Annotated in this window: 50 protein-coding genes (2 of these 50 only partly in view); 25 read left to right on the top strand and 25 right to left on the bottom strand. The window is 64.9% G+C overall.

Translation table 11 applies throughout. The features are described 5' to 3' along the window. Together Q2M23_RS04795 and Q2M23_RS04790 are read right to left on the bottom strand one after the other, a co-directional pair. Positions 1–476 carry the 5' portion of a hypothetical protein gene (locus tag Q2M23_RS04795; protein WP_316394647.1) on the bottom strand. The gene continues 322 nt to the left of window position 1, outside the view, so the window shows 476 of its 798 coding nt (coding positions 1–476); it begins with the start codon at positions 474–476; its stop codon lies beyond the left edge, outside the window. Positions 477–608: 132 nt separating this feature from the next. Next, complete coding sequence (locus Q2M23_RS04790; RefSeq protein WP_310885009.1) at positions 609–1,661, bottom strand: AraC family transcriptional regulator; 1,053 nt, start codon at positions 1,659–1,661, stop codon at positions 609–611. A gap of 217 nt (positions 1,662–1,878) precedes the next feature. On the opposite strand from Q2M23_RS04790, the gene Q2M23_RS04785 reads away from it, so the two are divergent. The 6 genes from Q2M23_RS04785 (at position 1,879) to Q2M23_RS04760 (ending at position 6,852) form a co-directional block, all read left to right on the top strand. Continuing rightward, positions 1,879–2,265: an AraC family transcriptional regulator gene (locus tag Q2M23_RS04785; RefSeq protein ID WP_316394644.1), complete on the top strand. Its 387-nt coding sequence runs from the start codon at positions 1,879–1,881 to the stop codon at positions 2,263–2,265. A gap of 106 nt (positions 2,266–2,371) precedes the next feature. Continuing rightward, entirely contained in the window at positions 2,372–3,040 is a 669-nt protein-coding gene (locus Q2M23_RS04780) for a hypothetical protein (protein WP_244558961.1), read from the top strand. A 106-nt stretch (positions 3,041–3,146) separates the two neighbouring features. Further along, a complete protein-coding gene (locus tag Q2M23_RS04775) occupies positions 3,147–3,488 on the top strand; it encodes an HdeA/HdeB family chaperone (protein ID WP_057015680.1) in 342 nt (113 codons plus the stop codon). A 91-nt stretch (positions 3,489–3,579) separates the two neighbouring features. After that, on the top strand, positions 3,580–5,013 hold the full coding sequence (locus Q2M23_RS04770) for a DUF1254 domain-containing protein (RefSeq protein ID WP_316394637.1): 1,434 nt from the start codon (positions 3,580–3,582) through the stop codon (positions 5,011–5,013). A gap of 205 nt (positions 5,014–5,218) precedes the next feature. After that, positions 5,219–6,220, top strand: coding sequence for a transporter (locus tag Q2M23_RS04765; protein ID WP_316394635.1), 1,002 nt, complete (start codon positions 5,219–5,221; stop codon positions 6,218–6,220). Between the two features lie 125 nt (positions 6,221–6,345). Continuing rightward, a complete protein-coding gene (locus Q2M23_RS04760) occupies positions 6,346–6,852 on the top strand; it encodes a DUF2721 domain-containing protein (protein WP_316394633.1) in 507 nt (168 codons plus the stop codon). A 26-nt stretch (positions 6,853–6,878) separates the two neighbouring features. On the opposite strand, the gene Q2M23_RS04755 is transcribed toward Q2M23_RS04760, so the two are convergent. The 5 genes from Q2M23_RS04755 to Q2M23_RS04735 form a co-directional block, all read right to left on the bottom strand. After that, positions 6,879–7,781, bottom strand: a complete 903-nt coding sequence (locus Q2M23_RS04755; RefSeq protein WP_316394630.1) for an alpha/beta hydrolase — start codon at positions 7,779–7,781, stop codon at positions 6,879–6,881. A 7-nt stretch (positions 7,782–7,788) separates the two neighbouring features. Continuing rightward, on the bottom strand, positions 7,789–9,408 hold the full coding sequence (locus Q2M23_RS04750; RefSeq protein WP_316394627.1) for a GMC family oxidoreductase: 1,620 nt from the start codon (positions 9,406–9,408) through the stop codon (positions 7,789–7,791). Positions 9,409–9,507: 99 nt separating this feature from the next. After that, a complete protein-coding gene (locus Q2M23_RS04745) occupies positions 9,508–10,815 on the bottom strand; it encodes an MFS transporter (RefSeq protein WP_316394625.1) in 1,308 nt (435 codons plus the stop codon). A gap of 231 nt (positions 10,816–11,046) precedes the next feature. After that, positions 11,047–11,499 carry a MaoC family dehydratase gene (locus tag Q2M23_RS04740; RefSeq protein WP_057015675.1) on the bottom strand — a complete coding sequence of 151 codons (453 nt, stop codon included), beginning with the start codon at positions 11,497–11,499 and terminating at the stop codon, positions 11,047–11,049. An 11-nt stretch (positions 11,500–11,510) separates the two neighbouring features. Then, positions 11,511–12,002: a MaoC family dehydratase gene (locus Q2M23_RS04735; RefSeq protein WP_028331684.1), complete on the bottom strand. Its 492-nt coding sequence runs from the start codon at positions 12,000–12,002 to the stop codon at positions 11,511–11,513. Positions 12,003–12,172: 170 nt separating this feature from the next. Between Q2M23_RS04735 and Q2M23_RS04730 the strand changes: the two genes are divergently transcribed. Both Q2M23_RS04730 and Q2M23_RS04725 read left to right on the top strand, forming a co-directional pair. After that, positions 12,173–12,943, top strand: coding sequence for an IclR family transcriptional regulator C-terminal domain-containing protein (locus Q2M23_RS04730; RefSeq protein ID WP_076833082.1), 771 nt, complete (start codon positions 12,173–12,175; stop codon positions 12,941–12,943). Between the two features lie 164 nt (positions 12,944–13,107). Further along, the gene (locus tag Q2M23_RS04725; protein WP_316394617.1) at positions 13,108–13,734 is read left to right on the top strand and encodes a pyridoxamine 5'-phosphate oxidase family protein; all 627 of its coding nucleotides are present in this window, start codon (positions 13,108–13,110) and stop codon (positions 13,732–13,734) included. A 43-nt stretch (positions 13,735–13,777) separates the two neighbouring features. Here the strand turns inward: Q2M23_RS04725 and Q2M23_RS04720 are convergent, their stop codons facing one another. Further along, complete coding sequence (locus Q2M23_RS04720; protein ID WP_057015672.1) at positions 13,778–14,203, bottom strand: hypothetical protein; 426 nt, start codon at positions 14,201–14,203, stop codon at positions 13,778–13,780. Between the two features lie 262 nt (positions 14,204–14,465). Between Q2M23_RS04720 and Q2M23_RS04715 the strand changes: the two genes are divergently transcribed. Next, positions 14,466–15,638, top strand: coding sequence for a M20 aminoacylase family protein (locus Q2M23_RS04715; protein ID WP_057015671.1), 1,173 nt, complete (start codon positions 14,466–14,468; stop codon positions 15,636–15,638). A gap of 3 nt (positions 15,639–15,641) precedes the next feature. On the opposite strand, the gene Q2M23_RS04710 is transcribed toward Q2M23_RS04715, so the two are convergent. Continuing rightward, positions 15,642–16,823 (bottom strand): cytochrome P450, encoded by a 1,182-nt coding sequence (locus tag Q2M23_RS04710; protein WP_316394611.1) that lies wholly within the window; start codon positions 16,821–16,823, stop codon positions 15,642–15,644. A 139-nt stretch (positions 16,824–16,962) separates the two neighbouring features. Here Q2M23_RS04710 and Q2M23_RS04705 point away from each other — a divergent pair, with 139 nt between their 5' ends. Further along, positions 16,963–17,871: a LysR family transcriptional regulator gene (locus tag Q2M23_RS04705; protein WP_316394609.1), complete on the top strand. Its 909-nt coding sequence runs from the start codon at positions 16,963–16,965 to the stop codon at positions 17,869–17,871. 90 nt (positions 17,872–17,961) lie between these two features. Here the strand turns inward: Q2M23_RS04705 and Q2M23_RS04700 are convergent, their stop codons facing one another. Beyond that, entirely contained in the window at positions 17,962–19,584 is a 1,623-nt protein-coding gene (locus tag Q2M23_RS04700; protein ID WP_057015669.1) for an inorganic phosphate transporter, read from the bottom strand. Between the two features lie 531 nt (positions 19,585–20,115). Further along, positions 20,116–21,564, bottom strand: coding sequence for a UdgX family uracil-DNA binding protein (locus Q2M23_RS04695; protein ID WP_316394605.1), 1,449 nt, complete (start codon positions 21,562–21,564; stop codon positions 20,116–20,118). 329 nt (positions 21,565–21,893) lie between these two features. Here Q2M23_RS04695 and Q2M23_RS04690 point away from each other — a divergent pair, with 329 nt between their 5' ends. From Q2M23_RS04690 to Q2M23_RS04680, 3 genes are read left to right on the top strand one after another with little or no spacing between them, the layout of a single operon-like run. Then, positions 21,894–22,727 carry an ImuA family protein gene (locus tag Q2M23_RS04690; protein WP_410469689.1) on the top strand — a complete coding sequence of 278 codons (834 nt, stop codon included), beginning with the start codon at positions 21,894–21,896 and terminating at the stop codon, positions 22,725–22,727. After that, positions 22,618–24,267 (top strand): DNA polymerase Y family protein, encoded by a 1,650-nt coding sequence (locus tag Q2M23_RS04685; RefSeq protein WP_316394601.1) that lies wholly within the window; start codon positions 22,618–22,620, stop codon positions 24,265–24,267. The genes Q2M23_RS04690 and Q2M23_RS04685 overlap by 110 nt, the downstream gene beginning before the upstream one ends. Beyond that, positions 24,264–27,701 carry an error-prone DNA polymerase gene (locus Q2M23_RS04680; RefSeq protein ID WP_316394599.1) on the top strand — a complete coding sequence of 1,146 codons (3,438 nt, stop codon included), beginning with the start codon at positions 24,264–24,266 and terminating at the stop codon, positions 27,699–27,701. Before Q2M23_RS04685 ends, Q2M23_RS04680 begins: the two co-directional genes overlap by 4 nt. 602 nt (positions 27,702–28,303) lie before the next feature. Here Q2M23_RS04680 and Q2M23_RS04675 read toward each other — a convergent pair. Then, positions 28,304–28,591, bottom strand: a complete 288-nt coding sequence (locus Q2M23_RS04675; RefSeq protein WP_018270628.1) for a hypothetical protein — start codon at positions 28,589–28,591, stop codon at positions 28,304–28,306. A gap of 122 nt (positions 28,592–28,713) precedes the next feature. Between Q2M23_RS04675 and Q2M23_RS04670 the strand changes: the two genes are divergently transcribed. The 3 genes from Q2M23_RS04670 (at position 28,714) to Q2M23_RS04660 (ending at position 34,769) form a co-directional block, all read left to right on the top strand. Beyond that, positions 28,714–30,120, top strand: coding sequence for a CoA transferase (locus tag Q2M23_RS04670; RefSeq protein WP_076833569.1), 1,407 nt, complete (start codon positions 28,714–28,716; stop codon positions 30,118–30,120). 151 nt (positions 30,121–30,271) lie between these two features. Further along, positions 30,272–31,519, top strand: a complete 1,248-nt coding sequence (locus Q2M23_RS04665) for an efflux RND transporter periplasmic adaptor subunit (protein WP_057015665.1) — start codon at positions 30,272–30,274, stop codon at positions 31,517–31,519. A 115-nt stretch (positions 31,520–31,634) separates the two neighbouring features. Next, positions 31,635–34,769, top strand: coding sequence for an efflux RND transporter permease subunit (locus Q2M23_RS04660; RefSeq protein ID WP_076833100.1), 3,135 nt, complete (start codon positions 31,635–31,637; stop codon positions 34,767–34,769). Here the strand turns inward: Q2M23_RS04660 and Q2M23_RS04655 are convergent. Together Q2M23_RS04655 and Q2M23_RS04650 are read right to left on the bottom strand one after the other, a co-directional pair. Continuing rightward, positions 34,762–35,730, bottom strand: a complete 969-nt coding sequence (locus Q2M23_RS04655; protein WP_316394594.1) for an amidohydrolase family protein — start codon at positions 35,728–35,730, stop codon at positions 34,762–34,764. The genes Q2M23_RS04660 and Q2M23_RS04655 overlap by 8 nt on opposite strands. A 138-nt stretch (positions 35,731–35,868) precedes the next feature. Further along, positions 35,869–37,287 (bottom strand): TolC family outer membrane protein, encoded by a 1,419-nt coding sequence (locus tag Q2M23_RS04650; RefSeq protein WP_143271176.1) that lies wholly within the window; start codon positions 37,285–37,287, stop codon positions 35,869–35,871. A gap of 242 nt (positions 37,288–37,529) precedes the next feature. On the opposite strand from Q2M23_RS04650, the gene Q2M23_RS43950 reads away from it, so the two are divergent. Next, entirely contained in the window at positions 37,530–37,748 is a 219-nt protein-coding gene (locus Q2M23_RS43950) for a hypothetical protein (RefSeq protein WP_410469691.1), read from the top strand. A gap of 54 nt (positions 37,749–37,802) precedes the next feature. Beyond that, positions 37,803–39,398, top strand: a complete 1,596-nt coding sequence (locus Q2M23_RS04645; RefSeq protein WP_410469688.1) for an acetyl-CoA hydrolase/transferase C-terminal domain-containing protein — start codon at positions 37,803–37,805, stop codon at positions 39,396–39,398. 75 nt (positions 39,399–39,473) lie between these two features. Here Q2M23_RS04645 and Q2M23_RS04640 read toward each other — a convergent pair whose 3' ends face one another. Continuing rightward, positions 39,474–40,253 (bottom strand): enoyl-CoA hydratase, encoded by a 780-nt coding sequence (locus Q2M23_RS04640; protein WP_253640287.1) that lies wholly within the window; start codon positions 40,251–40,253, stop codon positions 39,474–39,476. Between the two features lie 124 nt (positions 40,254–40,377). Further along, entirely contained in the window at positions 40,378–41,337 is a 960-nt protein-coding gene (locus tag Q2M23_RS04635) for a hypothetical protein (protein WP_225641783.1), read from the bottom strand. Between the two features lie 49 nt (positions 41,338–41,386). Here Q2M23_RS04635 and Q2M23_RS04630 point away from each other — a divergent pair, with 49 nt between their 5' ends. Both Q2M23_RS04630 and Q2M23_RS04625 read left to right on the top strand, forming a co-directional pair. Then, entirely contained in the window at positions 41,387–41,932 is a 546-nt protein-coding gene (locus Q2M23_RS04630) for a sigma-70 family RNA polymerase sigma factor (protein WP_076833573.1), read from the top strand. Positions 41,933–41,934: 2 nt separating this feature from the next. Continuing rightward, positions 41,935–42,573, top strand: coding sequence for an NrsF family protein (locus Q2M23_RS04625; protein ID WP_076833110.1), 639 nt, complete (start codon positions 41,935–41,937; stop codon positions 42,571–42,573). On the opposite strand, the gene Q2M23_RS04620 is transcribed toward Q2M23_RS04625, so the two are convergent. Next, positions 42,570–43,676 (bottom strand): DUF2336 domain-containing protein, encoded by a 1,107-nt coding sequence (locus Q2M23_RS04620; protein ID WP_076833113.1) that lies wholly within the window; start codon positions 43,674–43,676, stop codon positions 42,570–42,572. The genes Q2M23_RS04625 and Q2M23_RS04620 overlap by 4 nt on opposite strands. Before the next feature lie 56 nt (positions 43,677–43,732). Next, positions 43,733–44,881 carry a GGDEF domain-containing protein gene (locus tag Q2M23_RS04615; protein WP_316394581.1) on the bottom strand — a complete coding sequence of 383 codons (1,149 nt, stop codon included), beginning with the start codon at positions 44,879–44,881 and terminating at the stop codon, positions 43,733–43,735. A 417-nt stretch (positions 44,882–45,298) separates the two neighbouring features. Here Q2M23_RS04615 and Q2M23_RS04610 point away from each other — a divergent pair, with 417 nt between their 5' ends. The 4 genes from Q2M23_RS04610 to Q2M23_RS04595 all read left to right on the top strand — a co-directional run bounded on the left by Q2M23_RS04610 (position 45,299) and on the right by Q2M23_RS04595 (position 49,355). Next, positions 45,299–45,868 (top strand): sigma-70 family RNA polymerase sigma factor, encoded by a 570-nt coding sequence (locus Q2M23_RS04610; RefSeq protein ID WP_016843228.1) that lies wholly within the window; start codon positions 45,299–45,301, stop codon positions 45,866–45,868. Further along, positions 45,865–46,584, top strand: coding sequence for a hypothetical protein (locus Q2M23_RS04605; RefSeq protein WP_050387103.1), 720 nt, complete (start codon positions 45,865–45,867; stop codon positions 46,582–46,584). The genes Q2M23_RS04610 and Q2M23_RS04605 overlap by 4 nt, the downstream gene beginning before the upstream one ends. 37 nt (positions 46,585–46,621) lie before the next feature. Next, positions 46,622–48,307, top strand: a complete 1,686-nt coding sequence (locus tag Q2M23_RS04600) for a S8 family serine peptidase (RefSeq protein WP_410469687.1) — start codon at positions 46,622–46,624, stop codon at positions 48,305–48,307. 553 nt (positions 48,308–48,860) lie between these two features. Further along, entirely contained in the window at positions 48,861–49,355 is a 495-nt protein-coding gene (locus tag Q2M23_RS04595; protein ID WP_141339549.1) for a TIGR03809 family protein, read from the top strand. Positions 49,356–49,432: 77 nt separating this feature from the next. Here Q2M23_RS04595 and Q2M23_RS04590 read toward each other — a convergent pair whose 3' ends face one another. Further along, positions 49,433–50,806, bottom strand: a complete 1,374-nt coding sequence (locus Q2M23_RS04590) for a TIGR03808 family TAT-translocated repetitive protein (RefSeq protein WP_316394573.1) — start codon at positions 50,804–50,806, stop codon at positions 49,433–49,435. Positions 50,807–51,326: 520 nt separating this feature from the next. On the opposite strand from Q2M23_RS04590, the gene Q2M23_RS04585 reads away from it, so the two are divergent. Continuing rightward, positions 51,327–51,617, top strand: a complete 291-nt coding sequence (locus tag Q2M23_RS04585; RefSeq protein ID WP_057015652.1) for a hypothetical protein — start codon at positions 51,327–51,329, stop codon at positions 51,615–51,617. 32 nt (positions 51,618–51,649) lie between these two features. On the opposite strand, the gene Q2M23_RS04580 is transcribed toward Q2M23_RS04585, so the two are convergent. From Q2M23_RS04580 to Q2M23_RS04555, 6 genes are all read right to left on the bottom strand, one after another. Further along, entirely contained in the window at positions 51,650–52,297 is a 648-nt protein-coding gene (locus tag Q2M23_RS04580) for a pyroglutamyl-peptidase I (protein ID WP_229192050.1), read from the bottom strand. Next, positions 52,294–53,286: a methylmalonyl Co-A mutase-associated GTPase MeaB gene (gene meaB, locus Q2M23_RS04575; protein WP_076833131.1), complete on the bottom strand. Its 993-nt coding sequence runs from the start codon at positions 53,284–53,286 to the stop codon at positions 52,294–52,296. Before meaB ends, Q2M23_RS04580 begins: the two co-directional genes overlap by 4 nt. A gap of 319 nt (positions 53,287–53,605) precedes the next feature. Continuing rightward, complete coding sequence (locus Q2M23_RS04570; RefSeq protein WP_410469686.1) at positions 53,606–54,406, bottom strand: RsiV family protein; 801 nt, start codon at positions 54,404–54,406, stop codon at positions 53,606–53,608. Positions 54,407–54,443: 37 nt separating this feature from the next. Beyond that, positions 54,444–56,600: a methylmalonyl-CoA mutase gene (gene scpA / locus Q2M23_RS04565; protein WP_316394568.1), complete on the bottom strand. Its 2,157-nt coding sequence runs from the start codon at positions 56,598–56,600 to the stop codon at positions 54,444–54,446. Between the two features lie 55 nt (positions 56,601–56,655). Continuing rightward, positions 56,656–57,126, bottom strand: a complete 471-nt coding sequence (locus Q2M23_RS04560; RefSeq protein ID WP_057015646.1) for a GFA family protein — start codon at positions 57,124–57,126, stop codon at positions 56,656–56,658. After that, on the bottom strand, positions 57,123–57,671 hold the end of the coding sequence (locus Q2M23_RS04555) for a methylmalonyl-CoA mutase family protein (protein ID WP_316394567.1). Its footprint extends 1,326 nt past the window's final position; 549 of the gene's 1,875 nt are visible here — the last part of the coding sequence; its start codon lies off the right edge, out of view; its stop codon occupies positions 57,123–57,125. Before Q2M23_RS04555 ends, Q2M23_RS04560 begins: the two co-directional genes overlap by 4 nt.

Genomic DNA, 57,671 nt, shown 5'->3' with positions numbered 1-57,671 from the left:
CCGAGGAAGCCTCTGGTCTCATCGGAATCGAGCGCATAGTCAAATTCGAGAATGTTGTTGAAGGAGGTTGTGCTCAGTGGACCATCGGGAATCGACTTTGTGATAGTCGACTGCAGCGTCACGGTAGGAAAGGTTCCACCGTTCTGCTCGTAAAGGTCGGCCTGGAAGCCGATGTTCCAGCTTGTGATTTGAAAGGACGAAAAGCCGGCGCTTCCAAAGCTCGTCGAACTACCGGAGACGCCGGCATAAAGCGAGGCGCTCTCGGTGACATCGACCGTCAGCGGAAAATCCATATTGAGAGATTTCGCTGCTGGCAGGCCGACCGGAAATGCCGCGCCGCCTGATGTCGCAAGCGTCTGCGTATTGAACAGCGTCGGATGGCCAAAAGCCGAACGCGAGCGATCCTGCCGGAACCTGTGCGTAGATCGTCCTGAGGTCGAGATAGATCGTCGGCACCGAAGCATTGGCAAGGCCATCATCGTTTGCGGCAAAGGCCTGCGCAACCGGGACGGCGATAAGCAGCGCGCACAATGCCGCGCTCAAGATCGATCCGGGAGCCAGGAGCCCCGCGTTGTTACGTGGCGGCGCGTTCAAGGCGAGAACCTTCCCTAGGCGCGGCGATTGCCATTGGATCGGGAGGCAGGCCGATCGATCGTGGCTTGTCCGTTGCTCGACCTTTGCCGAAACTCCCGTGGGGTGCAGCCGGAAATCCGGCGGAAAGCCCGCGTGAAGTGGGCAGGGTCGGCATAGCCCGACGAGAATGCAACGTCGATGATCTTGATTTCTGTGCTGCCCAGAAGCTTGGCCGCATTGTTGAAGCGAGCCTGCTCAAGCAGACCCGAATATGTCAGACCAGCGAGCGAAAGCCTCCGCTGCAGACTCCTGGTGCTCACGCCCATCATCTCGGCGGCCTGCATGATCGTGAGGCCTCCTTGATCAAGGTAGGAGGGCAAGCTTAGCTTCAGTGCGCTGACGACGTCCTTTCCGAATGACTGCGGCTCGTGATCGGCGGGCGTCGGCCGAACGTCGTTTGCGGGATTTGCAAGACTGAGGAGTTCTGCCGGCACTTCGATCCATGACGCCTTTTGACCCGACATGAAGCGCGTGTTCGGCCAATGCGACTGGACCTCCGGGCTCGGCGTATAGAGTGCTTCAAACGCAATCACTCTCGGAGACCAACTGATCCCGGCGAACTGACGGACGATGTGCAGGACGAATATGTTCTGAAGCCACTGGGATATCTCAAGATGGGAAATGCCCTCCGTTCCAGTAAGCTTGCTGCAAATCTTCAAGTTCTCGCCGCTTGGCTCGAGCCATAGCTGGAGGATCGTATCTTCGCACGGCGCCCACCGGCAAATTTGCTGCAGGGCAACCAGAAGCGTTGGCGCATGGCGCACCCGCGCCCGCATGGCTTCGCTCAAATGTTCGAACGAGAGCCGCTGGGCTGCGCGAAAGGCGATTTCCGATAGGCCCTGCTTTTGCTGAGCGGCCGTCGCGAACCGAACCGCCGGCAGCAAAGGCACGTAATGATCCGCTTTTTCTTCAAAGGACGTCGGGAGTTGAAATCTGGCGAGAAGTGCTGCCGTCGGGCCGCCTATTTCAGAATGGAGCTCAGCGAACGGGATCAGAAATTGACAACGGGTCAATGGAATGACGGTCATTACTACCTACCCAAGAAGTTTTGCCGCGATCGCAGCTTAGCAGGCCGGAACTCGTCTTGCGTTGTCTTTATCGCGAAACCAGCTGCGACGACGCGTTCGACGAATTCCGGTTCGCGAAAGTTTTGGCGGCCGATGGCCAGATCGGTGGACCAAGCTGCTTTATCTTGAAGCGTCGTTTTTCTTGCAGGAGCACGGGCTTCACGCCTCAAACCAACCGATGAGAGCTGTCCGATTGCCTTCAGCCCAGGCGGTCCGCGCAGTCATTGTCGCGTCGCTGCGACACGGTGACGCAACTCTTGATAGCACCGCTCGCGCCCTCAAGATCAGCTCGCGCACGTTGCAGCGACACCTTGGTCGCCTGGGCACCAGCCACAGGGACATACTCGCGGAGGTTCGCTTGAACATCGCTTGCCGCTTGCTCGTAGACTCAAGCAAGCGGCTGTCGGAAATCGCGAAATTCGTCGGCTACAGCAACGCCAGCAGCTTCAGCCGCAGGTTCGTGCGTTTGATGAAAATCCAACCTATCGTTTACAGGCAGCGGCAACTTGCCGATCGGCAGGGCCAAGCGGGCCATCGCAAGAGATCCCACACCGCTGGGCCATGACAATTCCGATCATTGGCGCGAAATGGCAAGACGCGCGATTTGAATTGGCGCGAAATGCTTAGCGAAGCTGATTGCCGAGATTGCGCTCCCCAAAGGAATAACAAACATGACCCTTCGCTCAGCTCTGTTGGTATTTTGCGTCGCCGGATTGATTGCCGCTCCCCATAAGGCGCTTTCCCAAACTGCACCCGAGAACAAACCACACGTACCGCTCGAGAAGTCGATAGGTCAGGCAAAGCCGGAAGTCGTGCCATCGCTCTTCGTCCTCAACTCGCGCGGTGCGAGCTTGAAGGACGGGAAGCTTGTGCTGACGGGGGTTTCACCGAATGCGATCGTGTTCGCCGATCGGCCCGTGAGGGCAGCCGGTCATGATCTCACATCGCGCATTGTCGAGGATTGGGGCAATGGCAGTGACAATTTCGCAAAGGACCCTCCAAACGCCACGGTGTCCGGGTTCAGGAAAGACGGATCATCGGTAGCGGACGCCGTCGTCGTCTTGAAATCGCCCAAGCTCGAAGGCGACAGGCTGACTTTCGATGTCGATATGCTCGAAGGCGACCTTGCGGGGGCTGATGGACCGGCGTCGATCTTTATCGACATCATCGGTCGTCCATTCACGCCGCTGTCTTTTGCCGGCGTTGCCCGCCGCACCGCCTGGCGAGGTGCTTACTACCGCGGCGCTGCAGTCGCGGGTGCGGCCGCGCTTGGAGCTGCGGCAGCCTATCCGTACTACGCCCCCCGATGCGGATACTATCCTTATCCGCCTTGTTACTGAGCAACGCGACCGTCGCGTCGAAGCCGCCGGGCCGACAGGTGGAAGATCGGCCGCGATCTAAGCCGGGCACGCGAGCTCACAGGAGAGCATCATGAGACGAACCGCTATGATCGCAGCATCGCTGATCGTCGCCGGCATTCAGTCGGCGCACGCGCAGACAGACCTCAGCGCCTACGCCAACGCCGAAGGCTATCTGGACGTTCAGAAGCTGACCTGCGCGCAACTCGCCGGAACATGGCAGGGAGACGCCGACCTTCTCACTGCCTGGTACAGCGGTTGGTACAACGGGCTTGCGCGCAAGCACTACCTCGACATCAAGAAGTCCCGCGAGGCCGAGCACGAAGTAATCCAACATTGCAAGGCGCATCCTGATCAACTCATCATCGAAGCGATCGCGGCGGTCTTCAAGGATATGAGAGCGGCGCTCGGGATCAGGATGCAGCCCTGACCCGCGGGATCGGACACCTTTTACGGCAGGCCGACAGTCGGAGCAGCCTGACGATTGTTTGAAGACCATTCGATTTGCAAAGGAGAGAACAATGGAGATCACGCGTCGCAATCTTGCGCTCGGCGGAATGGGTCTGCTCACCGGAGCGGCGATAGGTCGACCAGCCGTCGCCGAGGAGGGAGCTTTCGCGGGTGTCGGTCAGGGCTTGGAGGACTTCTGGCTCGCGAGCGACGCCTACATATTCGGCTATCCGTTGGTGACGATGGAGATGACGCGGAGGATCATCACCAACGTCGCGGAGCCCGTGGGCACGCGAGGGCCGATGGGCCATATCATCAAGCTGCGCCAATATCCGGACGCGTCGTTCCGTGATGTTACTGCGCCCAACGCGGACACGCTCTACACCACGTCCTTCTTCGACGTCGGGAAAGAACCGTGGGTCCTCAGCATCCCGGACATGAAGGGGCGCTATTTCCTGATGCCCATGCTTGATGGCTGGACGACGGTGTTCCAGGTGCCGGGAAAGCGCACCACCGGCACCGGTGCCCAAACCTATGCCATCACCGGGCCCGGCTGGAAGGGCACGCTGCCGGACGGCGTGAAGGAGTACAAATCGCCCACCAATATCGTGTGGCTGCTCGGCCGCATCTATTGCACCGGGACGCCGGAGGACTACGCCGCCGTCCACAAGCTGCAGGATGAGTGCAAGCTCGTTCCGCTCAGTGCTTACGGCAAGCCGTACACACCGCCTCCAGGAAAGGTCGATCCTTCGATCGACATGAAGACGGCCGTCCGCGAACAGGTCAATCGCATGGACGCGGTGTCGTATTTCAAGCTGCTATGCGAGCTCATGAAAAGCAACCCGCCGAACGCGGCAGACGCGGCCCAGCTCGCCAAATTTGCCCGCATCGGCATCGTACCCGGGCGGGACTTTGACGAGACCAAGCTGAAGGCGGACTTCCTGAAGCGTGTGCCCGAGGTGTCATTCGACAGGATCATGCTTCAGTTCAAGGTCAACAAGGCCATCACGGATGAGAACGGCTTTGCGTTCACGACGAAAACCGGCATCTACGGGACGGACTACCCGATGCGGGCCCTGGTAACCGCGATCGGACTCGGCGCCAACCGCCCGCAGGATGCCGTCTATCCGACCTCGCAAAAGGATGCGGATGGCCGCAAGTACAATGGTGCGAACAAATACGTCATGCGGTTTCCCAAAGGCCACTTGCCTCCGGTCGAGGGATTCTGGTCGCTCACCATGTACGACAGCAGCTACTTCTTCGTGAACAATCCGCTCAACCGATATTCGATCAGTGCGCGGGAAAATCTGAAGGAAAATCCGGACGGCTCGACCGATCTCTATATTCAGAAAGACTCGCCCGGCAAAGACAAGGAATCGAACTGGCTTCCTGCGCCCGAGGGAGATTTCATACTCATGCTGCGGATGTATTGGCCGCAGGAAACCGACCCCTCGATCATCGACGGCACTTGGACGATTCCGGCCGCCAAGAAGATCGGGGCCTGAGAAACTGGATTCAGGCTGGCTCCAACCGGGCCGGCATGAATCAATGTGCTACAATTTTGCGGCGAATCGTGCGCTTGAGCGAGCCGTACAGGTCGCACCGCACCAAAGGGGGCGTGACATGCGGCTTCGCGGTCTTTCGATGAGGCGGCGACCAAACGGGCGAGGCAAGACACTCAGGGATGTCGGCATCGCCATGATACTGGTCATGGCGTCAGTTTCGTCTGAGACCGCGCGTGCCGACGAGGCCGGCGTCTCATACTGGCTTCCCGGCCGCTTCGGCAGCCTCGCTGCGACCCCGCAGGTCCCTGGCTGGTCGATGGCGGAGGTCTACTATCACACCAGCGTAAGTGCATTCGGCAATGCCGCGGCCGCCAGGGAGATCCAGGTCGGCAGAATCCCCGCCGCGGCTAACGTCAACCTAAACCTGCATCTCAACGCGCAGGCGGATCTCATCCTTCTCAATCCCACTTATACGTTCGCAACGCCGGTGCTGGGTGGCCAACTTGCCATCGGCGTGACCGGGCTGTTCGGACGGTCGAGCGCGGATCTTGCGGGGACGCTGACGGCGGCCGTCGGTCCGCTGGCGACAACCCGCACCGGCAGCTTCGGCGATTCGATCACATCGGTCGGCGACCTCTACCCGCAGGCGACGCTGAAGTGGAACGCCGGGGTGCACAATTTCATGAGCTATGTAACGGGAGACATCCCGGTCGGAGCATACAGCCCGAGCAGCCTTGCCAATCTCGGCATCGGTCACGCGGCCATCGATGCCGGCGGCGGCTACACCTACTTCAACCAGCAGGCGGGCCACGAATTTTCCGCGGTCGCGGGCTTCACCTACAATTTCAAGAATCCGGATACCCAGTACCAGAGCGGGGTCGACTTCCATCTGGATTGGGGCGCCTCCCAATTCCTGTCAAAGCAGGTTTTCGTTGGCCTGGTTGGATATGCCTATCAGCAGGTCACCGACGATTTCGGCCAGCACCCTGTCCTGGGAGGCTTCCGGTCCCGCGTGCTTGGCGTTGGTCCGCAGATCGGCTTCCTGTTTCCCGTAGGCGACATGCAGGGTTATCTGAATCTCAAAGGGTATGGAGAATTTGCAGCAGAGAATCGCCCGGCCGGCTGGAATACCTGGTTGACGTTCTCGATCTCTCCGATGGCGCCGACCAGCACCGTGACGCCGGCCCGACGAGTCGTGACAAAATAGCAGCGCTGCTGGCGCCTTCGATTGTGCCGAGATCACGCCACTATGGGCCGCAACCGTGTCGATGCCCGCCGTTCGGACGCCGCCCGGCAATTAGCCGACGCCGGTTCGATACGCGGGCGTCGTGATTGTCAGCAGGGTCCCACGCTGCCAATGCTCGGCCGATTGGTTTCAGCCGCGCCAACCCGAAAGTGGAGTCGATGTTACCGGATACGCCGTCGGTCAGTCAGCTCTCTCAAGTGATTTCTCAAGCGGCCGCGCCCGCATTTCTGCTTGGCGCATTGGCGGCCTTTATCGCGGTGCTGATTTCCCGCCTGAACCGGATCATCGACAGATCGATTTACCTGAACCAAATTTCGGATCAGGATCAGGCGAGATGCCGGCTCAAGGCAGACCTGCCGCGTCTTGCTCGGCGCGCCACCATGATCAATCGCGCGATCTTCTGGTCCATCATGGGAAGCATTTCGATCAGCGTTGTCATCGTCGTCGGCTTTGTGAGTGCGTTCCTTCACATCCAGCACGAGCGGGACGTTGCCATTCTCTTCATTGTTGCCGTTGTGGCTTTCATCGTGTCGTTGGTCGATTTCGCGCGAGAGGTCCGAATTGCCCTGAGCGAGTTCGATCACTACGGCTAGACGCAACGCATTGATACGTGCATGCCTTAACGCGCACGCGCGGCAAATGTCGTGAGCGCTGCCACCAGCAGCTCCGGCGCTTCCTGCGCGACGCAATGGCCGACGCCGTCGAAGGTCCAGCGGCTCGCATGCGGGATCAGCGCCGCGGCGCGGTCGGCCATTTCCTTGTAGATCGGCCATGACTGCTCGGTGGTCGCGATGCAGACCGGGCAGGCAATGTCGGAGAACCAGGGGAACGGATTACCGCGGGCGTCGCCGGTGTAGATCTGCTCCATGGCCTGGAAGATCGGCCCGAGCAGGGCCGACTCGATTTCCGGCGTACAAAGCAGCCGCATGCGGCCGTCGCCGAGCCGCGCAAAGCCGTGATGGACATAGGCCCACAGCGACCGTTCGGTCCATGGTGCGAAGGCCGGCGCGGCGCGCAGCCGCTGGAACAGATCGTCGGCGCTGTCGAACTCGGCCCGGCGGCGCAGCACGCCCTGCACCGAGCCGTTCGCGATGTCGCTGAGGTCTCCGGCGCGCGGCGCGCGCGGATCCATCGCGGTCGGCTCCGTGACATGCAGGCGCGCGAAGCGACCGGGCATCAGTCTGGCTGCGAGCAGCAGGTCGGTTGCGCCGGCACTGTGACCGATGCCGTAGATGTCATGGAGGTCGAGGCGCTCCACCACCATGCGGACGTCTTCGGCAAAATCCTGGAAGTGATAGCGATCGGCCGGCGGCTTGTGGCTCAAGCCATGGCCGCGGCGGTCGATCGCGTAGACCGTGTAATCGGCCGCCAGCGCCTCTGCGACCTCGGTCCACACCTCCGCGACAAAGCCTGTACCGTGCAGCAGCAGCGCCGGCGGCTTGTCCGAGGCCGGCTCGCCCCATTGCGCCACCGCAACCTGTGCACGGGCATCGCCAACCAGGAAGCGCTTCGGGGCGTTCATCGTTGTTCTATCGCGCATCCTGCAGGATCATCGCCGCGGCCTTTTCGGCGATCATCGCCGTCGGCGTGTTGGTATTGCCCGAGGTGATGGTCGGCATCACCGAGGCATCCGCGATGCGCAGGCCGTGCAGGCCGTAGAAGCGCAGCCGCTCGTCGACCACGGCCATCGGATCGTTGGCCGTTCCCATCTTCGCGGTGCCGACGGGGTGGAAGATCGTGGTGCCGATGTCGCCGGCAGCCTTGGCGAGCGAAGCATCGTCGTCGCCGACCGAGGGGCCGGGCAGGAATTCCTCGGGATGATATTTCTCCAGCGCCTTCTGCTTCATCAGCCTGCGCGTGGTGCGGATTGCGTCGGCCGCGACCTGGCGGTCGTCGTCGGTCGACAGATAGTTCGGCGCGATCGACGGCTTGTCGTCGGGAACGGACGATTTGATGCGCACGGTGCCGCGCGAGCTCGGCTGCAGATTGCAGGCGCTCACCGTGATCGCGGGGAAGCGGTGCAGCGGATCGCCGAACTTGTCGAGCGACAGCGGCTGCACGTGGAACTGGATGTTGGCGCGCGAGCGCGTCACGTCCGAGCGCGTGAAGATGCCGAGCTGCGACGGCGCCATGGTCAGCGGCCCACGGCGGCGAAATGCGTAGTCGAGGCCCATCAGGCCGCGGCGAACCAGATTGTAATAGGTCTCGTTCAGCGTGCGCACGCCGGAGACCTTGTAGATCGCGCGCTGCTGCAGATGGTCCTGCAGATTATGGCCGATGCCCTGCACGTCGAGCACGATGTCGATGCCGAGCGGCGACAGCCATTCGGACGGACCAATGCCGGAGCGCTGCAGCACCTGCGTGGTTCCGATCGAACCGGCGCAAAGGATCACTTCACCCCGGGCGCGCGCCTCCACCGTCTCATTGCCCTGCCGGAACAGCACGCCGGCGGCGCGGCCGCTCTCGATCACCAGGCGGTCGACCAGCACGTCGGTTTCGAGCCTGAGATTGCTGCGGTTCAGCACCGGCTTGAGGAAGCCGCGCGCCGACGACCAGCGCCGGCCGCGCTTCTGGTTGACGTGGAAGTAGCTGGTGCCCTCGTTGTCGCCGGTGTTGAAATCCGGGATGCGCTTGATGCCCATCTCCTCGGCGGCATCGCCGACCGCATCGAGGATCTGCCAGGACAGCCGCGGCGCCTCGATGCGCCAGCCGCCGCCGACACCATGATGCTCGCTTTCGCCGAGGAAGTGATCCTCGAGCCGCTTGAACGCCGGCAGCACGTCGCTGTAGCTCCAGCCGGTGAGGCCGAGCTGCCGCCAGTGGTCGTAATCCTCGGCCTGGCCACGCATCGAGATCATGGCGTTGATGGCGGAGGAGCCGCCTATCACCTTGCCGCGCGGGTAGGCGAGCGCGCGGCCGTTGAGGCCGGGCTCGGCCTCGGTCTTGAACATCCAGTCCGATCGCGGATTGCCGATCGCGAAGAGATAGCCGACCGGGATATGAAACCAGATCCAGTTGTCCTTGCCGCCGGCTTCCAGCAGCAGCACGCGCTTCTTCGGATCAGCCGACAGGCGGTTGGCCATGATGCAGCCCGCCGTGCCTGCGCCGACGATAATGTAGTCGAAATCACCCTCGAGCCTTCGCGGCATGTCCTCGTTCCCGGCAAGCGTCTTTTGTTGGGTTCTTATTAGTCAGACGCAGCGGGCCGACACAAGCCCGGCAGTGGATGCCGGGCGTGCGCTGGATGATCAGGGGCGGCTCGGTTCGGCCAGTGTGACCTCATGGCTCGCGCGGGGAACACAGACGATCAGCGTCAGCATGCCGATGCCGAGCACGGCGCCGACGAGGGCGAGCGGTGCGTAGATGCTCCCGGTTGCGGCAGTCATCCAGCCGATCAGGGCAGGGCAGACCGCGCCGCCGAACGAGCCGATCGCCGAGATCAGCGCGATGCCGCCGGCCGCGGCGCTGCCCTCCAGCATCGCGTTTGGAATCGTCCAAAACAGCGACAGGATCGCGAAGATGCCGATCGAGGCGACGGCAAGCAGCGTGACGGTCAGGAGCACGCTGTCTTGCGCGGCCTGCAAGGCGATGAAGCAGGCCGCTGCGACGAGGCCGCAGCAGACCACGTGCCAGCGCCGTTCCCGTGTGCGGTCGGAGCTGTAGCCGATCAGCACCATGCCGATCGCGGACGCAACCGAGATCGCGCCGCTCAGCCAGCCGATCTCGGTGGTGGTCGCCACGCCGACGCGTTTCAGCAGCGTCGGAGTCCACAGCAGGATGGTGTTGAGCGAGCAGAAGAACGCGAAGTAGATGAAGGAGAGCAGATAGACGCGCGGCTCGCGCAGCGCCGCCGCGAAGCTCCGCGTGGTGCCGGGAACGGCGGCGCGGTCGCGGGCGAGATCGCTTGCGACCTGCCGCCGCTCGTCGGCGCTCAGCCAGCTCGCGACCTGCGGTCCGTCGGCGAGGTAGAAATAGGCGGCGATGCCGAACAGCACGGCCGGGCCGCCTTCGAGGATGAACAGCCACTGCCAGCCATGCAGGCCATGGACGCCCTGCATGTGATCCATGATCAGGCCCGACACGGGACCCGCGATGACGCCGCCGAGCGGCACCGCCATCACGAACAGGCTCGTCATGCGGCCGCGCACGCGATCCGGGAACCACAGCGTCAGATAATACAGGATGCCGGGGAAGAAGCCGCCCTCGGCGGCGCCGAGCAGGAAGCGTAGCAGATAGAGGTGATACTGGTTCTGCACCAGCGCGAGTAGCACGGTGACTGCGCCCCACAGTACCATGATCCGCAGCAGCGTCTTGCGGACACCGACCTTGACCAGCAGGAGATTGCTCGGCACTTCGAGCGCGACATAGCCGACCGAGAAGATGCCGGCGGCAAGCCCGAACACCGCGTCGTCGATCTGCAGGTCGTGCAGGAACTGCAGCTTGGCAAAGCCGATGTTGAAGCGGTCGATGATCGCAGCCGTGTAGCACGTCAGCAGGAACGGGATCAGGCGCCAGGCGATCCGTCCATAGAGCCGCGAATGGGCCGCATCCTGCATGAAAGTCTCCTCAAGTGATTATTTGATTGTTTGTTGGTGCCGCGACGGCGGTTGGCTCCCTCGCCCCGTTCTTAGGGGGAGAGGGTTGGGGTGAGGGACCGTCTCCCCATAGACGGTGACAGCAACCCTCGCGGAGGCTCGCCCTCACCCGGAATGCATCTAGCGATGCATTTCCGACCTCTCCCCGCAGGCGGGGCGAAAGAGCCCGTTGCTCCGATCGAGTGCGCGCGGCTAGCCTGCCTTCGCGTTCGGCGGAAACTCCAGCATCGCTTCGCCGGCCGCGACCGTCTCGCCGCGTTGGTTCTGTACGGCGACGTCGACCAGCACCCAGCGCGACTTCGCGGTCGTTTGCTTGGCTTTGATGGTGCCGGCCGGGCGGATGGTGTCGCCGGGCTTCACCGGCTTCAGCCAGCGCGTCTCGAGCCTGCGATGGATCGCGCCGGCAGGCGTTGCCCAGTCGGTCAGCATGCGCGAGATCAGGCCGAAATTGTTCATGCCGTGCATGATGATGCCGCCGAAATTGGTCTTGCCGAAATCGCCCTTCATGTAGTTGTCGTCGAGATGCAGCGGGTTGTAGTCGAGCGACGCGTCGCAGAACAGGCGGATCGATTCGCGCGAAACCGCAAATGCCGGGCCGTCGATGGTGTCGCCGGCCTTGAGAGATTCGAAATTCGCCGTGGTCATGGTGATCCTCCTTACATCGGACGGATGGTCTGGCCGCGACCCGAGCAGATCACGTCGCCATGCTGGTTGAAGAAGACATTGTCGTGCACCACGAACAACCGCTCACGCTTGATGAACTTGTCGAGCGCGCGCGCCTGCAGGGTGATGGTGTCACCGGGGCGTGCCGGGATGTTGTAGCTCCACGACTGCCCGGCATTGACGGTGCCCGGCGAGCGCATCCAGTCGTCGGCCGGCGTGCAGGCGAACATCAGCAGGATATGGATCGCGGGCGGCGCGATCAGCCCGCCATAGGGCCCGGCCTTGGCGGCTGCTTCGTCAAGATAGAGCGGATTGGTCTCGCCGACTGCGCGGCAGTACAGCGCGATCGCTTCCTGCGTGAGCTTGTAGGGCAGCGTCTTGCGCGGCTCGCCGGGGACGATGTCGTCCCACACCTTGCGCAGCTTCGCGTCTTTCCAGAAATCGGTTTCGAACGGGGTGGCCGCAGAACTTTCTGCTTGCGCCATCGTGCATCCTCCTGCTACTGAGTTCGCCAGGCGAACAATTCATTCGCTGTATGAATTCACGCTAGCGCGGTCGGGAGCCCCTGACAAGCGCGCAGGGCCGCGTCATGTGCAGGCAGCCATGCGAGCTGCGATGTCATGAGCGCGATGACGGAACCAGCTGGGCGCCCGCCATGAGCAAAGAGAGTGACGGCTTCGTGCGCGCGATTGCGCGCGGCTTCTCGATCATCGAGGCACTCGGCAAGCCGCCGGGGCGGCACACGCTGGCGGAGGCCGCCGATACTGCCGGCCTCAACCGCGCCACCGCGCGGCGTATCCTCGCGACCCTGATCGCGCTGAAATATTGCGCCTCCGACGGACGCTATTTCAGCCTGCGGCCGCGCGCGCTCGGGCTCGGCCTGTCCTATCTCAACGCCTTGCCATACTGGGGTCATGCGCAGCGTGCGCTGGAAAACCTGCGCAACGAGATCGGCGAATCCTGCGCGATGGCGGTGCTCGACGAGGATGAGATCGTCTATGCGCTGCGCCTGCCGGCGCGGCGGATTCTTTCCGCCAATCTTGGCGTCGGCAGCCGGCTGCCCGCGCATCTGGTCTCGCTCGGCCGCGTCATGCTCGCGGCGCTGCCGCCCGGCACCCGCGAGGCTTATCTCGCGACCGGGGGCTTCAGGCAGGTCACGCCGCGCACGGTCACCGATCCGGAGCGTCTCGGCGAGTTGCTCGCGCGGGTCGAGAGCGACGGCTATGCCTGGGTCGACGGCGAGCTCGATCCGGCGATCTGCGGCATCGCGGTGCCGTTGCGCGATCCCGCGGGCGCGGTGGTCGCCGCGCTCAGCGTCAACACGATCTCGGGAACGGTGAGCGAAGCCGGCGCGCGCAAGAAGTTCCTGCTGCCGCTGCGCCGCACCGCGCAGGAGATCCGCAGCCAGATGCTGACATCAGGGTAGGGGACGGCCGTTATCGACGCCTTTTCACCCGCTCCGGACCTGGATGGCTTTCCACGCCCATGCCGAATGAATAGTCTTTCGCCTTGCTGGCCGGGTGAACTGCCAAGGAAAATCGCGGCCACGTCAAAGTGCAGATCGATTGCTCAACTTGCCGGAGGATTGCTGTGGCCGACCCAGTCCGCGCCCCTTTCTATCACGACGGAATGCGTGAGTTGCAGGACCGCTTCGACGGTCGGCGTGTCGCCGACGGCCTCGAGAAGCATCGCCTCCACTTCGAATTCTGGGAACAGGACCGCAAGCTCATCGAGGAGACGCGCTTCTTTTTCATCGCGACCAGCTACCAGGACAACGTCGATTGCTCGATGCGTTCCGGCGATCCCGGCTTCGTGAAGATCACCGGGCCTGATACGCTTGAGTTCCCTGAGTACGACGGCAACAACATGTACCGCACGCTCGGCAATATTCACCGCAACCCGAACGTCGGATTGTTGTTTGTACGGCTCGACGGCAAGACGTTTCGCACGCGCATCCGAGGCAAGGCAACGATCCACGACAGCGCCGAAGTGCTTGCCGGGCATCACGGCGCGAAGGTCGTCGTGCGCGTCGAATGCGAGATCTTTCCAAATTGCCCGCGCTACGTTCCGGACCTGATGGGCGCCTCAGCGGACGTACCGGCGAATCTGTACGTGCCTCGGCCCGGGTACGAGCCGCCCGCCCCGGAATGGAAAAGCCGGGATTATCTCAAGGACGTGCTTTCGAAGTACGATCCGCATCGGAAACGTGACGCATAGCGGACAGCCGGGAACCGCATCCGGACGAGCGAGCAAACCGCGATCAGGGCAGCGGCGCCATGTAGGGAATGCTGCCGACCAGAGCGAACACCTGCACCGCGTTGCACAGCATGCCGCCCCAATGCAGCTGGCGCAGCCGCCGCACCGCGGTGGGATCACCCGAGTCTCGCGCGTCCGCCTCAGCATCGAGCCGCCGCAAGAACCATCGGCGCGCCAGCACCGCGAACGCCGCGATCAAGGCGATGCCAAGCGCAACGGCGAACCGGCCGGCCGTGGCAAAGGCGAGCGTGCCGATCACGCCCGAAACAGTGAGCACCAGGAAGTAGGCATTGAACATGCCACGCAGCAGCCGTGTGACCGGCGGGACGTCGAGCTTCACGAGCAGGAACGCCGGCGCCGCCAGCAGGAAGTATCCCATCGGCACCAGCAGGATGATGGTGGAAAACAGGACCGCTTGATCCGGCGTCATGCAGCCGCTCCGTGTTGGAAGGCGAGAGGATTTCGGTGCGGGAAACCTGGGGTAGTATCCGTGCGGGATATGTGCCGCACTATTAGGCTTTGGTCGGATGCGATGATATCAGACCTGAAGTCTGCGCAAAGTCCAGCGAGGGGCGGCCCGCATCCCGATTGCGAATGCAGGCTCCAGCCGCGAGCATGCCACATCTGTTTGGGTGGACCGGCTCTTGCATGCTAGAGATGACTTACGTCCAACCTCTGAGGCCAGAATTCTCATGCCCATCGTGAACCGCGTCGCCGATCTGCAACCCGATATCCAGGCCTGGCGCCGCGACATCCATGAAAACCCCGAGCTGCTCTACGATGTGCACCGCACTGCATCATTCGTCGCCGACCGGTTGCGCGAGTTCGGTTGCGACGAGGTCGCGACCGGGCTCGGCAAGACCGGCGTGGTCGGGGTCATCAAGGGCAAGAAGGGGCCGGCCAAGGGCGACGTCAAGGTGATCGGCCTGCGCGCCGACATGGATGCGTTGCCGATCCACGAGCAGACCAATTTGCCCTACGCCTCGAAGACGCCGGGCAAGATGCACGCCTGCGGCCATGACGGCCACACCGCGATGCTGCTGGGGGCGGCGCGCTATCTGGCCGAGACGCGCAATTTCGCCGGCGAGGCGGTCGTGATCTTCCAGCCGGCCGAGGAGGGCGGGGCCGGAGCAGCCGCGATGATCAAGGACGGCCTGATGGATCGCTTCGGCATCGAGCAGGTCTACGGCATGCACAACGGTCCGGGGATTCCGATTGGCTCGTTCGCGATCCGCACCGGCCCGATCATGGCCGCGACCGATGCGATCGACATCAAGATCGAAGGGCTCGGCGGTCACGCCGCGCGTCCGCACAAATGCATCGATTCCGTGCTGGTCGGCGCGCAGCTCGTCACCGCCTTGCAGCAGATCGTCGCGCGCACCGTCGATCCGCTCGACTCCGCCGTGATCTCGATGTGCGAGTTCCACGCCGGCAACGCCCGCAACGTGATCCCGCAGACCGCGGAGCTGCGCGGCACCGTGCGCACCCTGACCCGCGAGGTGCGCGACCTCATCGAGAAGCGCGTGCGCGAGGTGGTCGACGGCGTTGCCAAGATGACCGGCGCCAAGATCGATCTCACCTATGAACGCGGCTACCCGGTCACCGTCAACCATGAGGCGCAGACCGAATTCGCGAGCCGCATCGCGCGCGAGGTCGCGGGCGCGTCCAACGTGCACGAGATGCCGCCGCTGATGGGCGCCGAGGATTTTTCCTACATGCTGGAAGCGCGGCCCGGCGCCTTCATCTTCTGCGGCAATGGCGACAGCGCCGGCCTGCATCACCCTGCCTACAATTTCAACGACGAGGCGATCGTCTTCGGCACGTCGTATTTCGTGAAGATCGTCGAGAACGCACTGGCGGCGTGAGGCTCACGCGTCCCATCGCACCGGCAGCGTCACCGGTCCGCGGAACACCCAGCCGCGCACGACCGGCGGCGCCTCCGCGCGGAGGCGCAGATTGCGCAAGCGCGCGAACAGCATCGGCGCCACGATCTTGCCGACGGTCAGCCGCGACACCCAGGTGCCGGCGCAGAAATGCGGTCCGGCGCCGAACGCCAGATGCGATTGCTTGGGCCGCGTCACGTCGAAGCGATCGGGCTCGACGAAGCGGCTGCCGTCGCGGTTGGCGGCGCCGACGCAGAGGCCGATCTGAAGGTCTTGCGGCAGCGTGGTGCCGGAGAGATCGACGTCGCGGGTGACGCGGCGCGGATACATGCCGATCGGCGAGATCCAGCGCACCGCTTCCTCGAGCGCGGCCGGCCACAGATCCGGCTTTGCCAGCACGCTGTTCTTCTGCGGCGGGTTTTCCAGGAGGCCGAGCACGAGCGTCAGGATCGCGTCGCGCGGCTCGTTCAGGCCGCCGCCGATGATCACCTTGATGTTGGCGCGGATGCCCTCGATCGGCATCGGCGGATCGGCATTGATCATCGAGGACAGGACCGAAGGATTCGGCTGGCGGCGGTGATCGTCGAGCACCGCGTCGATCGCGGCATCGACCTCGGCGCTCGCCTGCATCGCCTTGCGCTCGATCTCGGCGTCGGCGGCGTAATTGCCCGCGCCGTCGATCAGCGCCTGCGACCACTCGGCGAGGGTTTGCCACGGCATCTTGCGAAACCCGATCATTGCCATCAGGCTGAGCGAGGCCATCGGCGCGGCAAGGGCGGAGAACAGATCGGCCTCTTCGGTCGCCAACAGATCATCGATCAGTTTTTCTGCGATCGCGGTGAATTGCGGCGCCCAATGCTCCTTGATTGTGGCCGGACGGAACGAGGGCTCGATCGCCTTGCGGCCGATCGCATGCTCGGCGCCGTCCTTGCGCATGAAGGTCGGCCCCATCACCTTGTTGACCAGCGAGGCCGGATTATCGGCCGAGTAGGTCGCGGGATCGCGCTCGATCCGCATGATGTCGTCGAAGCGTGTCACCAGCGTCAGCTTCGCGGGCGCGACGAAGACCGCCGGCGCGATCTCGCGCAGACGGCGGAAGATCGGATAGGGGTCGTCGAGCAGATCCTGATACGCGATATCGGTAACGACAGGCACGGCGCTGGTCATTGGTCCTCCCGGGAGCGCTTTTTCGCCAAGGCTAGCCCCGGGCTGCGCGATCGCTCAATTCGATGGGATTGATCTGGCCCATCGAAATATTCCATGACCTTGTGCTAGGCTGGGCCGCCAGCAATGCGGGAGGTGCAGCGTGGCGGCCAATTCCTCGATCGATCCGATCGACATCGGGACTCTGCGGACCCTTGTGCTGGTCTATGACCTGCAGTCGTTCTCCGCCGCGGCCAAACGGCTCGACGTCAACCAGTCCACCATCAGCTATGCGATCGAGCGGCTGCGCGGCGCGCTGCATGACCCGCTGTTCGTTCGCAGCGGCAATGGCGTGACGGCGACCAAGCGCTGCGCGACGCTGGTTACCTGGGCGCGGGACATGATCGGCGAGATCGACGGGCTTGCCTCACCGGCGGAATTCGACCCGGCGACGGCGCAGGGCAGCGTGACGATCTCCTGCAACTATCACGAACGTCAGACCCTGATCCCGCAGTTCAGCACGCGGCTGCGCGCCGGCGCGCCGCAAGTCCGTCTCGTCCTGCTCGATGCCGCGGGCCACGGCGATGTCCATCTCAAGCAGAACCAGTGCGACATCGTGCTTGGTCCGGTCGGCATCGCCGGCGAAGGCTTCTTCCGGCGCCATATCCTCACCGACCACTACGTCTGCGTGATGGATCGGGCCAATCCGCTGGCGCGCGGCCGGATCGCGCTGTCGGCCTATGCCAGGGCCGAGCATGTCTTCATCACCCACAGCGGTGAGTGGCAGCCGCTCTATCTCGCGGCGCTGAGGGCGAGGAAGATCGAGATCGAGCCAGTGGTCAGCCTGCCCAACCACGACAGTCTGGAGCGCATCATCACAGGCACCAGGCTCGTCGCGACCATCCCGCATCATCTGGCGCGGGCGATGCGCGGCGGCCTCCATGTCGCTGCGCTGCCGTTCCGCGTGCCGATCTCGATCGACATGCACTGGGGCGCCAGGACGGCCAAATCCGGCTTGCACAAATGGGCGCGCGGCCTGCTGGCCGAGGTTGCGAAGGCTTGCGCCGCCTGAGCGAGGAGCCGGGCTGCAGTCCAAAGCAAAAGGCCCGCACCGGAGTGCGGGCCTTTGTCCGGCGCGTTGCTGCGCCGAAAGCGTGGGGCGTCAGAACAGGTGGTAGAACACGTAGTAGAGAACGCCCGAGATGATCATCGCGGCCGGCAGCGTCAGCACCCAGGCCATCGCGATGTTGCGGATCGTGGCCCATTGCAGGCCGGAGCCGTTGGCGGCCATGGTGCCGGCGATGCCTGACGACAGCACATGCGTGGTCGAGACCGGCAGGCCGTAGCCGTCGGCCGCCGCGATCGTCGCGGCCGCCGTGATCTCGGCGCAGGCGCCCTGCGCGTAGGTCAGGTGGGTCTTGCCGATCTTCTCGCCGACGGTGACGACGATGCGCTTCCAGCCGACCATGGTGCCGAGGCCGAGCGCGATGGCGACGGCGAACTTCACCCAGCTCGGGATGAACTTCGTCGCGGCATCGAGCGAGCCCTTGTACTGGTTCAGCGTGGCGATGTCGGCAGCGGTCAGCTCGGCTTCCTTGTCCTTCATCAGGAAACGGATCGCCTCGGACGCCAGGTACATGTCGTTACGGGTGTTGCCGACCGCGTCAGCCGGGAACTTGGCCAGCGATCCATACTGGGCAACCTGCTGGCCGATGTCGCGCACCAGCACCGCAAGCGACGGAAAGGTGCCTTCGTTGATCTGGTGCTGCGCGACATAGTTGGTCACAGCCGGGCGCGGGTTGCCGATCACGTTGTAACCGGCGGCCTTGCCTTCGATGACCTTGCTGGCCGCGGTCGAGTGCGCCGTGAACAGCTCGATCTGGCTCGAGGGCATTGCGCGGTTCAGCGCATAGGCGGTCGGCACGGTGCCGATCAGGATCAGCATGATCAGGCCCATGCCCTTCTGACCGTCATTGGAGCCGTGGAAGAAGCTGACCAGTGTGCAGGTCAGGATCAGGATGCCGCGGATCCACCACGGCGGCGGCTGGTCGCCGACCGGTTCGCCGAACAGCGCCGGCGTCGCGCGCTGCAGCGCGATCTTGAGGAGGTAGAGCAGGCCGGCGGCGAGCGCGAAGCCGAACAGCGGCGACAGCAGCAGCGCCTTCGCGATGTTGGTCGCCTGCGACCAGTCGACGCCCGAGGTGCCGTCACGGCCGCGCAGCAGCGCGTTGGTGATGCCGACGCCCATGATCGAACCGATCAGGGTGTGCGAGCTCGAGGCCGGCAGGCCGAGCCACCAGGTGCCGAGATTCCAGATGATGGCGGCGATCAAGAGCGCGAACACCATGGCAAAGCCGGCACTGCTGCCGACCTGCAGGATCAGTTCGACCGGAAGCAGCGAGACGATGCCGAACGCGACGGCGCCGCTGGAGAGCAGCACGCCGATCAGGTTGAACATGCCCGACCACACCACGGCGACATGCGCCGGCAGCGAGCGGGTGTAGATCACGGTGGCGACCGCGTTCGCGGTGTCATGGAAGCCGTTGACGAATTCGAAGCCGAGCGCGATCAGCAGCGCGACGAACAGCAGGATATACGGCAGGAACGAGGTGATGCGCGTGCCGGTGGCGTCGACATCGGCATAGATGCTGTAGGCAACGAACAGCAGCGCGGCCGCAACCACGCCCAAATAGATAACCCCGGTGAGAGGATGAAAGCCCTTGTCGAGGTCCGGACCCTTTTTCAGGGCGGGCTCGATCGAGCCGGGTAACGCCATATCGCTCATGGTAAACTCCTGTCCCAATGCTCCCGATTTTGATCGATGCATATGACAAGCAATTGAAATCCGGCCCGCGAGCCGCGCCGGTCTCCCGTGGCGGTGGACATCGAGCCGAAGTTTTGTGCAACGCATTGAGCGCGCACGTGGCTTCGCGGCCTCGTGGCAATCTTCAGCAACAAGGATCGCGGATCGCGACGGAAAGCTGCCTGCGTTTCGCAGGACGAGACAATGTGCGGAGGACATCACACTGGCATCCGGCCGGCCGGGCAGCCGGAGAATTCGGCGGACGCCTGCGAGTGGAAGGTTGCGAAATGAGGGAGGGGGATTGAGAGATGAGGTGGCGCGCCGCACGATCGGGGCTAGCAAACCGCGCAGCGCGCCCGCCTCAGGGTACGTCATGGCGTGAACATGACGCCCGATACCTGCGGAACATGCTACCCTACCACGGATCAATTAAAGGTTGTAGGTATTTGTCCGCGGCTTAGAACAATTTCTCGTTGCGATGTGGTTCCTCAGGTTCCGCTGGTTTTGCGGAACTCAAGCTGCATCGACTGATCTGCGCAACTGATGTGCGGCGATTTTCAGGTCGTCGATAAAGCGCTGATATTCCAGCGCCTTGGCTTTTTCATCCGGCAGCCGCAACAGATAGGACGGGTGCACAGTGACGAGCACCTTGGTTCCGTCGTGGTCGATCAGATGGCCGCGGTTCTTGTTGATCGGCGTGATCTTGCCGAGCACGCTCTGCGCGGCGGTGGCGCCGAGCGCCATCACGAGGTCCGGCTTGATGGTGGCGAGCTCGCGCTCATACCACTGGCGGCAGGCGCGGATCTCCGGTGTGCTCGGCTTCTGGTGCAGCCGGATCTTGCCGCGCGGCACAAATTTGAAGTGCTTCACTGCATTGGTGACATAGACCTTGCGGCGATCGATGCCGGCTTCCTGCAGCGCTCGATCGAGCATCTGGCCGGCCGGTCCGACGAAGGGGTGGCCTGCGAGATCTTCCTTGTCGCCGGGCTGCTCGCCGACCAGCATCAGCGTTGCGCTTTGCGGTCCCTCGCCGAACACGGTCTGGGTTGCGTCTTTCCACAGCGGGCAGGCGCGGCAATCGGCGGCCTCCTCGCGCAAGGCCGCGATGGTGTCGTGAGCTTGCCTGCCTTGAACTTGCTTGCCTTGAACTTGCTTGCGGGGCATCGGCGTATCCTGCCGCTTCTGCGGCTCGGCCGCCTTGCGTGCGATGAAGGGGCCGCTGGTCATGCGCATTGCGTCTTCGATCAGAGGCTTAATGATCGAGTCCTCGGGCAGGTTCCTCCAATAGGCTTGCGGCATCTCCATCACTTTCAGCCGTGCGGGATTGAAGCGGCCGTTGTCGTGACGCCGCCAGGCCTCCTCGAGCCGGTCCTCGGTCGGCACTTCGGATTTGGCGACGCCCGGCGTGATCGAGATCGCGTGCCCGTCCCAATGTGCGCAGACGTCGGGGGTCAGGATCGACCACGGCATGTCGGCGAAGCGGCTGGCGAAGAACGGCGCGGCAAGCTCGACGATGTGATGCTCCGGCTCGAACCATGCGACGTAATGCGCCGTCCGCTCGCGGCCGATCTCGCGGAAGCGCAGATGCGCATGCATCCTGTCGATATCGACATAGACCGCGCGCGCCATCGCGTGGACCTCGGCGATATCGGGATCATCGGTCGCACTGAGCAGATCGTGACGGCTGCGCAGCCGCCACAGCAGGCGATAGAGCAGGGCAAAGCGTTCGTCACTGCGATGCAGGATCGCGGCCTTTGCGAGCTCGACGAATTTGGCCGACACATTGAACCGAGCCTGCGGCGTATCCGGCAATTCATTCACGCAGGATGCCGACGACAATTCGTCGTCGCTGCGTACGGTCCATGTGATCTCCGCGGGCTTCACATCGTTCAGCGCCAATCGCCGCGCGGCCTTGCGCCAGCCCTCGAAATCGGTGTCGTTGTCGAGCACGATGATGCGCATGCGATTGCTCCGTTTCCGTCACGCCGTCATTTTCGGGGCCTGCGTGCCTGACTTGCGGAAGATCAGGGCCTGTCCGGTTCGGCGGCTGCTGAATCCCATTGATTCCACTCATGAATCGATGATCTCACCAATCCGATTGACTCCGCGGGCCCTGTTAGCTTTATATTAGAACATATCATGAACAAATGAGCCAGTCCCTGGTTCTCTGTTCAGACCAGTGACGGCCTCAAATTTTGGTTGGAAGGAGCGGCGCATATGCCGGAGCGCGATCAGCAAAAGTGGTCGCCGGTTTTGCGTCCGATCGCGCTCCTCTTTTTTAAGAAAGGCGCATGATCTTGTCGCCAAACCGCTCACACTTTGGCGGATCATGCGCCGCCGCACGCATAGGTACGCTTGCGTCTCTGCGCGGCAGCATCGCGCGTATCGAGGCGTCATCGGATGCGGCGATGCCGAACCGCGTCGCGCTCGGCCATGCCGGCGCGGATGCGATGCTGCGCGGCGGGCTTGCGCCGGCGGCATTGCACGAGGTGTTCGCGGCCGGCCATCAAGGCGGCGCGGCGACCGGCTTCATTGCGGGGCTCGCCGGACGGCTGTCGGCACGCAAGCCGCTGGTCTGGGTGCGGCAGGATTTTTCCGATCGCGAAAACGGCGCGCTATCGATGCGCGGGCTTGCCGAGCTCGGCCTCGATCCGCGCCTCTTGGTCACGGTGCGCGCTGCCGATGTCGATAGCGGCCTGCGCGCCGCGGCCGACGCGCTCGCCTGCGATGCGCTCGGCGCGGTCGTGCTCGAGGTCTGGGGCCAGGCGCGCCAGCTCGATCTCGTCGCCAGCCGCAAATTGACCCTGGCCGCGCAGGCCTCCGGCGTCACCGCGCTGGTGCTGCGGATCGCGGCAACCCCGATCCCCTCGACCGCGGAGACGCGCTGGATCGTGCGCGCGGCGCATTCGCCGCCGGGCAATGCCGCGAGCGTGTGGGGCGCGCCGCGCTTCGAGGCCGAACTCGTGCGCAATCGTCATGGCCCTGTCGGGCGATGGATCATGGAATGGAAATGTGATGAGTGCCAATTCAGTGAACCGTCGGCGTATTCTCAGCCTGTGGCTGCCACGCCTGCCCATCGACCGCATCAAGCGCAAGCTCGCGCAGGACATCGCCTCGCAAGCTGATGCACGGGAGGTGGCAGGGCTCCCTCTCCCGCAAGCGGGAGAGGCGAAGAAAGCAGAACTCCCCAGCGTCGTCGTCGCAAAAGACCACAACGCCATCCTGCTGCACGCGATCGACGAGGCCGCGGTGCGCGCCGGGCTGTCGATCGGGCTGCCGCTCGCCAATGCGCGGGCGATCTGTCCGGAGCTCACGGTCTATGATGCCGATCCCGCCGCCGATCTGAAGACGCTGAACGACATCGCCGGCTGGTGCGACCGCTTCACGCCGCTGGTCGCGCTCGATCTGCCTTACGGTCTGTTTCTCGACATCACCGGCTGCGCGCATCTGTTCGGCGGCGAGCGAGCGCTGCTACAGACCGTGACGGGGGCGCTGAGCCGGCGCGGCTTTGCCGTCAGCGCGGCCATTGCCGGCACCTCGATCGCGGCGCGTACGCTGACGCGCACCGCCTCGGGCAAGATTGTCGCCGATGGCGAGGAGGCGGCGGCGGTCGGCCCGCTGCCGGTGTCGGCGCTCGGTGCCGATGCCGCTGTCACCACCGGCCTGCGCCGCGCCGGCTTGAAGACCATCGGCGATGTCGCCTCGCGCGCGCCGCACGAAATCTCGGCGCGGTTCGGTGCGGCCTTCACCACCTTGCTCAGCCACGCGCTCGGGCAGGGCGATGCCCCGATCAGCCCGCGCAAGCCGCTGCCCGATTACATCGTCGAGAAGCGTTTCCCCGAGCCGATCGCGACCGACACCGTGATCGCGCTGACGCTCTCAAGCCTTGCCAAGATGCTGGTTGCGGCGATGGACAAGCAGGGCAAAGGTGCGCGGCAGCTGGAAGCGAGCTTCTTCCGCACCGACGGTGCGGTGCGCGCGATCATGGTCGAGACCGGGCGTCCGGTGACGCGGCCCGAGATGATCGATCGCCTGTTCCGCGAGCGGCTCGATGCGCTGAATGATCCGCTCGATCCCGGCTTCGGCTTTGATCTCATTCGCCTCGCCGCAGGGCGTACCGAGATCGTGGTACAGCAGCAGCGCGATCTCGACGCCACCATACACGACAATGACGAGCTCTCGGCGCTGATCGACCGCATCGCCGCCCGCATCGGCGGAAAACGCGTCGTCGTGCATCTGCCGCTGGAGAGCCACATCCCCGAACGATCGGCGCTCGCGCTGCCGGCGCAGCATCATCTGGCCGCGGCCAGCGCCGCCGCCTGGCCGGAGCACGTTGCGAGCGAACCACCGCTGCGTCCCTTGCGGCTATTCGAGCAGCCCGAACCGATCAAGGTGCCGTTCGCGACCGTGCCCGACGGTCCGCCGCATCAATTCACCTGGCGGCGCGCGCAGCACGAGGTGGTGCGGGTCGAGGGCCCCGAGCGCATCGCGATGGAATGGTGGAAGCAGGACGGCGCGTCGCTGACGCGCGATTATTTCCGCGTCGAGGATGCCGAAGGCCAGCGCTTCTGGATCTTTCGCGACGGTCTCTACGAGAGCGAGCTGCGCGACGAGGAGGGCAAGCCCGTTCCGGCCAACTGGTATGTGCATGGGCTGTTCGCATGAGCGCACCTCCACCTGATTATGCCGAGATCGGCATCACCAGCAATTTCTCCTTCCTGCGCGGCGGTTCCGATCCGCGCGCCTATGTGCATCAGGCGAGCGAACTCGGGATTCCCGTGATCGGGCTCGCCGATCACAACACGCTGGCCGGCGTGGTGCGCGCCTGGAAGGAGCTCGACAGCGAGAAGGTTGCCCATCCGCCAAAGCTTTTGATCGGCGCCCGCATCGTCTTCATCGACTCTACGCCCGACATCCTGGTCTATCCGCGCGATCGCGCCGCCTATGGCCGGCTGTGCCAGCTCCTGACCCGCGGCAAGCGCGGCGACGACATCGTGCGGATCGAGAAAGGCGAGTGCCATCTGAAGCTCGCCGACCTCCTCGACTTCGTCGAGGGGCAGCTCCTGGTGCTGGCGCTGCCGCATCGCTTTGAGGAGGCAGGCACGCTCGATCTGCTTGCAAAGCTGAAGGCAAGCGCCGCCGACGGCGTCTGGCTCGCCGCAAGCCTGCTCTATCGCGGCGACGACAGGCGCCGCCTCGCGCGGCTGCATGGCCTCGCCACCGACGCCGGTGTGCCGCTCATCGCCACCAACGAGGTGCTCTATCACCATCCGGCGCGCCGCCCGCTGCAGGACGTGCTGACCTGCATCCGCGAAAAGACCACGATCGAGGCGGTCGGCCGCAGGCTCGAGGCCAATGCCGAGCGGCATCTCAAGCCAGCGCATGAAATGATCAGGCTGTTTCGCGATCTGCCGGACGCGATCGCGGAAACCATGCGCTTTGCTGCACGCATCTCTTTCTCGCTCGACCAGCTCAAATATCAGTATCCCGACGAGCCGGTGCCGCCGGGCAAGACCGCGCAGCAGCATCTGGAAGATTTGACCTGGGCCGGTGTCGACAAATATTTCGGCGGCGAGATCGACGAAAAGCTTCGCACCACCCTGAACAAGGAGCTCGCGCTGATCGCCGAGCTGAAATACGCGCATTACTTCCTCACCGTGCACGACATCGTGCACTATGCGCGCAGCCAGAACATCCTGTGCCAGGGACGCGGCTCGGCAGCCAATTCCGCGGTCTGCTTCGTGCTTGGCGTCACCTCGGTCGATCCGACCAAGGTCGATCTGTTGTTCGAGCGCTTCATCTCCAAGGAGCGGCTGGAGCCGCCCGACATCGACGTCGATTTCGAGCATTCGCGGCGCGAGGAGGTGATGCAATATGTCTACCGCCGCTACGGCCGCCACCGCGCCGCGATCATCGCCACCGTGATCCATTATCGCCCGCGCAGCGCGATCCGTGACGTCGGCAAGGCGCTCGGGCTGACCGAGGACGTCACCGCGGCGCTCGCCGACACCGTGTGGGGCAGCTGGGGCAAGGGCCTCAACGACATGCAGGTGCGACAGGCCGGGCTCGATCCCAAAAATGCGATGATCAACCTCGCGGTCGAGCTCGCCACCGAGCTGATCGAGTTTCCGCGTCATCTCTCGCAGCATGTCGGCGGCTATGTACTGACCCAGGACCGGCTCGACACCTATGTGCCGATCGGCAACGCCGCGATGGACGACCGCACTTTCATCGAATGGGACAAGGACGACGTCGACGCCCTTAGCATGATGAAGGTCGACGTGCTGGCGCTGGGCATGCTGACCTGCATCCGCAAATGTTTTGACCTGATCGCCGACCACAAGGGCGAGCACTGGGAGCTAGCTTCGGTCCCGCAGGACGACAAGAAAGTTTACGACATGCTGTGTCGCGGCGAGTCGCTCGGCGTGTTCCAGGTCGAGAGTCGGGCGCAAATGAACATGCTGCCGCGGCTGAAGCCGCGCACCTTCTACGATCTCGTCATCGAGGTCGCGATCGTGCGCCCCGGTCCGATCCAGGGCGACATGGTGCATCCTTATCTGCGGCGGCGTAACAAGCAGGAGCAGGTGACTTATCCATCGCCGGCGCCCGACCAGGGCGACAAGGACGAACTCTACAACGTGCTGCACAAGACGCTCGGCGTGCCGCTGTTCCAGGAGCAGGCGATGCGGATCGCGATCGAGGCGGCCCATTTCACCTCTGAGGAAGCCAATGGCCTGCGCCGCTCGATGGCGACCTTCCGCAATCTCGGCACCATCGGCAGCTACGAGGAGAAGCTGGTCGGCAACATGGTGGCGCGCGGCTACGATCCGGATTTCGCCCGCAGCTGCTTCGACCAGATCAAGGGCTTTGGCAGTTACGGCTTCCCGGAAAGCCATGCCGCGAGCTTTGCCCAACTCGTCTACATCTCCTCATGGCTGAAGCACCATCATCCGGATGCGTTCTGCTGCGGCCTGCTCAACTCGCAGCCGATGGGCTTCTATGCCCCGGCCCAGATCGTCGGCGACGCCCGCAAGAACGGCGTCACGGTGCGCGAAGTCGATGTCTCCCATAGCTTTGCGCAGAACACGCTCGAGGAGAAGGTCGGCGATCATTGCGCGGTGCGGCTCGGCTTTCGCCAGATCGACGGATTTCACTGGCTGGATGAGGACGAGGAGAGGCTGAAACAGCTTCAACTGTCATTCCGGGATGGTGCGCTAGCACCAGACCCGGAATCTCGAGATTCCGGGTTCTCGCTTCGCGATCCCCGGAATGACGGTGTTGAGACAGACTGGGCCGACCGCATCGTTGCCGCGCGCAACCGCCGGCCGTTCACCTCGCTGGAAGACTTCGCGCGCGACACCGGCCTGCCCAAGCGCGCGCTGATCCTGCTCGCCGACGCCGATGCGTTCCGCTCGCTCGGGCTCGACCGCCGCGAGGCGCTGTGGGCGGTGCGCCGGCTGCCCGACGACGTGCCGCTGCCGTTGTTCGAGGCCGCCACCGCACGCGAGCAGCCGGATGAGGGCGCCAAGCCGCTGCCGGAGATGCCGCGTCCGGAGCAGGTGGTCGCCGACTATCAGACCATCCGCCTCTCGCTGAAGGGCCATCCGATGGAGTTTTTGCGCGACACCTTTACGAAGGAGCGCGTCGTCGCCTGTCACACCATCAACCGGAGCAACGACCGCCGCCGCGTCCGCTGTGCCGGCGTCGTGCTGGTGCGGCAGCGGCCGGGCAGCGCCAAGGGCGTCGTGTTCATGACACTGGAGGACGAGACCGGCATCGCCAACATCGTGGTGTGGCCGAAGGTGATGGAGCAGTACCGCAAGGAGGTGATGGGCGCGCGCCTGATCCTGGTCGAGGGCTATATCCAGAGCAGCCCGGAGGGCGTGACGCATCTGGTGGCGCAGCGCATGACCGATCGCTCCCACGATCTGATCGGCCTCGCCAACGAATCCTTGAGCCGCAAGCATCCGGTGCCGGCGGGCCCCGCGCTGATCGAGCCGCTCAACGACGACCGCCGCGATCACGGCGACAACTCGCCGCAAAAGATCCGCCACCCACGCAACGTCCGCATCCTGCCGCCGTCCCGCGATTTTCATTGAACCGCGTGCGACGGCTCTCTCACCGTCACCCTGAGGACACCTGTGGTCCTACCCCCGAGCTTTCTACCCATTCCTCGGGGCCCATGGGTGCGATCGGCACCCGGCTTTCCCTGCGCCCTCTGTTCAAAAGAGAGGGCGGAACGAGATGCAAAGCTCGGACAAAACATGTCGTGAGAACGCGGAAGCATGACTCACATACCGCGCCACACACTCATCGTCGTCCCGGCGAAGGCCGGGACCCACAACCACCGTTGCAAATGGTTACGCTCTGCTGGAACGACGAGTGCCATCCACAACATCCGCTGCGGCGTATGGGTCCCGGCCTTCGCCGGGACGACGCCTGGGACTTAACCACCGAAGCAAATTGCTATGCACTCTTGCAACGGCGAGTCCCGCCTACAACATTCGCCGCGGCGTATGGGTTCTCCGAGTTCATGCGGCGCGAACGCGCCATTGTCCATCCAACCAGTTCATCGACTGATGTCGCGCGAATGCGAACGTGTAGCCTACACGCCAATGCTGACACGTAGCTTACAGCTGGTCCCTGTCGGGCGGGTCTCACCGTCGCATCGATGGCGGATGACTTCCTCAGCCGCTGCATGCTACTCCACCGCGGCGCCGACCGGCGGTCCGCCCGGCGGGCGGTGCAGGAAGGTGATCGATGCGTAGGCGCCGACCCACGAGCCGAGGGCGGCGAAGGCGACGTAGAGCCAGTTTTCGGTGTAGCTGATCACCGCATAGGAGGAGAGCACATACCAGACGCTGCTCCAGGTCGCCGCCGGCACGCGCTTGCGCGCCACGACCGCCGAGGTGAACATGACATAGACCGCGTCGGTCGCTGCGGTCGCGAGGAAGACAGCGCCGGCGGTGAGAGGATCGATGGCAGCCATTGCAACTCCTGTGTGGGTCGGGCAGAGCTGGATATAAGCAGGGCCGGAAATGATTGTTGGGATCGGGCACCGCCTTTTTGTCATCATGCTCGGGCATAGGATAATCGCAAACGGGTATGCGCATGCAGGACATTCGTGAAATCCTTTCCGATGTCTGGACCGGCGCCGGCGGCGCGCCGGCCGCGCTCGATGCGGTCACATTGACCGGCAGCGAGCCGCAGCTGCCGTCGTCGTTTCGGGTCGCAGCCGCAGCGCAGGCGCCGATCGCAGCAGCCGGCCTCGCCGCGGCCGAGATCTGGAAGGCCCGCAGCGGCGAGCAGCAGGACGTCGCGGTCGACATCCGCCATGCCGTCGTCGAATGCCGCAGCGAGCGCTATTTGCGCGTCGACGACAAGCCGCCGCCGCCGGCCTGGGACAAGATCGCCGGCGTCTATCGTGTCAAAGACAACCGCTTTGTCCGCCTGCACACCAATTTCCCGCATCATCGCGACGCCGTCTGCAAGGTGCTCGGCTGCAACGCCGAGCGTGACGAGGTCCAGGCCGCGCTGCTGCAATGGGACGGCGAGGCGTTCGAGACCGCGGCCTACGCCGCCGGCGGCGTCGTCGCCTTGATGCGCTCGCACGACGAGTGGTCGGCGACGACGCATGCCAAAGAACTGGCAAAACTGCCGCTGATCTCGATCGAGAAGATCGGCGAGGCCGCACCGAAGCCGTGGCCCGCGGGCAACCGGCCGCTGGCCGGCATCCGTGTGCTCGATCTGTCGCGCGTAATCGCCGGTCCCGTCGCCGGCCGCACGCTCGCGGCGCATGGCGCCGACGTACTCCTGATCTCCGGTCCCGATCTGCCGGCGATCCCCTGGCTCACCATCGACACCGGCCGCGGCAAGCTCACGAGCTTCCTCGAACTGCGGAGCGAGGAGGGGCGGGGTGTGATGCAGGGGCTGTTGGCGCAGGCCGATATTCTCTCGCAGGGCTATCGGCCGCAGGCGATCGCGCGGCTCGGCTTCTCGCCGGAGGAAGCGGCGCGGATCAATCCCGGGATCGTCTATGTGACACTGTCGGCCTACGGCCATGCCGGCCCGTGGGCCGGGCGCCGCGGCTTCGACTCGCTGGTGCAGACCACGACCGGCTTCAATCATGCCGAAGGACAGGCGGCCGGCACAGATGGGCCGAAGGAATTGCCGGCCCAGATGCTCGACCACGCCACCGGATATTTCATGGCGTTCGGTGCCATGATGGCGAAGGCCCGCCAGGCCCGCGAAGGCGGCAGCTGGCACGTCCGGGTATCGCTGGCGCAGACCGGACGCTGGCTGTGGAATCTCGGCCGCCTCGAAGGAGGCCTTGCGACCGAGGACCTGAAGGCGGATGCGGTGCAGCCCTTCATCGAACGGCTGCGGTCAGGCTTTGGCACGCTGAGCTCGGTCCGGCATGCCGCCGTGCTGTCCAGGACCCCGGCCCATTGGTCCCGTCCGGCCATGCCGCTCGGCAGCCACCCTCCGGAGTTTCCTGCCCCGGAGTTTCCCGGATGAGACATTCAGCTGCCGTTCAGGCTATGCAAACTTTAACGACAGGCGTCGCCGAATGGCGATTTTTAGGTTGTTTGATACGCCAATTCAGCACTATTAGCGCACCGCTGGGGCCGTCCCGCCGGATGCTGCAACGATCGACCCCGCGGACCGCATGGTGAAAGAGTTTACCAAGAGAATGCAGAGCTTTAGCCGTCCGCGCCTGGTCGTGGCCGCGGCGCTGCTGGCGGTTGCCTGCGCGGGTGCCTATGGCTACACGCGTTTCGGCTCGGAAAAGCAGACATCTTCGGAAGTCTCCAGCCAGTCCCGCAAGGGCGGCGCGCGCTATGCGCCGTCGGCGGCCGAGTGGGCCAGCCTGACCTTCCAGACCGTGAGCGAGCACACTTTCCGCTCCGAGCTGGTGACCGAGGGCAAGATCGGCATCGATGAGGACCGCTCCACCCCGGTCTATTCGCCCTATACCGGGCGTGTCACCCGCCTCATGGTGCGGCCGGGCGATGCCGTTGTGAAGGGCCAGCCGCTGTTCGTGATCGAGGCGGCCGACACCGTGCAGGCGCAGAACGATTACATCGCGGCGATGACCGGCCTCAACAAGGCGCAGTCGGCGCTCGACCTGGCGCAGATCCAGGAGAAGCGCGCCAAGGATCTGTCCGAGGGCAAGGCGATCCCGCTGAAGGATTATCAGCAGGCCCAGACCGCGCTGGTGCAAGCGCAGAACGATGCGCGCTCGGCGCAGACGCTTTTGGAAGCGGCGCAGAACAAGCTGCACATTCTCGGCTTCGGCGACGACGACATCACGACGCTGCGGCAGAAGGGCCGCCTCAATCCGGAGACGACGGTGTTCGCGCCGATCGGCGGCACCGTGGTCCAGCGCAAGGCCGGTCCCGGCCAGTATGTCTCGACCGGTGCCAGCGACCCGGTCTACGTGATCGGCGATCTGTCGACGGTCTGGCTGATCGCCTTCGTCCGCGAATCCGACGCAGACAATGTCGCGGTCGGCCAGGACCTCACCTTCAGCGTGATGGCGCTGCCGGGCAAGACGCTGAACGCCCGGGTCAACTATGTCGCCGCGGCGATCGACGCGACCTCGCGCCGGCTCCTGGTTCGCGCCACCATCGACAACGCCGACAAGCGGCTGAAGCCCGAGATGTTCGCCAATGTGACGCTGTATTCGAAGGGCGATCACCCGGCAGTCGGCGTGCCGAAGCAGGCGCTGATCTACGAGGGCGACCAGGTTCGGCTCTGGGTCGCGAGGGCCGACGACAAGACCATCGAGCTGCGTCAGATCAAGCCCGGCCTCATCAATGGCGACCTCGTCGAGGTGGCCGGCAACCTCAAGCCGGGCGAGCAGATCGTGACGAAGGGAAGCCTCTTCATCGACCGCGCCGCATCAGGCACCTAAGCGCATGATCCGGAAAAGTGGGAAGCGGTTTTCCCTCGCGACAAACGCGCAACGCGTTTGCGCGGAGATCACGCTCAATAAGAAAATTCCCTTCCAGTTGAAAGCGCCGATCTGAATGGATCGCCTCGTCGCCCTTGCCGTCAATCGCCGCTACTTGATGGTGGCCATGTTTGTGGCCGTCTTGATCGGCGGCCTGCTCGCGTTCAAGCAGCTCAACATCGAGGCCTATCCCGATCCGACCCCGCCGATGGTCGATATCGTGACGCAGAGCCCGGGCCTCTCGGCCGAGGAGATCGAACGCTACATCACGATCCCGATCGAGACCCAGGTCGCCGGCATCAAGAACCTCAAGACCATCCGTACCATCTCGCTGTACGGCCTTTCCGACGTCAAGCTGCAGTTCTCCTTCGACTACACCTATGACGAGGCGCTGCAACAGGTGCTCAACCGCCTGTCGCAGCTCGCGCCGCTGCCGGGCAACGTGCTGCCCGGCATCTCGCCGCTCAGCCCGATCGGCGAAATCTTCCGCTACCGCCTGAAGGGACCGCCTAACTACAGCGTGCTCGACCTCAAGACGCTGCAGGACTGGGTGCTGCAGCGCCGCTTCCGCGCGGTGCCCGGCGTGATCGACGTCACCGGCTGGGGCGGCAAGACCAAGACCTACGAGATCCAGGTCGACTTCAACAAGCTGGTCGCCAACGGACTGACGCTGCCGCAGGTGCTGCAGGCGGTGTCCAACGCAAACATCAATGTCGGTGGCAACACCGTGAACATCGGTTCGCAATCGGCCGTGGTGCGCGGCGTCGGCCTGATCCGCTCGATCGACGACCTCGCCAACACCATGGTCTCGCAGTCCGGCGGCAATCCGGTGCTGGTGCGCGACATCGCCCATGTCACGATCGGCGAGAAGCCGCGGCTCGGCATCGCCGGCCTCGACAATGACGACGACATCGTGCAGGGCATCGTCCTGATGCGCCGCGGCGAGCAGAGCTCGCCGACGATTACCCGCGTCGAGCAGCTGGTCCACGACATCAACCATTCCTCGATCCTGCCGCCCGGCGTGAAGATCGAGCGGATCTACGACCGCAAGGACCTGATCGAGCTCACCACCCACACCGTGCTGCACAACATGGTGGTCGGCATCCTCCTGATCGTGCTGTTGCAGTGGATATTCCTCGGCGACCTCCGCAGCGCGCTGATCGTCGGTGCGACGATCCCGTTCGCGCTGTTCTTCGCCGTGATCATCCTGGTGCTGCGCGGCGAATCCGCCAATCTGCTGTCGGTCGGCGCGATCGATTTCGGCCTGATCGTCGATGCCACCGTGATCATGGTGGAGGCGATCTTCCGCCGGCTGTCGCAGACCACCGCGCTGTCGGAACACGAGCGAAGCCACATCTCCGAGGACACGGTGATGGGGATGAAGAGCCACGCGATCCTGTCGGCGGCCGCCGATGTGTCGCGCTCGATCTTCTTTGCCGCGGCGATCATCATCGCGGCGTTCCTGCCGCTGTTCACGCTGTCCGGCGTCGAAGGCAACATCTTCGGCCCGATGGCGCGCACCTATGCTTACGCGCTGGCCGGCGGGCTGCTGGCGACGTTCACGGTCACTCCGGCGTTCAGCGCGATCATCCTGCCGGCGCATATCCACGAGACCGAGACCTGGATCGTCAAGAAGCTCGACGCGATCTACCTGCCGGTGCTGAACTGGGCGATCGCCAACCGCAAGCTGGTGATGGCCGGCGCGGCCGGCCTCGTGGTCATGACCATCATCTTCGCGCGCTTCCTCGGCCTCGAATTCCTGCCCAAGCTGGAAGAGGGCAATCTGTGGATCCGCGCCACGCTGCCGCCGACGATCTCGCTGCAGGAGGGCAATGCCTATGTCAACGAGATGCGGAAGCTGATCCGCAGCCGTCCCGAGGTGGTATCGGTGGTGTCGCAGCACGGCCGTCCCGACGACGGCACCGATGCGGCCGGCCTGTTCAACGCCGAATTCTTCGCGCCGCTGAAGCCGGCCAGCGAATGGCCAAATACTCACGACAAGGACGTGCTGACTGCGCAATTGCTGGCGCAGTTGCAGGAGAAATTCCCGGGCGTCGAATTCAATTTCTCGCAGTATCTGCAGGACAACGTGTCGGAAGCGGTGTCCGGCGTGAAGGGCGAGAACTCGATCAAGCTCTACGGCAATGATCTGCAGGCGCTGACCGACACCGCCAACAAGATCAAGTCGGTGCTGTCGACGGTGCAGGGCGTCACCGATCTTGCGGTGTTCACCTCGCTCGGCCAGCCGACCATCCAGATCGACGTCGATCGCGCGCGCGCCGCGCGCTATGGCCTGTCGCCGGGCGACATCAACGCCACGATCCGGGTTGCGGTCGGCGGCGACAGCGCCGGCGACCTCTATGAGCCCGGCAGCGACCGGCACTTTCCGATTATCGTCCGCCTTGCGCCGGAATATCGCAAGAGCGCGGAGGCGATCCAGAACTTGCGGATCGGGGTGGCCAACGCCAACGGCGGCATCACGCAGATACCGCTCTCCGAAGTGGCCTCGATCAACCTGATCTCCGGCGCGGCCTATATCTACCGTGAGCAGCAGGAGCGCTATTTGCCGATCAAGTTCTCGGTCCGCGAGCGTGACCTCGGCAGCGCGATCCGGGAGGCGCAGCAGAAGATCGACGAGCAGGTGCAGCTGCCGCCGGGATCGCGTGTCGAGTGGGTCGGCGAGTTCGGCAATCTGCAGGACGCGATCAGGCGGCTGTCGATCGTGGTGCCGATCAGCCTCGCGCTGATCGCGGTGCTGTTGTTCTTCAATTTCGGCTCGATGGTCGACACCATGCTCGCGATGAGCGTGATCCCGATGGCGATCTTTGGCGGCGTGCTCGGGCTGCTGATCTCGGGGATTCCGTTCAGCGTGTCGGCGGCGATCGGCTTTATCGCGCTGTTCGGCATCGCGGTGATGGACGGCATCATCATCCTGTCGCAGTTCAACCAGCTGATCGACGAAGGCTACGACCGGATGCGCGCGGTGATCCGCACCGGCGAGCTGCAGTTGCGTCCGGTGCTGATGACCTGCGTGGTGGCGGGCGTCGGCCTGTTGCCGGCGGCGATTTCGGAAGGCATCGGCTCGCAGGTGCAGAAGCCGCTCGCTATCGTCGTCGTCACCGGCATGATGCTGGCGCCGCTGGTGATCCTGATCACGCTGCCGGTCTTGATCTCCTACTTCTCGCGCCGGCCGAAGGACGGCCTCAGGTGAAGCCGTAGAGCCGCGCCGGATTGTCGACCAGGATCGCCTTGCGGACCGCGGCGTCCGGCGCCCAGACCGGAAGCTGGTTGAGGAGGCGGCCGTCGTCGATCTGAAACAGCGGCGTCACGTCGGTGACCTTCTTGCCTTGCGGCGTCACCGAATCCGGGTGCGGCCAGTCGGTGCCCCAGACGATGCGCTCGGCATTGGCCGCGATCAGCGCCTGCGCCAGCGGCGTGGCGTCGGCATAATCGGGCGCGAGCTTGGAGGCGCGGTAGGCGCCGGAAATCTTGACATAGGCCTCGCCGGACTTGACCAGCGCGAGCAGGTCGGCAAATCCCGGCTGGCCTGTGCCGAGGGCGGCCTCGGCGCCGCCGAAATGGTCGAACACGACCGGCACCGGCGCTGTAGCGACGAGGTCCTTGATCGCGGAGATCATGGCGAGGCTGGTGAACAGCTGCACATGCCAGCCGCGCGCCTTCATCCGCTCGATCGCGGCCGAGAAGCGCTGCCGGCCGACATTGGGATCGTTGACGCCGCCGGTCGCGAGGTTGAGGCGGATGCCGCGGAAGCCGGCCTTGTTCATGGCATCGAGATCGCTCTCGCTGGTCTTGTCGTCGATCACGGCGACGCCGCGCGCGGTCGGCCCGCGGGCCGTGATGCCGAACAGGGTCGACGAATTGTCGGGGCCATAGACGCTCGGCGTCACGATCACCACGCGCTCGACATGGAGCGCCTTGTGCAGCGCGCTCATCTCCTCCGGCGAGGCCGGTTCCGGCGTGTAGACGCGGCCGGCGAAGAACGGGAATTTCTCGGGGTCGCCATGGATGTGGGTGTGGCAGTCGCATGCCCCGGCAGGCACGTCGAAGTTCACCGCGGTCGATGGTTGCGCTGCCTTGGAAAATGCGTTGCTGCTGGTCATGGTCACTCCGGCTGCGATGGAAACCTGCATCATATCGCGTCGCGTCAGCATTGGACGTCTCCCTGCGTGCTCGGCTGTTATGCGCGTCATACGCGCGCCGGCATTATGGGTTGCCGGCGGGGGCGGAGGTTATCGGCGGAGAGAGCGGGCGGGAAGGGCCCGTTCGCGGAGCGAACGGTTCCGCAGTGCCTATTGTCCCGACGGCGTGCGCAGGCCGTGCCAGGCGTCGCGCACCTGATGGTAGTGCACCTCGGGCAGATAATCCGGCGTCTTCAGGTTCAGCGTCTTGACGTCGAGGCGCCCGGTCGCGCTGAGCAGCGTGTAGGAGGCGATCACGCGGTCGCGCTGCGCACCGATCAGCCGTGCTCGCGCGGTGATCAGATCCTGCTGCGCGTTGAGCACGTCGACCGTGGTGCGCTGGCCGCCCGCGGCTTCTTTCTGCACGCCAGCCAGCGCAACCTCCGCGGCCTTCATCTCGGACTCGGAAGCCGACACCGCGATCTTGGCGCCCTCATTGGCGACCCACGCGCTGACCACGGCGGTCTTGGCCTGATTGCGGACCTGATCCAGCACCAGCCGGCTCTGCGCCGCGACTTCCTTGGTCTGCCGGGTCTGCGATGCGGCGGTGCCGCCGTCATAGATCGGCTGCGTCACCTGACCGATCACCGAGGCTTGATCGGTGCCGAAGCTGCCGAGCGTGGTGTCGGTGTCGCGGCTGCGGCTGACGCTGCCCTGCACGGAGACATTCGGCATCAGGCTGCTCTCGGCGACGCGGATCGAGGTCGAGGCAACGTCGACGTCAAAGCCTGCCGCGGTGACGGCGGGATGCTCGCGGAGCGAGAGCGCGATCGCATCCTCGCGGCTGCGCGGCAACAGCCGGTCGATGGTCTCGGCCGGGCGCAACTGGGATGGTGCGTTGCCGACCACCTGCGCATAGGTGGCCTGGCTGATCGCGTAATTGACCTCGGCGGCGTTGAGATCGGCAAGGCCGCGGTTGAGCCGCGCCTCGGCCTGGGCGGTATCGGTCGGCGTCACGTCGCCGGCATTAAGGCGCCGTTCGGTGATTGCCCGGGTCTCCTTCAGGAAGGCGACGTTGGCGCGCTGCGCCTCGACCAGGGTCTGGTTGGCCAGGACGTTGGTGTAGGCGGTGACCGCGTCGAGCAGCACACCCTGGCCGACATTGCGCAACGCCTCGCGGCCGGACTGCACCTGCAACTCGGCGACGCGGACGCTGTTGGCGGTCTTGAAGCCGTTGAACAGGGTCTGCGTCACGGTGACGCCGATCTGCCACGGCTTCAGCGTTGCGGTCTGGATCACATTGCCGGGCAGCTGGTCGCGCACCGCTTGCAGACCAACCGACAGGCCGGCGATGATCTGGGGACGGTAGCCGGCCAGCGCCTGCGGCACGTTCTCGTCGGTCGCACGCTGGCGCGCCCGTTCGGCGTTGAGTTGCGGATTGGTCTGATACGCCTTGACCAGGGCGTCCGGCAGGCTCTCGGCGCGTGCCGCGGTCTCCGTCAGCAGCGCACATGCCAGCGCGCCAAGGCCGATGCCCGACAAAAGCACGCGCCTCGCTACGTCGCCGACCCTCGCGGCACGCTCAACCATGTGATCCCGCAAACCAAAACTCCGGCAGTGCGCCCCCGCCGACGCCGCCGACACATCTACCTGTTTACGGGGCGGTGCCGCCACAGACAAACCGCCGCGCGACATCTGCACATCATTTCAGTTCTTGTCTGTTGCCGGTTCGTCACAGGCGCACGTATCGGTCATATGAAGTATAAGTTTGAACCGCCGGCCGTCGATTCAACGATGCCGGTTATCCACCGTCTCTTCCGGGTCCATTGCTGATGCCGATATTCTTCTCCGACCCCGAGGCGATCGCGGAGCACATCATTCGTGACGTCGGAACCGAACTGGTGGTCGGGCTGCCGCTCGGCCTCGGCAAGGCCAACCACATCGTCAACGCGCTGTATGCGCGAGCAGTGGCCGACCGCTCCATCAACCTGACGCTGTTCTCCGCGCTAAGTCGGATCGTAGCCATGTCGTTCTGTGAGCCAAGGAGTTGAGTGTTATAGTTGTCTTCCTAAGACCGCTTGGCCTCCGACTTGTGAGCCAAGGAGTTGAGTGTTATAGTTGTCTTCCTAAGACCGCTTGGCCTCCGACTTGAGTTCTTCTTCCTCGCGGGGCAGTGGCTGCACCAGCCATTCGCGCAACAGCACTACATTTCCGCCAACTACACCCATGCGGCGTCATATTTGTTGTCGCGCGGACTGAATGTCGTGCCTCAGCTCGTTGCCAAGCGCATGGTCGACGGCGTGCCGCGCTACAGCCTGAGCTGCAACACCGACACCACGCTCGACGTGCTGAGCGCCCGTGCGCAGGGGCGGGCGTCGTTCAAGCTGATCGGCCAGGTCAATTCCGAGCTGCCCTTCATGCCCGGCGCCGGCGACCTGCCGGCGGATGAATTCGCCGCGGTGCTCGACAGTCCCGAGACCGATTTCCCGCTGTTCGCGCCGCCGTCCGAGCCGATCAGCGACACCAAATATGCGATCGGCTTGCACGCCGCCGGTCTGGTCCGCGACGGCGGCACGTTGCAGATCGGCATCGGGCAGGTCGGCGACGCGCTGGCGCAGGGGCTCGTGGTCCGCCATCGCGACAACGCCCAATTCCACGGCATCATGCAGCGCCTTGCGCCCGGTACCGGGCAACTCGCCGCGGCCGAGACCGGGTCGTTCGAAAAGGGTCTCTACGGCGTCAGCGAGATGCTGTTCGAGGCGTTCCTCGGGTTGATCGACGCCGGCATCCTCAAGCGCGAGGTCGGCGGCGTGATCCTGCACGGCGCATTCTTCCTGGGCCCGCCATCATTCTACCGGGCGCTGCGCGAGATGGCACCGGAGCAGCTGGCGCGAATCCAGATGATGCCGGTTTCCTTCACCAACGAGATCTTCGGCGACGAGGACGGCAAGCGTCGCGCCCGGGTCGATGCGCGCTTCGTCAACAATGCGATGATGGCGACGCTGCTCGGCGCTGCGATCTCGGACGGTCTCGAGAACGGCCAGGTCGTGAGCGGGGTCGGCGGTCAGTACAATTTTGTGGCGCAAGCATTCGCGCTCGAGGGCGCACGTTCTGTGCTGGCGCTGGAGGCGACCCGTCAGTCCGGCAAGCAAGCGCAGTCGAACATCCGCTGGTCCTATGGACATGAGACCATCCCGCGGCATCTGCGCGATGTCTTTGTCACGGAATATGGCGTTGCCGACGTCAGGGGGAAATCCGATGCCGACGTGATCGCCGCGATGCTGCAGGTCTCGGACTCCCGCTTCCAGGGCGAATTGATGCGGCGGGCAAAGGATGCCGGCAAGCTGCAACGCAGCTACGAGATTCCTGCGGCGCATCGCGAAAATTATCCCGAGCGCATCGGCGATGCGCTGAGGCCCGCGCGCGATGCCGGACTGCTGCCGTCATTCCCGTTCGGCAGCGACTTCACCGATGTCGAGCAGCGGTTGATTCCGGCCTTGCAGATCTTGCAGCAGGCGCAGCACACGCCGCTGCAACTCGCCGGCCTGCTGTGGCAGGGCATGCGGCATCCGCCCGATGCCGCCGACCGCGAATGCCTGGCGCGGCTCGGTCTCGACAAGCCGACGCATTTCGCCCAGCGCGCCTATCGCGCGCTCGTCACCGCGGCCTTGCAACGGAGCCGAATGGCTAAAGCGCGATGAGATCATCGCGCCTTAGCCTGTTGTCTGAGCATGGTCTTGTCCGGAAAACCGCTTCGCACTTTTCCGGATCATGCTTTAGCGGTTCTTGTTGACCGGCTTGCGCTTCTCGATGAACGCCGCCATGCCCTCGGAGCGATCCTCGAGCGCGAAGGTCGAGTGGAACAGGTTGCGCTCGACATTCATGCCCTCCGCGAGCGGCGTCTCGAACGCGCGGTTGACGGCTTCCTTTGCCATCGCGGCGGCCGGACGCGACATCGAGGCGATCTTCTCGGCTGCCGCGAGCGCCTCCTCGAGCAGCTTGTCGGCCGACACGATCCGCGACACGAGGCCCGAGCGCTCGGCTTCCGCCGCATCCATCATCCGCCCGGTCAGGCAGAGGTCCATCGCCTTCGACTTACCGATCGCACGGGTCAGGCGCTGCGTGCCGCCGATGCCGGGAATGGTGCCGAGGGTGATTTCCGGCTGGCCGAACTTGGCGGTGTCGGCGGCGATGATGATGTCGCACATCATCGCGAGCTCGCAGCCGCCGCCGAGCGCATAACCCGCGACCGCGGCAATGGTCGGCTTGCGGCAACGGGCGACGCGGTCGCCGCCGATGGCGGTGAAATCGCTGTTGAACATGTCGATGAAGCCTTTCGGCTGCATCTCCTTGATGTCGGCGCCGGCCGCGAAGGCCTTCTCGCTGCCGGTGATCAGGATACAGCCGATCTTGTCGTCGGCCTCGAGATCGTCGACCGCCGCGGCGATCTCGCGGAACACGCCGAACGAGAGCGCATTCAGCATTTTCGGCCGGTTCAGCGTGATGACGCCGACTGGTCCCTTGCTTTCGACAATGATGAATTCGAACGTAGCCATGGACGCAAACCCCGTGCCTGATTTGCCGGGCAATGTGCCCGCTGACGGGATGCGCTTCAAGTGGCTGAAACGAGGCTTTGGGCTGCGGTGCGGCGCCCCCCGCGCCGCACCGCAGGTGCCTCCGCTAGGCCATGAACATGCGCGCGGCGGAGGCCACCGTGAGCAAAGCGCCGAACCCGATGAAGATCTTCCCGATCAGCGAGGTCTGGTCCCAGCTCGCGCTGTCGCTGCTCGCCAGAACCGGGGCCGGCTTGGGTGCAGCCACGGCAACCGTCGGCGGCGGCGCCGGCGATGCCTCCTGTTGAGCGGTCTGCGGCTGGGCCGGCTGCGGCTGTTCCGCCGGCTGCTCCTGCTGCAGGGCTCGGTCGACCTCGTTGAGCTGGTCGGATGCGACCACATTACCGTCGGACTGGTCTGCGGGCTTGTCGGCCGCGGCAATCAACACATTGGCTTTCACCGGCGTCGCCGCTGCATTGTCGTCGCCGGAGGTCAGCTCCGCATTGGCGTTGGCGACGGTGGCGGGAATGCCTGCCGAGGTGACCCTGCCGGCGTCGTTATTGGTGGCCTTCTTGCTGTCGGATTTGTCGGCGGTCTTGTCAGCGGTCCTGGAGGACCGGTGGCGTGCCGAGCGCCGGCCATGCCGCGAACTCTGCTCGGCAGACTTGTCGGTCGTTGCGCTGTCGGATTTCGATGCCGATGCGTCCGATCCGGCCGCATGCGCCGGCAACGGAGCCGCGAGACACACAAGAAGCCCTGTCAGTCCTGTCGCAACCATCAATGCCAAGCGCCCGCTGGCTTTGATCTTCATTTTGATGATCTCCCCATGTCGCCCGCCCAAGGGCGAAAAGAGACCCCGCTGCGTGTCCACACCGGGGCAGAAAAAGGGAATCTTCGGGCATCCGGGGGCAAAAGCTGGGCAATTTCTTCCCAGTGGCCCATCGACGGCAGCAGCACCGATGCTTGTCGGACCGATCGGTGTTATGAGCCGTGACGTCTGGAAACCCGCCGGAGCGATTCTTTGAGGCCGATCCTCGGCGCGGTCTTGCTGGAGGATAGAGATCACGAATTCGTGATCGTCTGGCATGCCGCGTAACGAACTGAAAGATCGGCCGAATTGCAATTCAGGAGCCTGCGTGCGCGAACGTGAGGATGAATGGACCGGCCTGATGCGGTCGGCCATTTCAGGCGATGATGCGGCGTACCATCGCCTGCTCAAGGCCATCACGCCGGTACTCCGTGCTGCGGCGCGCCGCGGCCTGGCGCGCGCGGGACAACCGGTCGATCAGTCCGAGGACATCGTGCAGGACATCTTGTTGGCGGTACATTTGAAGCGACAGACCTGGGACACCAGCGCGGCGTTCGCGCCGTGGCTGTTCGCGATCGCGCGCAACAAGCTGATCGACGCGCTGCGCCGCCGCGGCAAGCGGATCTTCGTCAACATCGATGATTTCGCCGAGACGCTGCCCGGGGAAACACCGGAACCGACGGCCTCACCGGGCGAGGTGAGCGCCCAGTTGCAGGCTTTGCCCGCGCGGCAGCGCGAGGTGCTGCAATCGATTGCGGTCGACAGCGCCTCGATCAAGGACACCGCGGCGAAATTCTCGATGACCGAGGGCGCGGTGCGAGTCGCGCTGCATCGCGGGCTTGCGAGCCTCACTGCGAAATTACGGGATCGATGAGCATGGACACCGATCAACTCATTCGAACCCTGGCCGCCGACAATGCCTATCGCGCGCGTCCGATCGGTCTTGCGCTGATGCTGGCGCTACTGGCGGCGGCGCCGGTCTCGCTCCTGATCTTCTTCGCCGAACTCGGCGTGCGGCCCGACGTGATGATCGCGATGCACAATCCGTTCTTCGACCTGAAATTCGCCGTGACGCTGGCGCTTGCCGCCTCGGCGATCGCGGTCAGCCTGCATCTGTCGCGCCCGGAGGCTTCGCTGCGCGGCTTCGGCTGGTGGCTGCTGATTCCCGCCGGCATCCTCGTCGCCGCCATCAGCGGCGAGATGATGATGCCGCAGCGGACGCCGATGATGACGCGGCTGATCGGCAAGAATTCGATGGCCTGCATGACCGCGATCCCCGCGATGTCGCTGCCGCTGCTGGTCGGCGCGCTGTACGGGCTGCGGCAGGGCGCGCCGGCGCGGCCGGCGGTCGCGGGTGCGATAGCCGGCCTGCTCTCGGCGGGGCTCGCGGCAACCGTCTACGCGTCGCACTGCACGGATGACTCGCCGCTGTTCGTCGCCACCTGGTACACGCTGGCGACCGCGATCGTTGCGAGCGTCGGCGCACTGATGGGAAACCGGGCGCTACGCTACTAGGCCGCTGGCGCGGACTGCTGCATGCGATGGAAGCGCAGCACCTGCTGCGCGGTCGACGGCCGCAGCCGCTCATAGGTGTCCTTGCAGGCCTGCAGATCGGTCGGCTCGCCGCCCGAGATGTCGTCGCGCAGGTTGATGATCGCCCGCACCGTCGACCATGACAGGCCCGAGACCTTGGCCAGGATCATGACACCCTCGGCGCGGGTTTCGATCATCATGTTCTCGGCGACGCTGACCGAGACGTTGGCGAGCGCGGCGAGCGAGGCATTGGTCTCGTCGAACTTGCCGGCCTCGGCGAAGGCTGCGAGCTGGAATTCGTCGAGCCGGCCATCCTGGTAGAGCGACTTGACCAAGGCATGCGCGATCGTGGTGTTCGGCGTCACGGCGGCCGGCGCCGAGCGCGCGCGCCGCGTCGCTTCCTTCACCGCGATCGGAATCTCCTTGGCCTGCTGCGGATTGGCAGCCTCAAGCCGCTGCCTGACCGCGTCCGAGGCCTTGGCGACCAGCTTGAGATAGAGATGCCGCGGGATGTTCGGGCGCAGGCCGACGCAGGTCGACAGGTTGTCGTCGCCCTCGGCGCGGCTGACCAGGCGGGTGAAGCCGCGCTCGGTGAATTCCGCGCCGGGATTGTTGACCGCGCTCTGGATCACCTCGTCATTGCCGCGCAGCACCAGCACGTCGGTGACGGCGCCGCTCAGCGTCTTGCGGTTCGAGATCGCGAGCAGATGCGCCTGGCTCTTGCTGCGCGCCGTTTCGATCAGGGTGTCGTCGTCGAGCCGCGGCGACAGCGTCAGCACGGGGCCCGCCACCTCGATCAGGTCGTCGAAGGCAAGGGTGCGGATGGTCTGCGGCGGTGCGGTATCGATCGGGGCGAGGCGGTCGGCGAGCAGCGCCTTGGCCGAGTTTTCGATGTGCTCGAGCAGGCATTGGAAAACATCGTCGAACAGCACGATTTGCTCGTTGGAATAGTTCACCGAGCCGTTGATGAAGAGGTCGGTCACGCGGCGCAGCGTCTCGACGCGGCGTGCGACGGTGCCGTGTGCGAGCGTCGTCTGCAGCTCATCGAGCAGACTTTCGGGAGCGGTCTCGGGCTTCAAACTCATGACTCTGTCCTGGAGCGGCGGCGACGGCTTCTCCGGCGCCGAAGAGGAAAAGGATTTCAGCCGCTGGCGATGCGGTTGCGTCCCCTGGCCTTGGCTGCGTAAAGCGCGCCATCGGCGCGGGCGAGCAACGTATCGGAGTTTTCGCGCGGCTTGAGCGTCGTGACGCCCGCGGAGATCGTCACCCGCATGCCGGGCGAGAATGCGCTCCAGTCGAGATTGGCGATGATCGCGCGCAGCCGCTCGAGCGCGCGCATCGCCTGATCCTGCGACAGGTCGGGCAGCACCAGCAAAAATTCCTCGCCGCCGTAACGGCCGAAGCGATCGACGCTGCGGAGGTTGGCGAACATGCCGATGGCGAAGGTGCGCAGCGCCTCGTCGCCGATCGGATGGCCGTAGACGTCGTTGATGCGCTTGAAATGGTCGAGGTCGATCAGCGCGACCGCGCAGGAGCTGCCGTTGCGCGCGCAGCGCGCGATCTCCTCTTCGAGCGTGCGCATGATGCTGCGGCGATTGGAGGCGCCGGTCAGTTCATCGAGCTCCGCGAGCTCCTCGATGCGCCGGTAGGCTTCCTTCAGCTTCAGCCCGCTCTGGTACAGCGATTGCTGCATCGAACTGGAGAAGATGCCGAGGCACATGCAGCGCCCGATCGTCAGCGCGAACACCAGCATGGTGGCGAGGCGATCGATCCGGGTCGCGGTCGGCATCCCGATCGCCTTGTCGGTGCCGAGGAACAGCGCGGCGAGGCCCAGCACCATGACGGTCCAGACGATCGCAGTCTGCCGCGCCGAGGTGCGCAGCGCGCCGAAGCCGAACACCACGAACAGGTTGCAGAGAAACAGCACGCCGACTTCCGGCGCGATGTAGGTGAACACCAGCAGGTTCACCATGTTGATCGCCGATTGCGGCGCGACCAGATAGTGGTCGCGGAAGCGCTCGTGAAAGCCGCGCTCGGAGAGCACCACATAGACGGCGACCAAAGACAGACCGGTCAGCGCGTAGGCGGCCGCCACCCAAGCCGACGTGGTGCCGCCATGCGCGTAGATCAGCAGCACGACGGCGTCGAGCACGAAGCAGGCCGCGATCATCGACTGGATCTGGCGGCGCTGCTTGGCCCGGCGCGCCAGGCGCTCGGCCGTCAGCCTGGGACGGCCGCTTTCCGATGCGCCCGCGATCGGACTGGGAAGTGACGACGCAGCGCTGCCCATGGTCTCGCCATTGGTGAAGTCCGGCGAAAATCTACGTGGGAAAGCCTTTAGGTTTGGTATCTTTTGGAACCGAATCTACCCCGGTGTAGCCCGGTCATCGCCCTTGTTTCGTAAGGGGAATCCGTTCGCAGAGGCGAGACGGGAGCGATGTGCGGCAAGCCTGCGCTGTGGCGGACTTCGTGACGGTGCTGGCGTGCCGATAAAGCCTTGGTATGGTCGCGCCGGATGGTGCCTGTCCGCGAGAGTTTCCACTATTATGATACCGTTTATCGAGTCTCGGCTGATTTTTTCTCATTGGAAGCGCCGACTGTGGCATAGATCACACATGCAGTGCGGACATTGCCGTAATGTGAAGAATCTTGGCTCTCGCGTCGAACCACGCACCGCCCCCTTCAGACCAACTTTGCGAGACGGGCATTGAGCGCGACACAGGCGGCTTCAGACGACGTTCTGATCGCTCGGATCGCTCAAGGCGACCGGCTTGCCATGCAGGTGCTGTACGGGCGGCACCATGTCAGGGTGTACCGCTTCGGGCTTCGGCTCGTGCGGGACGAACAGGTGGCGGAAGATCTCATCAGCGAGGTCTTCCTGGACGTGTGGCGTCAGGCGGGCAAGTTTGAGGGACGATCCGCCGTTTCGACCTGGCTTCTGGCGATTACCCGGTTCAAGGCGTTGTCTTCGCTGCGGCGAAGGAAGGACGCCGAGCTGGACGATGAGGCCGCGAACGCGATCGAGGACACGTCCGACGATCCGGAAACGGTGGTGCAGAAGAAGGACACCGGTGACACGCTGCGTAGGTGCCTGACGGGACTATCGGCGGAACATCGGGAAATTGTCGATCTTGTCTACTATCACGAGAAATCCGTGGAAGACGTCGCTGAGATCGTGGGGATTCCGGAGAATACCGTGAAGACGCGCCTGTTCTATGCGCGCAAGAAACTTGCCGAGTTGCTGAAGGCAGCCGGTGTCGAGCGAGGTTGGCCATGATGGCTGCGAGAACAAAGGTGCAAGAGCCTGACGATATCGAGATGCTGCTGCCCTGGCACGCGGCCGGCACGCTGAACGCGCGTGACACGCGCCGCGTCGAGGACGCGCTTGCGAGCGATCCGGAGCTCGCTCGGCAATATGCCGTCATTCGCGAGGAATATGCCGAGACCATCGGCCTCAACGAGAGCCTCGGTGCGCCCTCGGCGCGCGCGATGCAGAAGCTGTTCGCCGCGATCGATGCCGAGCCGGAGCACAAGCCGTCGATGGGCGCGCGCATGTCGGCCTCTGTCTCGGAGTTCTTTTCGAAATTGTCGCCGCGGACGCTGGCGTGGTCGTCCGGCCTCGGTGCGGTCGTGGTGTTGTTGCAGGCGGGTGTGATCGGCGCGGTGCTGATGCGCAGCCAGCCGGCCTTGTTCCAGACGGCGTCGCTCGATGTCGCCGAGCGCAGTGCGCCGGTCGCGCCCAGTGCGCCGATCACGCGCGACCTTGGCGCCAGCGTGGCGGCGACGCCGACCCGGCTACTGGTGCGCTTCACACCCGATGCCAGGGTCGCCGACATCACGTCGCTGCTCGACAATTACCAGGCCTCGATCCTCGACGGGAAGGGCGGGATGTTCCGGCTGCAGTTCCGCGCAATGGACAAGAGCAGCGTCGCTGCGCTGATTGCGCGTTTGCAGAAGGAGAAGATCGTCAGCCTCGCGGTCGAAACGCCGTAATCGGCGGCTGACGGTTCTGCGCCGAGTTGAGGTCACCATGGCCGCCAACGGCCGGACCAGATCGACGAACCACGCGATCGCCGCAGCCACAGCATTGTTGCTGGTCTGTGTTGCCGGCTCCGCCTCCGCCCAGAATTTCATGCGATCGCCGACCGGTGGCGGCGCGCCACAGGTCTCGCCCGGGTTGCGGGCCAATCCCGGCATCGGAAAGCTTGGTGGCAATCCCGCCGGCGGGTTCGGCGGCCCAGTTGGCCGCATGCCGCCGCTATCGGTGGACCGTGGCCCGGCCACGTCGTGGACCGACGATGGGCCGCGACCGCGCGTGCCGCCCCCTGTGCGCCCCGCGCCCCGTCTCTCCGCTAATTGCGATGACGGCGATCGAGGCCAATGTTCCGACCGGCCGGTCGCCGGCAACGGCGGCAAGGGCGCAACGCGGAAGGGCAGGGCCGGCGGTGGCGGCAGTTTGCGTGCACAGGATGCGTCGAGCGTGCGAACCGTGCCAAATGAGCTCGTGGCCGAAATCGACGGTGCATTGACGGAGGCGGAAGCAGATGCACTCGCACGCCGTCATGGGTTGAGGCGGATCGCCTCGCAGAATGTCGCGCTGCTGGGTGCGACGATCGGCCTGTTCCGCATCCTGGGCAATCGTTCGGCCGAAACGGCGAGCCGCGAGCTCGCAAGCGATGCCGGCGTCCGCTCCGTACAGCCCAACTACCGTTACGCGCTGCAGGACCAGAAGGCGTCGGGCGGCAGCGATCCGGCGCAATATGCCCAGACACAGCTGCATCTGCCCGCGGCTCACAAGCTGGCGCGCGGGATGAATGTCACCATTGCCGTGATCGACTCCGGCGTCGACGCCGCCCATCCGGAATTGGCGAACACGGTCGCCGATACGTTCGATGCGCTCGGCAGCAAGGATGCTCCAAACGCCCACGGCACCGCCATTGCCGGCGCGATTGCGGCGCGTGTCAGGCTCACGGGGAGCGCGCCGGAAGTGCGGATCCTGGCGATCCGCGCCTTCGGTGCGGTCGCGGGCGGCGCCGGGAGCACTTCCTATGTGATCCTCAGGAGCCTCGACTACGCGGTGGCGCATGGCGCGCAGATCGTGAACATGAGCTTCGCCGGACCGCAGGACGCACTTGTCGGACGCGCCGTGGCAGCCGCCGCGGCACGGGACGTCGTGCTGGTCGCCGCGGCCGGCAATGCCGGTCCGACATCGCCGCCGCTGTATCCGGCCGCCCATCCCGATGTGATCGCGGTGAGTGGCACCGATGCCGGCGACCGGCTGATGGCGGCCTCGAACCGCGGCAGCCATATCGCGCTGGCGGCCCCGGGCGCCGACCTCCTCGCGCCGGTGCCCGATGGCAAATACCAGCTGATGTCGGGCACCTCGTTTTCGGCCGCGTTCGTCAGCGGCATCGCGGCCTTGGTGCTGGAACGCAATCCGGCATTGAAGCCCGCCGAGGTGCGACGGGTCCTGGCCAGCACGGCGCGCGATCTCGGGACACCTGGACGTGACGATCTGTTCGGTGCGGGGGAAGCGGATGCGCTTGCCGCGGTGATGGCGGCCACCAGTGCTCCCGTTGCCTCTGCCGCGGACAAACCGTCGCAGCCTGCACAGCAGGCCGACGGCAATAACACTTCCGTGAGCCGCACGTCGAATGAACCCGCGCCGTCGATCGCATCGGAGGATTCCGCTGCAAATCGCCGTGCTGCGCAGTGATTTTCGACGCCGAACGCCGGCAACGGTGCGATGGAACCGCGGCGCGAGAAGGTTAAAAAAATCGCCGGCGATTTGAACGTCCGCCTTCCTCTCACGACTTATGTGTGTGGGAGCGGTTTATCCCTCCCCGGCTATATCAGGCGCGAGCGCCCATCCACCCCAAGCGCCCATATGGCTTTGACCCGTCCGGTTGTCCCCCCGGACGGGTCTTTCATTTTGGGGGTCCCTTGTGTGACGGACTCGACGGTGCGCGGCGCGATGGCGCCGACCGATCGCAACGGGATGGGCAAACGCGCGACGGCTGCGACGGTTTGCTGTGGATCATTCCGCCCCAGGAGCGGTGCGCATCGCCACCACGGCAAGTCGATGACTTGAGGCAGTTCGAGCGAGAAACTCCGTAGTAGAGCGGACTTCTTCGATCGCCCGTTCGCGACTAAGAATTTAGTTAGACTTTATTTACCTTTTCCACAGAATATCGGCGTCGCGTCCAGTTGATTCGGTTCGGTTCGTTCGGTTGCGTCTGCGTCCGTTTCTTTTCCTGCGGGCAATTTGAATGACACATCGGACCGACGTGGCCAGAGGCCAGGAGATCGTTGCACGCTGGTGCAACCTCGCCGAGCAAAGGCTGGAGCACCTTACCGAACTGTTCGATACCGGGCGCTGGCGGCGCTATCACAGCGAGCAGGCCTTTCTCGAGAACATCAGGGAAGCCCGCGCCGCGGTCGACATCTGGCGCGAATTGCTGACCCGCGAAGCCTCGCTCGACAATTCGCCGATCGATCTGTCCTGGCTCGGCCGCGGCAGGTCGAAACTGCCGCCGCCCCACATCTCGCCGCCGCTCGAGCGCCGGCCGGAGGCCTCGGTCTTGGCCGAGGCGGCGATGAAAGCGGTCGCGGCCGCGCTGGAAACGGCGGCCGAGGTGCTGGAGCAGCCGCCCACGGTCGCCGACGCGCCGCCGCTGGAAATGCCCGCTCCGGCTGCGCCGCCGCCGGTGCTCGATCTCGACACCATCCAGCGGCGCTATCCGCTGCTGCGCAACGCGCTGTAGGCGACCGCTCTCGCTTATTTTTTGAGCATGATCTCCGTGCTTGTCGCGAGGAAAAACCGCTTCGCCCTTTTCCGGATCTAGCGCCGCACCGCGTTCGCGCCGACCACGAGCTGCGCATATTGCTGGGCGCCGCCTGCCGACAGATCCGGCGTGATCGGGCGGGCATGGTCGAGCCCGACCACCGCGCCGCGGGGGGTTTCCGAGATCATGTTGTTGTTGATCAGCGCGGTGCCGGCGCCCGGCACCACCGAGACGCCGATGCCGACGAAGGCGTTGCGGACTACGTTGCCTGATATCGCGACGTCGCGCAGGTACTTGCCCCAGCCGGCGACGATGCCGAAGGTCGGCGCGTTCTCGATCACATTGCCGGTCACGGTGCTGTCGGCCTCGACATAGATGCCGATGCCGGCGCCGTCGTTCGGGTCGGTGCCTGCAGGGCGCTTCGGCAGCAGGTTGCGGATGATGTTGCCCTGGACCACCGCGATGCGGCCGCCCTCGTTGAAATTGCACACGGAGACGCCGATCGCGGCGCCGTCGACGGTGTTGTTGGCGATGACCGCGGCCTCGAACGAGAACTCCGAATAGAGCGCGACCTCGCGGACATTGCTGACGCTGTTGTCGGTGATGTGGATGTTGGAGGCCGAATTGCCGCGCACCGCCGAGAAATCGCAGTTCTTGATGCGGTTGCCGCGCACGATCACGTTGCCGGCGCGGAAGGCGTTGATGGCGTTGCCGTACTGCCCGGAGCCGCCGGGGCCGGCCTTGATGTCCTCGATGCGGTTGTCTGCGACGATCGAGCCGTCGTCGCCGATCGCGGTGCGCAGGATCTCGATGCCGTTGTCGTTGGTGCCCTTGATGGTGTTGCGCGACACCATCAGGCCGAGCGCGTCGAACGACACCAGCGCCGTGGTCGCGATCTCGGTGAAGATGTTGTTGCTGACGTCACCCGACATCTGCTCGAACCAGATGCCGTTGCCGCCGCTGCCGGTGAACCGGCAATCGGTGATGCGGATGTCGCGGCCGGACAGGCAGTGCACGAGGCCGCGCCGGTTCGGCAGCGGGACGTTGCCGCCGTCGAAGCTGAGGCCCATCAGGACGACGCCGCCGGCGCCTTCGCCCTCCAGTAGCGAGGCGCCGCCGTTGAACACCAGCCGGCTGGCGCCGCGCACGCCGATTAGCTGGCTGCCGGGCGCAAGCCGCAACAGGCCGGTGCGGTAGACGCCGGGCGGGAACGCCAGCGGCACCTGCGCCCGCGCGGCGTCGTCGATCGCGCGCTGCAGATTGCGGGTCTGGTCGTCCGGGCTGCCGGGGTGCACGCCATATTGCGTGACGTCGCGGCCGAGCGAGCCGGTCGATGGCGCGGCGGCACGCGCGGCGTCCGGCGACATCGCAAGCGCGCCGGCTGCGCCGGCGGCGGTTACTCCGATCAGATGGCGGCGGTTGACGTCCATGGGCAAGGCCCTCGCAACATTCGCGAGCGGTGACGTTCGCGGGTCGAGTGGTAGCGCGAAAGGCGGCGCGGCATGGTGAACACGCCGACGCAGCGGGGCGATTGTTGGCGGTAGGGTTAATCGCGGGTGCAACCGATTCACGTGTCAAACAGGCGTTCCTCGGTGTCGTCACCCGCGCATGCGGGTAATCCAGAATTCCAGAGCCGCCGGTGCTTGAATCGAGAGGCCGCGGCGTACTGGATGCCCCGCCTTCGCGGGCCTGACACCGGGGAGAATGCGGGCCCACGACTCCTTCCCAGGCCGCCCCGGCGAAGACCGGGACCCATACGCCGCGGCTTGTGTTGTGAACGCGACTCATTATCGCAGCGACGATGATCTTTCGTGGTTATGGGTCCCGGCCGACGACACTGAATTCAACCCGTTGCAGACCTCGTCATTCGATCCAATTTTAGTCTTTGCCGGGGTCTACGGTTGACGCGTCTGGAGTATTGCTCGCCCGCTGGCTTGAGAGGAGAGACCGGTGTTTGACGTAGGAGACCTGGTTGTCTGCATCGACAATGGCCCGAAGAAAGGAGCCATTGGGCCGGTAGTGCCCATCCATCATCTGCTGCACAAGGGGCGCATCTACCGTGTCAATTTCATCGGGACGACCTGGACGGGGAGTCTGACCGTCGGGCTAGCGGGCGTCGCGCTACCTCCTCCGATGATTGGGTTCGAGCCTTACAGATTCCGCAAGATCGATCCTGCGGAGCCTGAGTTCATTGAAATGATGCGCAGCTTGCGTACGCGTGAGTTGGAGGATGCCAACTAGGGACGTGTACTTACACCGCCCGATCCGCGCGCTCACGCGCGCGAGGCCTGCCGGGTCAGTTTCACCAGCTCCATCAGCATGGCCTCGCCGGCATCGACGAGCGCTTCCAGCGTGATCGATGATTTGCCGGGTGCAGCCGTGCCGTCATGGGCGAGCGGCGGGACGTGGACGAATTGCGCGAGGCGCAAGTCATTGTCGCCGTTGACGGCCTCGATCGCGCGCCAGCTCAGATAGTTGCAGAGATAGCTGCCGGCGTCGCGCGAGGCTCGCGCGTCGATCCCGGTCGCCAGCGCGGCGCGCAGTAATTTTTCAGTATGAGGCCCGAACATGCGCGCATCGGCGCCGCCCTCAATCGATCCCTTGCGTGCATGCTGGCGGCCGGCGTCGGGGAAGCGCGTGGTCACCGCGTTGCGGGCACGGCTTTCGATCCGCAGATAGTCGGTGCGGCCGGCGAGGCCGAACATCAAGAGCGCCTGCGGGCGGTGTTCTGCGATCAGCTCCGGCAATTCGCGATCGACGGCCGCGTAGGTGACGTCGAAGATGTGGCTCGACAGCGCGACGTCGTCGAAGGCCGGGCGGCGCAGGGCGGTCAGCCGCTTCACCAACGGCATGGTCGGGTTGAACGGCGCACCCGGAAACGGCCCGAAGCCGGTGACGAGGATGCGCAGCCTGCCGCTCAATGCAGCATCTCCGCGATCTGTTCGGCGGCGACCGCGGGCGAGATGCGGCCGCCGGCGACCTCGGCCTCCATCTTCTTCACTTTGGCGCGGATCGCGGCATCCGAGCGCAGCCGCGCCATCATCCGGCTCTCCAGCATCGACCACATCCACTTCACCTGCTGTTCCCGGCGGCGGCCGGCGAACTCGCCCGAGGCGTTCATCGCGGTACGGTGGTCGAGGATCTTCTGCCAGAGCCGGTCGAGCCCGGCGCCGGTCAGCGCGGAATAGGTCTCCACCGGCGGATGCCAGTGCTCGGAGCGCGGCGCCAGGATGTGCAGCGCGCTGCGATAGTCGGCGGCGGCGAGGTTGGCGCGCTTGAGGTTGTCGCCGTCGGCCTTGTTGATCGCGATCATGTCGGCGAGCTCGACAAGGCCCTTTTTTATGCCCTGCAGCTCGTCGCCGGCACCGGGCAGCATCAAGGCCAAGAAGAAATCGGTCATATCGCAGACCGCGGTCTCGGACTGGCCGATGCCGACGGTCTCGACCAGCACGACGTCGAAGCCGGCCGCCTCGCACAGCAGCATCGCCTCGCGGGTCTTCGCCGCGACACCGCCGAGCGTACCCGAGGAGGGCGAGGGACGGATAAAGGCCTGGTCGGAGACGGCGAGCCGCGCCATCCGGGTCTTATCGCCGAGGATCGAGCCGCCGGTGCGCGCCGAGGAGGGATCGACCGCCAGCACCGCGACCTTGTGGCCGCGCTCGATCAGGAACATGCCGAGCGCATCGATGGTGGTCGATTTGCCGACGCCGGGCGAGCCGGTGATGCCGACCCGCACCGCCTTGCCGGTGTCGGGCAATAGCGCCTGCACCAGCTCGCGCGCCGCCGCCTGGTGGTCGCTGCGCCGGCTCTCGACCAGCGTGATCGCCCGCGCCAGCGCGGCACGGTGGCCGGCACGGAGGTCCTTGGCGAGGGCGCGGATGTCGGGAGCGGCAGGCTTCGGTGAGGTCATGGTGTTGGTTTACAACGGCTGGCCATGGCAGGCGAGGGGAACGCGGATCGGCACGTCGCAGGGGCGCACTGCCAAAATGTCGAAAACAACCCCATGCAAAGGAGCCGGCGGCTGGCAGCCGGCGTGCGACAAGGCACGTGCGACAAGGCTACTTGACACGTCGGGCAACTCAGCGGCATTCTTCCATTATCCAGAAATCGTGCAGACACCCGTAGCCCGGGTGAGCCAACGGGTCGCGCGAACGCGCGCCCGATGACAGGCTCCGCGATGTCAGGGGAAACCGGCCCCGCATATCGCTTCAGCTCATGCGGGCTACGAACTATTGCTGCTCGTCCGCATCGCCCTTCGGCCGTGCGCCGGCGAAGATCTTTGCGCCTTCCGGTGTCAGATAGGGTTTCAGCGTCTCCCACGGCACGAAGATCACGTATTGGCCCTCGGCGTAGGGGCCGACGGCATAGGGCGGGTAGTGGAAGGTGAGGCCGGAGCTCTTGCCCGCTTCGGTCGACGGCGCCAGCGTCACGGCGCCGATCTTGAGCAGGGTCGGCTTCATCTCCTTGTACCACTCGGCGGTTGCGGTCTCGCCGGCATCGCGCCGCTTCTCCTCGGCGTTGAGCGCGGCGATGACCGCCTTGCGCATCGCCGTCAGGGTTGGGCCGTTGTCTGCGGTCTCGGTGAAGAACGGGCGGATGCTGATGCGCTTCTTCGCGGTGGTGTCCCACAGGATGGTGTTGACGTCGGAGTTCGGATGCGCGCCGTGGGTGTCCATGTAGTCATCGCGCAGCACGCTCACATAGCGGCCGTCGACGACGGAGCGCTCCGAGTATTTGCGTTCGAACGAGTAGCCACCACGATCCTTGAAGAGGTCAGGCTCCTGCTTGCGGTCGGCCGCAGCCTCGGCGGCATTCTTGTCGATCCACGTCTTGCCTTCGGCGAGGCAATCGGCCGCCAGCGCGCTATCTGCCTTGATCCTGTCGTCGAGATAGACGCTCGCCTCGATGCTCGCATTCTTGATCGACGCGTCGGGCTTCGGATCGGCGGCGATGGCGGGCAGGCAGAGGCAGGCCAGCAGGCCGGTAAAAGCCATGATGCGGGCAGGCGTCATCAAGCGATCGGCGCGCATGAAAAACTCCAGGTGGCAGGGGGCAAGCGCGGCAGCGTTACTCCGCTGCAGCGCTATGGCCGAGCCGGGCGTTGAGCTTGTGGATCAGCTCCTCGGCGGCATCCGAGATCACCGTGCCGGGCGGGAAGATCGCCTCGGCGCCGGCGGCATACAGCGCGTCGTAATCCTGCGGCGGCACCACGCCGCCGATGATGATCATGATGTCGTCGCGGCCGTGTTTCTTCAGCGCGGCCTTCAGTTCGGGCACCGCGGTGAGATGTGCCGCGGCGAGCGAGGAGACGCCGAGAATGTGGACGTCGTTCTCGACCGCCTGACGGGCGGCTTCATCGGCGGTTGCGAACAGCGGTCCGATATCGACGTCGAAGCCGACATCGGCGAACGCCGATGCGATCACCTTCTGGCCGCGGTCATGGCCGTCCTGGCCGATTTTCGCCACCAGGATGCGCGGACGGCGGCCTTCGGCCTCCTCGAACGCATCGATCAGGGCCTGCACTTTTTCGACCTTGTTGGACATCGCCGCTGCCTCTCGCTTGTAGACGCCGGTGATGGACTTGATCTCGGCGCGGTGGCGGCCGAACACCTTTTCCATGGCGTCCGAAATTTCGCCGACGGTGGCTTTGGCGCGAGCGGCGTCGATCGCCAGCGCCAGCAAATTGCCGTTGCCTTCGCCCGCCGAGCGGGTAAGCGCGGCGAGCGCCGCATCGACGTCCTTCTGGTTGCGCTCCTTCTTGAGCCGCGCCAGCTTGTCGATCTGCAGCCGACGCACGGTGGAGTTCTCCACCTTCAAGACGTCGATCGGCTTCTCGTTCTCGGGCTTGAACTTGTTGACGCCGATCACCGCCTGGCGGCCGGCATCGATCCGCGCCTGGGTCTTGGCGGAGGCTTCCTCGATCCTGAGCTTCGGCACGCCGGCCTCGATCGCCTTGGCCATGCCGCCGAGCGCCTCGACCTCCTGGATGTGCCCCCAGGCCTTCTGCGCGAGATCGCGGGTCAGCCGCTCGACATAGCAGGAGCCGCCCCAGGGATCGATGATGCGGTTGGTGCCGCTCTCCTGCTGCAGGAACAGCTGGGTGTTGCGGGCGATGCGCGCCGAGAAGTCGGTCGGCAGCGCCAGGGCCTCGTCGAGCGCGTTGGTGTGCAGCGACTGGGTGTGGCCTTGGGTTGCCGCCATCGCCTCGATCGTGGTGCGCATCACGTTGTTGAAGACGTCCTGCGCGGTCAGCGACCAGCCCGAGGTCTGGCAATGGGTGCGCAGCGACAGCGAGCGCGGATCCTTCGGATTGAACTGCTTGAGCAGCTTGGCCCACAACAGCCGCGCGGCGCGCATCTTGGCGACTTCCATGAAGAAGTTCATGCCGATCGCCCAGAAGAAAGAGAGGCGGGGGGCAAAACGATCGACGTCGAGGCCCGCGGCAAGCCCGGCGCGCAGATATTCGACGCCGTCGGCCAAGGTATAGGCGAGCTCGAGGTCCTGCGTCGCGCCGGCTTCCTGCATGTGGTAGCCGGAAATGGAAATGGAATTGTATTTCGGCATCCGCTGCGAGGTGTAGGCGAAGATGTCGGAGATGATCCGCATCGAGGGGCTAGGTGGATAGATGTAGGTGTTGCGCACCATGAACTCTTTCAGAATGTCGTTCTGAATGGTGCCCGACAGTTTCTCCGGCGGCACGCCCTGTTCCTCGGCAGCCGCGACGAACAGCGCGAGGATCGGCAGCACCGCGCCGTTCATGGTCATCGACACGCTCATCTGGTCGAGCGGGATGCCGGCGAACAGCGTGCGCATGTCGTAGATGGAATCGATCGCAACGCCGGCCATGCCGACGTCGCCGGAGACGCGCGGATGATCCGAGTCATAGCCGCGATGGGTGGCGAGGTCGAAGGCGACCGACAGGCCCTTCTGTCCGGCCGCGAGGTTACGGCGATAGAACGCGTTGGAGTCCTCTGCCGTGGAGAAGCCGGCATATTGCCGGATGGTCCAGGGCTGGTTGACATACATGGTCGGGTAGGGGCCGCGCAGATAGGGCGCGATGCCCGGCCAGGTCTCGAGGAAGTCGATGCCTTCGAGATCGGCCTCGCCGTAGACGGATTTCACCGGGATGCCCTCGGGCGTCAGCCACGGCTCGGCGCTCGCAGCCGGGGCCGTACTGGCCACGGGCTGGAAGGCGACATCGGCGAAATTGGGAATGCGGGTCATCCCTGGGCTTCCTCAAACTGGCGATTGCGTTCGATCAATCGCTGTAGCTTCTAACTCAATCGTGGTCCGGATGCTGATGGCTGACGATGGTCGCCATCTTGTCCGGTCCGTAATTCTGCATCGTGGTCTGGCTCGGCAGGTTGGCGATGCCGACCACCCAGCCGTGGCGGGACTCGGTTCCGAATTGTTGCGTCGGTATCACCCGGTCGGGCCGGTCGAAGGCGCCGGTCATGATCTCGATGCGGGGCCCGTCGATGCGGCGGAAGCTCAGGGGCGTTCCGCAGGCGGCGCAGAAGTCGCGCTCGGCGATCGAGGAGGATCTGAACGCGGCGGGCTTGCCGCGGGTCCATCTGAAGTCGTTGCGATCGATGTCGGCGAAAGAGGCAAATGGCGCCCCGGACGCTTTCTGGCACATCCGGCAGTGGCAGATGCTGATCCGGGTCGGTGCCGCCGAGACGGCAAACCGGACGGCGCCGCACTGGCAGCCGCCGGTCAGAACGGGTGTCGATGGTGCCTCTGCGCTCATGTCTGCTCCATCCGCCGATAGGCGTCGCGCAATGTCGCCAGCGCATCACCGCCGGCGAAGACGAACTCGCCGATGCCGGCCGCCCGCAGCGCCGCTTCCTGGTCGCCGGGCCGCCCTGCCAGATAGATATGCCTTGCACCGGCGCCTTGAAGGGCCCTGGCGGCCTCACTGGCGCTGGCGGCATAGACCTTATCCGAGGAACAAATGCACGCCAGCGTGGCGCCCGAGGCCTTGTAGGCCGCGGCCAGCGCCGCCGCGTCGGCAAAACCCTCGCTGTCGATAGCCTCGATCCCGCCGGTTTCGAAGAAGCTCTTGGCGAAGGTCGCGCGGGCCGTGAAGTCCGCGGCGGTGCCGAGATTGGCCAGGAATATCTTCGGCCGTGCGCCATGCGCCTTCAGCGCGGCATCCGACTTGTCGCGCAGCGCCTCGAACGGTTCGGCAAGCCGCATCGGCGCGAGGGCGTCGAACTTCACCTTGGCGCCGGCGAGGGACGCCGGCGCTGATGGTTTCACATCCAGCACCGCGGGGGCGGCCTCGCGCAGATC

The organism is Bradyrhizobium sp. 33ap4 (genome assembly GCF_032654765.1).
GTDB lineage: Bacteria > Pseudomonadota > Alphaproteobacteria > Rhizobiales > Xanthobacteraceae > Bradyrhizobium > Bradyrhizobium australafricanum.
Note: the sequence above shows the minus strand (reverse complement) of the source record. Positions and strands in the feature narration are given on the sequence as shown.

Coding starts and splice junctions, on each gene's coding strand:
- Q2M23_RS04790 (WP_310885009.1), bottom strand. CDS start 1,661: ATGACCGTCATTCCATTGACCCGTTGTCAATTTCTGATCCCGTTCGCT.
- Q2M23_RS04785 (WP_316394644.1), top strand. CDS start 1,879: ATGAGAGCTGTCCGATTGCCTTCAGCCCAGGCGGTCCGCGCAGTCATT.
- Q2M23_RS04780 (WP_244558961.1), top strand. CDS start 2,372: ATGACCCTTCGCTCAGCTCTGTTGGTATTTTGCGTCGCCGGATTGATT.
- Q2M23_RS04775 (WP_057015680.1), top strand. CDS start 3,147: ATGATCGCAGCATCGCTGATCGTCGCCGGCATTCAGTCGGCGCACGCG.
- Q2M23_RS04770 (WP_316394637.1), top strand. CDS start 3,580: ATGGAGATCACGCGTCGCAATCTTGCGCTCGGCGGAATGGGTCTGCTC.
- Q2M23_RS04765 (WP_316394635.1), top strand. CDS start 5,219: ATGGCGTCAGTTTCGTCTGAGACCGCGCGTGCCGACGAGGCCGGCGTC.
- Q2M23_RS04755 (WP_316394630.1), bottom strand. CDS start 7,781: ATGAACGCCCCGAAGCGCTTCCTGGTTGGCGATGCCCGTGCACAGGTT.
- Q2M23_RS04750 (WP_316394627.1), bottom strand. CDS start 9,408: ATGCCGCGAAGGCTCGAGGGTGATTTCGACTACATTATCGTCGGCGCA.
- Q2M23_RS04745 (WP_316394625.1), bottom strand. CDS start 10,815: ATGCAGGATGCGGCCCATTCGCGGCTCTATGGACGGATCGCCTGGCGC.
- Q2M23_RS04740 (WP_057015675.1), bottom strand. CDS start 11,499: ATGACCACGGCGAATTTCGAATCTCTCAAGGCCGGCGACACCATCGAC.
- Q2M23_RS04735 (WP_028331684.1), bottom strand. CDS start 12,002: ATGGCGCAAGCAGAAAGTTCTGCGGCCACCCCGTTCGAAACCGATTTC.
- Q2M23_RS04730 (WP_076833082.1), top strand. CDS start 12,173: ATGAGCAAAGAGAGTGACGGCTTCGTGCGCGCGATTGCGCGCGGCTTC.
- Q2M23_RS04720 (WP_057015672.1), bottom strand. CDS start 14,203: ATGACGCCGGATCAAGCGGTCCTGTTTTCCACCATCATCCTGCTGGTG.
- Q2M23_RS04715 (WP_057015671.1), top strand. CDS start 14,466: ATGCCCATCGTGAACCGCGTCGCCGATCTGCAACCCGATATCCAGGCC.
- Q2M23_RS04710 (WP_316394611.1), bottom strand. CDS start 16,823: ATGACCAGCGCCGTGCCTGTCGTTACCGATATCGCGTATCAGGATCTG.
- Q2M23_RS04700 (WP_057015669.1), bottom strand. CDS start 19,584: ATGAGCGATATGGCGTTACCCGGCTCGATCGAGCCCGCCCTGAAAAAG.
- Q2M23_RS04695 (WP_316394605.1), bottom strand. CDS start 21,564: ATGCGCATCATCGTGCTCGACAACGACACCGATTTCGAGGGCTGGCGC.
- Q2M23_RS04690 (WP_410469689.1), top strand. CDS start 21,894: ATGATCTTGTCGCCAAACCGCTCACACTTTGGCGGATCATGCGCCGCC.
- Q2M23_RS04685 (WP_316394601.1), top strand. CDS start 22,618: ATGAGTGCCAATTCAGTGAACCGTCGGCGTATTCTCAGCCTGTGGCTG.
- Q2M23_RS04680 (WP_316394599.1), top strand. CDS start 24,264: ATGAGCGCACCTCCACCTGATTATGCCGAGATCGGCATCACCAGCAAT.
- Q2M23_RS04675 (WP_018270628.1), bottom strand. CDS start 28,591: ATGGCTGCCATCGATCCTCTCACCGCCGGCGCTGTCTTCCTCGCGACC.
- Q2M23_RS04670 (WP_076833569.1), top strand. CDS start 28,714: ATGCAGGACATTCGTGAAATCCTTTCCGATGTCTGGACCGGCGCCGGC.
- Q2M23_RS04665 (WP_057015665.1), top strand. CDS start 30,272: ATGGTGAAAGAGTTTACCAAGAGAATGCAGAGCTTTAGCCGTCCGCGC.
- Q2M23_RS04660 (WP_076833100.1), top strand. CDS start 31,635: ATGGATCGCCTCGTCGCCCTTGCCGTCAATCGCCGCTACTTGATGGTG.
- Q2M23_RS04655 (WP_316394594.1), bottom strand. CDS start 35,730: ATGCTGACGCGACGCGATATGATGCAGGTTTCCATCGCAGCCGGAGTG.
- Q2M23_RS04650 (WP_143271176.1), bottom strand. CDS start 37,287: ATGGTTGAGCGTGCCGCGAGGGTCGGCGACGTAGCGAGGCGCGTGCTT.
- Q2M23_RS43950 (WP_410469691.1), top strand. CDS start 37,530: ATGCCGATATTCTTCTCCGACCCCGAGGCGATCGCGGAGCACATCATT.
- Q2M23_RS04640 (WP_253640287.1), bottom strand. CDS start 40,253: ATGGCTACGTTCGAATTCATCATTGTCGAAAGCAAGGGACCAGTCGGC.
- Q2M23_RS04635 (WP_225641783.1), bottom strand. CDS start 41,337: ATGCCAGACGATCACGAATTCGTGATCTCTATCCTCCAGCAAGACCGC.
- Q2M23_RS04625 (WP_076833110.1), top strand. CDS start 41,935: ATGGACACCGATCAACTCATTCGAACCCTGGCCGCCGACAATGCCTAT.
- Q2M23_RS04620 (WP_076833113.1), bottom strand. CDS start 43,676: ATGAGTTTGAAGCCCGAGACCGCTCCCGAAAGTCTGCTCGATGAGCTG.
- Q2M23_RS04615 (WP_316394581.1), bottom strand. CDS start 44,881: ATGGGCAGCGCTGCGTCGTCACTTCCCAGTCCGATCGCGGGCGCATCG.
- Q2M23_RS04605 (WP_050387103.1), top strand. CDS start 45,865: ATGATGGCTGCGAGAACAAAGGTGCAAGAGCCTGACGATATCGAGATG.
- Q2M23_RS04600 (WP_410469687.1), top strand. CDS start 46,622: ATGGCCGCCAACGGCCGGACCAGATCGACGAACCACGCGATCGCCGCA.
- Q2M23_RS04595 (WP_141339549.1), top strand. CDS start 48,861: ATGACACATCGGACCGACGTGGCCAGAGGCCAGGAGATCGTTGCACGC.
- Q2M23_RS04590 (WP_316394573.1), bottom strand. CDS start 50,806: ATGGACGTCAACCGCCGCCATCTGATCGGAGTAACCGCCGCCGGCGCA.
- meaB (WP_076833131.1), bottom strand. CDS start 53,286: ATGACCTCACCGAAGCCTGCCGCTCCCGACATCCGCGCCCTCGCCAAG.
- Q2M23_RS04570 (WP_410469686.1), bottom strand. CDS start 54,406: ATGCGCGCCGATCGCTTGATGACGCCTGCCCGCATCATGGCTTTTACC.
- scpA (WP_316394568.1), bottom strand. CDS start 56,600: ATGACCCGCATTCCCAATTTCGCCGATGTCGCCTTCCAGCCCGTGGCC.
- Q2M23_RS04560 (WP_057015646.1), bottom strand. CDS start 57,126: ATGAGCGCAGAGGCACCATCGACACCCGTTCTGACCGGCGGCTGCCAG.